Origin of the sequence: Cerasicoccus arenae, assembly GCF_014651635.1 — a bacterium.
Lineage (GTDB): Bacteria > Verrucomicrobiota > Verrucomicrobiia > Opitutales > Cerasicoccaceae > Cerasicoccus > Cerasicoccus arenae.
Window position 1 is genome coordinate 1 of record NZ_BMXG01000008.1, and the last position, 57,671, is coordinate 57,671.

Genomic DNA, 57,671 nt, shown 5'->3' on the forward strand with positions numbered 1-57,671 from the left:
ACGTAGACGTTGGGCTTCCTTCACGCTCATACCGCCAAACTGCTTCTTGTAGCGACTAAATGTTGCTTGGCTAATGCCGTCTTCATCAACGCTCAAGCCTTCGCTGTCGCGTAAAATACGCGATAATGTCTTCTGTCTTTCGGCGTCCTCGTTTCATGATATCGGTCCTTTCATAAAGGCCAAATACAGTCAGTTCAAGTGGTCGCGCTCAAAGGGACCCAACCAAAACCACACAACTCGATCTTACGATCAATAAGAAGGGAACAAGTGGACTGATCAGGACGCCAGTGTCTGAGATTTAACAGTGAGGAACGAACGATGGAAACCGAATTAATGCCTACTCAGGGCGAAAGTCATTCGATCAGACGCCAACTGCATTGAGGTTTGGTTAAGAATCTAAATCAATCTTTGAACATCAAGTTACCGCTCGAAACAGATACTAAAGCGTTTTAGATGAATTGGGCTCATATTATAGCATTGCCTGATTCCTGTCCAGTTTCCGTGCAACACATCGTACAATAGATCAGGCTAAACCCGCATTTTCGTGCATCAGGCTGCATTGACGCCAGTTCTGCCTAAAAACAACAAAGCCCGCTAAGTCATTGACCTAACGGGCTTTAAATTGGGTGCAGGGGCCAGATTTGAACTGACGACCTTCAGGTTATGAGCCTGACGAGCTACCGGGCTGCTCCACCCTGCATCGTGGAAAAGCCGAGAAACAAACAAGGTTGCCCCCACCCCTGCAAGAGAAATATTTATTTTTTTTCATTTTTCTTAAAACAGCGCGATTTTGCGATGTGCGGAGAGGTAATAAAAATACGATTTTCCGGCTTGCCAGCAGGTTTGCAGCGCCTAGTCTTCCGCCCTTCATCTGATCAAGCGGCTTCCCGGACCGATTTGATTTTAAAAACTGAATAAATCCCAAAAAGCGACTCCTGAACAAGGAGAAGCCTCTGAAGATCCAAGGTTCGCCCACTGCCGGAATGGTGCGAATACGGAGCCCACATACAATATGAATATCACTGTAAAAGACCTGTTGGACGCCGGTGTGCATTTTGGCCACCAGACCCGCCGTTGGAATCCGAAGTCGAAGCCATACGTCTTCGATCACCGCCACGGTATTTCCATTATCGATCTGGAAAAAACCTACGCACTACTCGAGAAGTCCTACGCGTTCGTTGAAGAACTTGTTGCTAGCGGCAAAGACATCATGTTCGTCGGCACCAAGCGCCAAGCTCAGGAAATCCTGCGTGAAGCTGCAACGACCTGCAATATGCCTTTCGCGGTGAACCGCTGGATGGGCGGTGCGCTGACCAACTGGACCACTTCCAAAGCCAGCCTCGAAAAATACAAGCGTTACCTGCGCATGGAAGCTGATGGCGAACTGCAGAAGCTACCTGGTAAAGAAGGTGCCGCGATCCGTCGCGAGATGGCCCGTATGCACCGCAATTTTGAAGGCATGCTTGAGATCAAGGGCATTCCAGCTGCATTGTTCATCATCGACGTAAAAAGCGAATTGATCGCTGTCGCCGAAGCCCGCCGCTTGAAGATCCCGGTTGTTGCCTTGGTCGACACCAATTCCGACCCAACTATCGTCAACTACCCGATCCCGGGTAATGACGACGCCGTCAAGTCCATCCGTATGGTCACCGAAGTGATTATGGAAGCCGTTCAAAACGGCCTTGCTCGCCGCAGCGAAGTGCGCAACGCCCCACAACAGGGCATTACGCCAATCGTCCGTCAGGAATTCGTGGACAACGAACCCGAAGTCACCTTCTCTGACGACATCGTATTGGACGAACCGCGCAAGGCTCCAGCTGAAGAAAGTACCGAAGCTCCAGCGGCCGAAAAAGAATAAGTTTTAATCTGCAAGAAAACCCGAACGAAAAAACTACCATGTCAGCAATCTCCGCAAGTATGGTCAACGAGCTCCGTCAACGCACGGGCCTCGGTTTGATGGACTGCAAAAAAGCACTTGTCGAAGCTAACGGCGACCAAGAAGCCGCGATCGATTTCCTCAAGAAAAATGGCGCAATCAAGGCCGCTAAAAAAGCCGGTCGTGAAGCCAGTGAAGGCATCATCGAGAGCTACATCCACATGGGTGGCAAGGTCGGCGTAATGATCGAACTCAACTGCGAATCTGACTTCGTGGCAAAGAACGACGGTTTCAAGGCATTAGCTCGTGACATCGCGATGCACATCGCCGCGGCTAGCCCTGTTGCTGTCAGCCGTGAAGACGTCTGCCAGGACATCATCGCTAAGGAGCGTGAAGTCGCCGTCGCTCAAGCCGAAGGCAAGCCAGCACAAGCCATTGAGAAGATCGTTGAAGGCAAAGTGAACAAGTTCCTGTCCACCGTGGCATTGCTTGAGCAGCCTTACGTCAAGAATACGGACCAGACCGTACAAGAGCTGTTGACCGAAGCCATTCAGCGCATCGGTGAAAACATCAAGGTTCGCCGTTTTGCCCGCTTCGCCATCGGCGAGTAATCATGCGCGCTTAAATTGATTAATTTACAAGCCTTCGCTCTTTTTCAGGGGCGAAGGCTTTTTTATGCAATGCCCTCCTCCTCCTCCCCCCCCCCTCACATTGTCGTTGTCGGTGGTGGCCCCGCTGGCGTCTTCGCAGCACTCACGGCAGCAGCTAGCCCAAACGGTAGCACCGTGACTCTGCTTGAAACCGAGCCAATGATCCTGCGCGCTTGGCGATCTCCTGGTACCCTGCCGGGCGGCCTCACCCGCGAGATATGGGACCCAGCAGAATTTGCCACGTTGCTGGGAGCAGGGAGTAAAGAAATGATTGGCCCTCTTACTCGCTACGGCCCAGGCGATTTCGAAGCCTGGTTGGAAGAACATGACGCAGATTTACAGGTGGACAAAAATGGCCGTGCCCACATCCGTGGCACCCTCCCCCTAGATGTGGCGTTATTCTTTGAACGTAAGCTAGCCGAGGCCGATGTGAACGTCAGGACTTCCAGCACGCTTCGCGCAGTAGATATCAAGTCCACAGGCGGCTTCTGGCTAACCCTTGCAGATGAACGCACCTTGCAGGTCGATCAGCTTATCTTAGCTGCTGGCGGCTTAATCGCAAATCCGACACGACGTATCGTTCAGGACCTTGGACACACGATCACGGACTGCTTCCCTGCGCTGACCGGATTCCAATCGACCGACAGCCGACTACGTGGTGTGAGCGGCGCTTTGGATGGCCAGTATGAGATACGTGTTGGCGACACAGACCACATGGCAACTGGGCGTATCGCAATCGAGGCTTGGGGATTTAGTGGCCCAGCAGTCTGGGAGCTATCGACTCGCCAAGCCCATTATCTCGACAAGCTACACAATCGTTTTCCTCTACGCATCAGTTGGTTGCCCGGGGGGGCGCGCATGGCGGCGAAACTTATTGAGGAACAGCTTAGACGTTTTCCTAGTGGGCGCGTGGGTGCATTTGAGGATTCACGTATTCCGCATCGACTCTGGAAAAACCTGTTAACCTCCGCGAAGCTAAGCGGAGAGGAAACCTGGGATTCGCTCACTCCTCCTCTGCGCTCCTCACTCGTCCGAGAACTAGCTTCTGGTGAATACGAGATTGTGAAGAAAAAAAATGTCCGCGGTGTAAGCTCTGTTTTGGGCGGCGTCACCAACGACGAAGTTGATTTCCGCACATTGGCCAGCCGCCGCGTACCTGGATTATATTTCGCAGGAGACATACTCGACGCCTGCGGCATCGGTCCCGCAGAAAACCTCCAAATAGCATGGACGACGGGCTGGATAGCAGGTAGCCAAGCCACCGACATTGGACATTAAACTCGACGGCTCCTTGGCGAACCGTTGAAAATCTCATTATGAAAAAAATTCGTCTGCTTCTTTTCATTTCCTTATTATTTCCAGCCATTTCATTTGCCGAGACGAAGAAGGGCGAATTTTGGGAGGTTGGCGATGGCGAAGGCGGCACAATTCTTATTAAGCTTATGCCGGACTGCTTTGCCCGAACCAACTATTCCAAGGGAGAACACGGCTATTTGGGAGAGATGGGTTACTGGCACCGAGCAGGCAGTGTTACAACCGTGCTCTACGATAGCGGCTGGTCGGATGTCATCCGGAAGAACGAAGACGGATCGTTCTCAAAGAATGGCTATAGCCCAACGACACCACTTGATGGCAAACCCAGCAACACCTCGCCCGCCAAGCAAGTCAATCAGCGCCCACTCTTTGAGCCCGTGCCAGTGGAGAAATTCATAGGAGTTTGGAAGCTGATCGATGAGAACGGTGATATGTTCTACCTCGACATCAAAGCCGACCATACCGCTCGTAGCAGCTATGCCGGTGGCCCAGAGGGCGTCTTTGGCGAAACGGGAGTCTGGCGCTACGAGGGCAATCGCATAACGATTGTATATAACTCAGGCTGGGTGAACATCATTGTCTACGGCGATGGGAAATTCATGAAGTATTCTTATGGGCCAGATCAGATTCTCGCGGGCGAATTCAACAATACATCTAGTGCCGAAAAAGTTGCCCCCAAAGAAGCGGGCGTCACTTACTAAAAATTTTCTGCGTAAGATATTTGCACTAAATTCTGCCCCGTCAAAACAGAACATCGAACTCGCTTTTTATCAACGGTGAGATGAGGAGAGCAACGGGTTTAATCTCATGAGGAATCGGCAGTTCCTAATTCCTTCAACGACTTGTGCCAATATAGACCAATGGTCAGCAGTTCTGCTGGCTCGTAAACATTTCAGTTGGCTATTTCATCAAGAAGTATGGAGCTTACTGCGATAGGGAGTGAATATCCGATCGGCACACAGAAAACATCAATTGATCCACGGATGTTCAGTCAACAGGAAGACCGCACCCTGTTGATTAGGAATTCTAATTATATGCATATCATTCATTAGATTTTGTTGCATTAAGCAATCAGGCTTTTAACGTTGCTTATTAGAAAGCAACCATGAATAAGCCCAGTAACTTTGTCATCACCGACGCCAACGAAGCAGCTGCGTCGGTAGCCTACCGTCTCAGCGAAAATATCGCGATCTACCCGATCACGCCGTCGACTCCGATGGCGGAGCTCTCCGACGAATGGTCGCAGGCGGGGAAAGAAAACCTATGGGGCGATATACCAACAGTTGTTCAGATGCAGAGCGAGGGTGGCGTGGCTGGCGCTCTACACGGAGCATTAACCGCTGGCACACTCGCAACTAGTTTCACTGCGTCTCAAGGGCTGCTGTTGATGATCCCCAATATGTATAAGATAGCGGGAGAGTTGATCCCTTTTGTGCTGCATGTGACCGCCCGAAGTTTAGCGACACACGCCCTATCGATCTTTGGAGATCACTCGGATGTCATGGCCTGTCGCCAGACTGGCTTTGCGATGCTGTGCTCAAATAGCGTGCAAGAAGCACAAGATCTAGCTGCCATAGCACATGCCGCCACGCTGGAGTCCCGGATCCCTTTCCTTCATTTCTTCGACGGCTTTCGCACTTCGCACGAGATCAACACCTACGAGCCTATAAGTAATGACATCCTTTCTGAACTGATCGATGAAGACGCTGTCTCCGCTTTCCACCTACACGGGCTGAGTCCTGATTCGCCGGTAATCCGCGGCACCGCTCAGAATCCAGACGTTTTTTTTCAAGCTCGTGAGGCTGCTAACGACTACTACGACGCCCTACCCAGTATCGTGGAGAATGTGATGACACGCTTTGCGAAGCTAACTGGCCGGCACTATCAACTTTTTGAATACACTGGCGCGGAAGACGCTACCGATGTCGTTATTGCGATGGGCTCTGGCGTAGAAACATGCCAACGAGTTGCTAAGGCACTGAACCATGCAGAGGGTAAAACCGGCGTCCTCTCTGTGCGATTATTCCGCCCATGGTCCCTAGAACATTTCATCGAAGCCCTCCCCCCCACCGTCCAACGCATTTGCGTACTCGACCGCACTAAAGAACCTGGCTCCTTGGGTGAGCCGCTTTATCAGGATGTCGTCACCGCTTTGCGCGAAGCGCGTGACCTCGGAAAAATTCCAGCTGAGCCAGTTGTATTGGCCGGGCGCTATGGCTTGGGAAGCAAAGAATTCAACCCCTCGATGGCCAAGGCAGTCTTTGATAATCTAGCAAGCGGCGACCCCATGAACCACTTTTCCGTGGGCATCATAGACGACGTCACGCACCGCTCCCTGTCGGTTGACGAAACTTTCAAACTAACAGCCGAAAACATGTTCTCCGCAGTATTTATCGGGCTGGGTAGCGATGGCACTGTCGGCGCAAACAAGAACACGATAAAAATCATCGGCGAAGAAACTGATAACTGCGCGCAGGCTTATTTTGTTTACGACAGTAAGAAAAGCGGCGCGATGACAGTGAGTCATCTGCGATTCGGACCTAAGCAAATCAAGGCACCATATCTCATACAAAGCGCAAAATTTGTGGGCATCCATCAATGGCAGTTCGTTACGAAATACGATGTGCTCAAATACGCTGCTCAAGGCGGCACTGTCCTGATGAATTCACCCTTTCCGCCGGAAAAAGTCTGGGCCAAGCTACCCCTTGAGGTACAGGAAACACTCATTGAGAAGCAACTAGAGCTCTATGTAATCGACGCCTACGCGGTCGCGCGTAAGGCAGGAATGGGGGGGCGTACAAACACAATCATGCAGACCTGTTTTTTCGCGATATCCGGCATCCTGCCCAAAGATGAAGCCATTTCGAAAATCAAATCCGCCATCGAGAAGACCTACACCCGCAAAGGCCCAACGATTGTAGAAAAGAATTTTGCGGCAGTCGATCACGCTCTGGATTCCCTTTATTTGGTAGACCTCCCCGCCAGTGCCAACTCATCAACTATATTTCCCCCGGTAGTGGCAGTGGAGGCACCAGACTTTGTCCAGCGCGTTACTGGTGTCATGCTTGCGGGTGACGGCGATCGCCTACCAGTATCTGCTTTCCCGATTGACGGTACATGGCCTTGCGCGACCAGCAAGTGGGAGAAGCGCAATATCGCAACAGAGATCCCCGTCTGGGACCCGGATGTCTGTATTCAGTGTGGTAAATGCGCACTCGTCTGCCCACATGCGACCATTCGCTGTAAGCACTATCCCGAAGGAGCACTTGATGAAGCACCGGAGGATTTTCTTTCCGCCATTTTCAAGGACAGGAAGATTACAGATCACCGTTATACGATCCAAGTGGCACCCGAAGATTGCACGGGTTGTGGTCTCTGCGTCACCGTCTGCCCAGCAAAAAACAAAGCTAATCCGCGTCGTAAGGCCATCAACATGGAGCCGCATCAGGAAACAGCTGAACGCGAACGCATGCGTTGGGACTTTTTTGAAACACTACCACGGCCAGAGCGCACCGAACTGGGACTGACTGTTCGCGATACCCAACTACGTGAGCCGCTCTTTGAATTTTCCGGTGCCTGCGCGGGTTGTGGAGAAACGCCTTATCTAAAGTTACTCACACAGCTCTTTGGTGATCGCCTGATGATCGCCAACGCAACGGGCTGCTCTTCCATCTATGGCGGTAATCTCCCCACCACCCCCTATTGCACGGATGAGAATGGCCGCGGGCCCGCTTGGAGTAATTCGCTTTTTGAAGACAACGCAGAGTTCGCCATGGGCATGCGGCTCGCTGTCGATAAGAAGACTGAGATTGCACGATCTCTGCTCCAGAAACTGGCACCACAGGTTGGCGACATGCTTGTTCGTGAGATTATGATGAGTCATCAGAAGGACGAACTCGCTGTCTTTGCTCAACGTGATCGTGTGGCCGAGCTTAAGCGCAAGCTGGGCCAGATTAAAGACCCTTCAGCTCGACGCTTAATGGTCTTTGCCGACTTCCTTGTTCGCAAAAGCGTGTGGGGCGTGGGGGGCGATGGCTGGGCCTATGATATCGGCTTTGGTGGTCTAGATCACGTTTTGGCCAGCGGGCGTAATGTCAACATTCTCGTCCTTGATACCGAGGTATATTCCAACACCGGTGGCCAAGCCTCGAAGTCCACACCAATGGGAGCAGTGGCTAAGTTCGCCGCAGGAGGCAAAATAACGCCAAAGAAAGATCTCGGCCTGATCGCAATGGGCTACCGTAATGTTTATGTGGCCAAAATTGCGATGGGGGCCAATGATCGCCAAGTCATTGCTGCGTTGGACGAAGCAGAGAGCTACGACGGGCCGTCGCTTGTCATTGCCTATAGTCACTGTATCGCCCATGGCTACAATTTAAACTTTGGACTGAGTCAGCAGAAACTCGCCGTCGAGAGTGGGCATTGGCCGCTCTACAGACACGACCCACGTCGTTTGGATTTAGGTGAACCAGCGCTCCAACTCGACAGCCGCGCCGCCAAGAGATCGCTTCACGAATATGTGGACAACGAAGTCCGTTACCGTGCGCTTTCTCAAATAAATCCTGAACGCGCCAAAGAACTGATCTCAGCAGCGGAAGCGCATTCCGGCGAAATGCGCCGCCTCTACGAAAACCTCGCCCATGTTAATAAACCCAAGCCTAATAACGGCACGCCTATTTAATCCAACTTGAGGCATCATATGAAATGGAGCGGGTTCATTGATAAACAGACGCTTCTTCTCACACTGATGTCTCTGGGAATTTGAAGCCATGAAACTCGAAACAAAATATCTGGGCTTAACACTGCCCCATCCATTTATTCTCGGCGCATCTCCACTGGCCTCCAATCTCGATCGCATCCGGCATGCAGAAGACGCCGGAGTGGCCGCCATTACGCTACACTCCCTTTTCGAAGAGCAAGTATTGCGTTATGAGGCGGGAATGGAGGCACATGTTTATGCACACGAAGACAGTTTCTCCGAAGCGGGTAGCTACTTTACTAAAGATGTAGATTACCATTATGGGCCAGAGGAGTATCTTACCCATATCAGCCGAGCCAAGGAAGCCGTCGACGTACCGATCATTGCTTCTCTCAACGGCACTCATCTTGGCGGCTGGTCTTATTTCGCCAAAGAGATCGCACGCGCAGGAGCGGATGCTCTGGAACTCAATCTGTATTACCTACCGCGAGTTTCCGATGAGTCGGCGGAAATCGTCGAATCGCGCTTGGAAGAGATCGTCAAATCCGTCTCTGAATCCGTTGATCTTCCCATTGCAGTGAAGCTGTCTCCCTTCTTCACTTCACTAGCGCACGTTGCCCGACGTCTGGAGAACGCTGGTGCCAAAGCACTGGTGCTTTTCAATCGATTTTACCAGCCTGATATCAATATTGAAGAATTAGAGCCAACTCCCACATTAAAGCTATCAGACTCCAGTGAGTTGCTTCTGCGTTTACGTTGGCTGGCGGTGTTGTTTGGTCGCTACCAAATGGATCTCGCCTGCACAGGCGGTGTTCACAACCGCGACGATGCATTGAAGGCGATCATGTCCGGAGCCGATGTCCTCCAACTTGTTTCTGAGCTTTTGCTTAATGGCGTAGATCGCATTGGCGTAATTCGTCGCGAGGTCGAAAATTGGATGGAAGAAATGGAATATGAATCTCTCGCGCAGATGAGGGGTAGCATGAGCTACTGTCGCGCTCCAAATCCGGAAGCAATTGAGCGTGGTAATTACCTACGAATTCTCCAGTCATGGGAGCCAGGAAACACACTGACAGAAACTCAGTAGTCTCGTATACGGATCAATATCATTGGAAACACTAACGGCTTAACAAGCCAGCAACCTAATCCACCCAATCAATTCTCTAATCGAGAAACTTGAAAAGCTCCGAAATAAACGTTGGACGAGCCACCATTAAGATTAAATAGAGCGAAACTCTGGATTTTCTGGCCGCCTTTGTTTTCGAATGTGCCCTTGGGAGCTTCCCAATTAAAGCTGCGGTCCGGAAAATGGTGAACCACGTTATCGCTCAGGGTGATTATTTGTAAATCGTACCGAAAATCGTCGTGGATGGTTATCCCGACATCAACGCCCTCGGGATCAATAAATACACGGGTATTAAAACGCGGATCAGCATCAAGTATTTGGTAAGTGCTGAGCCCCTTGATCACCGCGAAGACCATTGCTCTTCCCTTGCCTAATTCACTGAGTCCGACCGCGTCAGCCTCGGCCCGCAAAGCAAACCCAACGCTGGAAATCGCCTCTGAATCACGCTCAAATCGGTTGGTAAAACCATCGAATTCAAATCGCATAGAAAACACATCACCAGATTGCAATGGCCCGTCAAAGGCGCGAAAAGCCGCCGTCTCTTCAAAACCGGTGCCGTTAGCGAAAATTCCGAGAGCCTTCCCTTCTCGAGCAGATTGCTTAAGGTCGCTATTTGATTCTGTATTGGCTGTGAAAAATCCGGCGTACTGCTCTTCATCCTCCTTTGTGTATTCCGGCGAAAACAATCGCCAGTCGCCGAAACCACGTCCGCTTTGGTCTCCCGACTGCCAGCCATCATTGTACGCGTCATAGTACGCCTCGTCCTCCGCAAAGACGTATGACTGCGCCAGCATCGGCGTTGCGCCGTAAATCAAGCCCAAGAAGACAATTGAAAATTGATTGAAATTAATTTTCATCGAAAAAAACATAAGGAATCAGCCTTCGCCAAAAGACACTGAGGTTATCCCAACCGCCTTAAGCGCATTGAGCACATTGACTACGCTTTGCTGGTATGTCTCTGGATCTGGCTGAATAATAACCAACGTTTTTAGGCCTGCCCGATCAGAGGACTCTTTTAGCTGCGATAGCGTGCGTGTTAAATTGGGCAACGATGTTTGCCCAGGATTATCGGTAGGCATGCCATTCAGTAAGACAGTCCCATCAACCAAGATGTCGATGTAGTGTTGCTCGGGTAATGGCGTGTCCGGCGGTGCAGCCATACTAGATGGAAGCTTAACACCGAGGTCCGCCTCCTCCTTCACAATTGTAGTCGTCACCATGAAGAAAATCAGCAACAGGAAAACGATGTCGATCATAGGCGTCAGATCGACTTTGTCTTCATGTATCTGTGAATGCCGGGCTTTCATCGGTAATTATTTATCGCTTTGGAAGGTAGCGAAAACGACGTCCGGCACGCCCCCTTTGGCTGTGGCGGCAAAGACTTCGCGAACATGTTTGAAAGGCACACGTGCATCCGCTCGAACATAGACCTTGAGACTGGGTACGTCCGATTTGTTTTGCGAAATAATTGCAGGCAAATCGTCGAGCACAACCAGTGTCGGTCCGTAATAAATGGAACCGTCATCTTTCAGCGTCACCGTAATGCGGTTGGCTCGGTCCTCCGGGATAGTCGAGCTTTCTGCGATGGGCACATCGATCTCCACCTGCTGCATCACCTGCATGTTAGCGACGGTCATAAAAAAGACGATGAGCAGGAACACGATGTCGATCATCGGCGTCAGGTCCGGCAAATCAGTCGTCTCATCGATGGGGCGCGGCTTCATAGTGATATACTGAATCGAAACAACAGGAATTATTCGGCAGAGCTACGGTCCTCGTTCAGCATCCGATGCTTAGTCATCAGGCGCGTAAATTCGCCTAGGCGTTCATAAATCCCGGAAGAGGCGGCCATATACTTATTCTTAAAATAGAAATAGGCCATCAATGCGGGGATTGCAATTAGCAGGCCGGTGGCTGTCGTAATCAGTGCCTCAGAAATATTATTGGCTAATAGCTCTGGCTTGCCTAAGCCTTGCGACGCAATGTTGCGGAAGGCCTTAACCATGCCGCTAACGGTACCGAGCAGCCCCATCATCGGGGAAACCGAGGCGACAACTTGTAAATACTGGACGAACACCATCGGCCCGGCCAAAACCTTGCCCGCCCGTTCTTCCATGGCTTCGTTCACAGCAGTGACAGAATGATGCCCTTCCTGAATGGTTTCAAACGCCACGCTAAGGATTTCCGTCATATAGCCATCGTGGGCCGAACAGGCGCTTAGCCCCGCTTCGACCTCACCATTCATAATGGCCGTGCGCAGATCCTCACTCGCCTCGGGCTGGATGAAACGTTTTTCCCGAATGAGAAAGCCACAGTAGCCAGCCAAACCTACCGTTGCAATCGAGAACAAGAGCAGCGGATACATCGCCCATCCTCCTTGGAGAAACATTGTCCACAAAGTAATATTTTCCTCCATCGGCGCAACGAGCGCGGGATCTGTTTGAGCACTCACCACATTCGATAGCAAGCAATAGCCAACCATCGAAAGAATCACGAACCGTAGGTTCAACACTAGTTTTTTTGATATGCTCATAAGATGATTTTTAGATTTGATTGTTATCAAGAATGCTAAGGCTTTCAGCGGCCCATTTGCTATTAGGAAAGAGCGTGGAAACCTCGCGATGTGCAGACACTGACGCCTCGGTCAGGCCCAACTCGCCATAAAGAATGGCAAGGGTGTGCAATAGTTCCGGATACCAGGGATCGGCCGCACTGGAGTACATTTTCCCCTCGGCCACCATTCGCATAGCGTTAGTGAAGTCTCCGTTTTCAATGCGTATGCGCGCCTGGATTAATTCCCAAAGAGAATAGCCAGGGTCAGACGTTTCCATATCCGGTAATGTGTCGAGAAACACCCTGGGAACGATTTTATGCCCAAGATAAAAGCTACAATAGGCCACCCATAAACGCGCCTGGATTTGATCTGGCCCTTCATTGGATTGGATAATTCGATACAGCTTATAAGCCTTAAGATACTCGCCGGATTCACGCCATTGATCACCCAAATCCATGAGCACTTCCAATTGTTCTCTCGGCAAGGTCTCATAGCTGGTGATGTAATTCTGTAAACGATCGAGCTCGGCGGCTTCTCCGTTTTCCTGTAATTCGAAGGCCAACTTTCCTATTCGCCTCAATGCCTGTGGAGATGAATCCGGAATGGGTATCCGCATAGCAACATCAACCGCGTCTTTCCATTCTCCAGTTGCACTGAGCACATCAATATATGAGATGACTGCAGGCTGTAAATTACCTGGCAGACTGCTAAGTGCTAAGTAATCCAAAAGAGGCGAAGAATGACGGCGCAAGGCGGGAAGCGCACGCGATGCATTCCTCAGCTCCATTTGCTCAATGGCATCGTAATATTCCTTGGGAAAGAGAAAATTAAGCACAACACGCGCACGTTTCAAATCTTCCAACTCTAGATAAACACGGCTACCAACATCTCTGCCCACTGGACGCAAGACGAGCGAGCCATTTTCGACCTCTGTCAAGATGAAGTCATTGACCTGTGTGGGGTATTGCAGTTGCACCCTAAGTTCGCTCGTACCCATAGCTTCATTCGACCATAGCGAAAGGCTGGAAAGAAGAGTGAGGAATAATATTCTAAATTTAAAATTCATGTTACTAAAGTGAGAGTAATTCCTGTCGAATAGTCTCAACCTTCGATGACTCTGCAGCTTTGGGAGAGCTCAGGAAAAATTCATAGGTGCGTCGAGCAGATTCCGTATCACCCGCCTCCTGAAGCAGATCAGCGCTAGCCAAGACTGCCTCCCCCGCCCATTCAGGATAACCTGAATAGGCCAAATAAGTGCGTTCAAAAAACCCCTGTGCCTTTCCGTTCTCATTGAGTTGAATAAAGCATTCGCCGATTTTAAATGTAGCCTCCGCCCAGATTTCACCTCGCCAGGAACGCTGGTTCAAAATGTCAGAATAGGCTTCGATTGCTTCTTCATAACGCTTACCCAGTCGCAAAGCATCTCCTCTCAGAATTGCAGCTTTCGGTGCCAGCTCATGGTCAAAGTAATTCTCCAAAACCAATTCAAAATAGCGCGCAGCCGAGTCATAATATGCGACCAACATATCCAACTCACCGAGTGCGAATAAGGCGTCCGCCACGGCCTGACTATCACCACCGGCGTGAACAATCTGAAGTAAGATATCTTCGGCCAAAATCGGGTTATCTTCAGCCACGATACTCGCCATCCAAACCTTGGTTCTGGGGCTGGCTGCTTCGACGTCTTCCTTAGTAATTTCCCCAGGATTGACAATTAGCCCGATGCGCAGATTAAGCACGCGCAATAGTCGCAGTGAAAGCGTGCGGTCATTGCTTTCTTTCGTTTCTCCATACATCTGAGTAAAAGTGCTCGTCAGTGATTCTCCGGGAAGTTGCCCTAACCTTGCATCCACTCGCCGTTGTATCACACGCAGCCCTTCATGATTCGCTAGATCAGGTAATTCGCCGCTACCTGGATATTCCGTCGCAATTTCAATCAATGTCTCTTGCAAGTCCTGTGGTAGCACTGGGTGCTCATTAAAGTACTGAATCTGCGCGACCCGGTCATAAAGCATCTGCTTGAGAAACTTCGGGTCGGTTTTTAACCGCAGAATCATTTCTGTCGTTTCCTGATGGGTGGTCCGAACGGATGCATCAATGTTCCACCACGCATCAATAATTTGGTCGATGCTATCGGAATCCAATAGATTCCCATAGCGCGCGACACCATCCTGATAGCGCGCAATTACGTTACGGATTCGCCCTTGAGCCTGATCGGCATCTGCCAGACGAAGAACTGCCTCAGCAGCGGCCGGAGAGTCTGGATAGCGCTCGAGATAACCTTCCAATAAAACGTAGAGTTCCTTGTAGCGCTGGTTGGCCGACAATAAAGTTGCCGACTCAAAGTAGCCATGGTCAATCAATGCTGGGCTTCCGCCGAGCGACTCAATCATGCGATAATGAGCCAGAGCTCCCTCCACCTCAGCGTCCATGGCATCAAGGTCACCCAGAAAAGCATGCGCCTCAGGCAGCAGAGGATGGTCTTGGACACCAGAAATCCACTCAGTAAAGATTGTTCGGGCAGTTTCATAATCACCCATACCAAAGTATGAAACTCCCCGCCGGAAGCGCACTTCATTAATATAAATACTACCAGGGCTCGTCTGGATCAACGTATCGAAGCACTTCAGTGCAGCAACGAAGTCACCGACAAATAAATACGCCATACCCGACCAATAGTTCACACTGTCGATAAATGCTCCGTCGGGAAATTCAGTGGCCCATGATGGAAAAGTCTGCAGAATGCGCTCGGTCTGCTCCTTCGCAAACAATACCTGGCCTAGCGAATGGGCAACTTGAGCGGAGATGGGGTCATCCGGGAAACGATGTAGAAATTCATCGGCCAATAGGGCCAGTTTTTCAACCTCACCTGCCTGTGCATACAAACGCGCCAGACGGGCAGCGATCGGCTTTTCGTAAAGGATGAAGGCTGGCTCGTTTAAATACGCCTCACCAATTCCCACTGCCTCCTGCCAGTAACCGCATTCAAGCCCTTGCAGAAAAGCGGCATAACGGAATTGCTCCGTATGCTCATGCTGCGGATAGTCTTCAATTAAGCGGCGGAACCCAAAGTATGCCTCATAAATCCGGTTCATCAACCGTAAGACACGCGCTTGGCGCCATCGCAGATTTGCAGTGTATTTAGGTGCGGCGATAAGATCGGCCCTTTGCACTAACAGTGCTTCCCGCTCTTCGTTGAGAGCGATCTTTTTGGAACCAATGAACTGACCGCGGAAAAGCTGCTCTTCGACGTCAATCAGTCGGTCTTCGACAACCGCGAGCAATTGCTCCGACGGTAGCACCATCGCAAACAGCATATTAGCATCGAGGTAACGTTCTTCATCTTCAAAACGATCCCCCGCGTTCAAAAGCCGTAAATTGATTCCTAAGTCATAGCGAAATTGCGCGTCCTGATTGATTAACACGACCAAGCGAAGCAAGGCATTCAAGTTTCCCAAATCCAATGCTGCATCGAATAAGACATTGAGGCAATACAGTCGGACCGAATAATCAAACCCCGGCGCTGTAAACTTCCACAGCACGACTCCGGCTTCACTGAGCCGGTCCGAAGAAGCAGCAGATACATTTAAACGCTCGAGTAGTCCAATGAGCTCCTCGCTCTCAACCTGAAGACTGTAGACATCCAAAATGTGCATGTAGGCGTCAAAAGCCTTTTTCCAGTCTTCAACGCCAAAATAGCTGTCCGCCAGATTGAGCATTGCCAATAGATTACGGTCATCGCTCGCATACGAATTGATGAATTCTGTCCAATAAGGAATGCCGTCCTTGAGGTGCACGACATCACCACCTTGCTGATACCAACGCATGTGCGCGAGTCCCAGCATGTAGAGATTTTCTCTATAAATTGCGCGATAATCTTCGCGAGCAGCAATCTTCAAGCGGTGCTTAATTTCCTTCATGTAAGGAATCGCTTCTCCTGGATTCGTTTGAAAGGTAGCCTCAGCCCGAGTGGCTAAAGTTTGTAAATCCAGTTCAGGAAAGCTTTCCGCCTGTGCATCAGCCCAAAGAAGATTCAGCGATAGAAGAAAAAAGCCAACGATTAGAATACGCCCATGCCTTGCTTGAACAGCTAAGCTGCTGCCCCAGCAACGAAAACTGACAGAAAACGGGGTATTTCCGAGCAACATTTTAAAGAATAATATACGACTGAATGTAATCTGCCAAACACAATGAACGTCATTTTTTTGAAAGGCTAGACCCTGCCCTGCTACACAGTTAAACAAATATGAGTTTTACCGCTCTGTGGCAAGGTGGTAACTTGTCGCTTTCAACCCGATGACTACCCCAGAAGCCAAGCCCCCACTTTTCCAACGATTGCTCAAGCGCCCTCTGCTACTCATCTTGGTGGGGAGTCTCGCCCTACACCTGCTAGGCGGGCTTATCTTTGGAAGCTGGAAGATTTTTACAATCCTCACTGCAGACGAAGCTGAAATCGAAGTTGTCCCCCCCCCCCCTGAGGCAATCCAGCCCCAAGAACGCGAATACAAGATGAAAACCATGCGCAACCAGCGGTCAACGGCGATCGCCACCCAAGTGCCAATCGCCGTGGATCAACCTTCGGACCTCAATCTCCCGAACATTGATATCCCCTCGCCACAAAAAAACAATACAGCGATCAAAGCACGGGGAGAAGTTGGAAAAATCGGTGGTGGTAGTGGGCTGGGTGGAGGCGACGGCAGAAGCGGTTTTTCCACCCTTTTTGGCAACACTTCGCCCTTGGCTGGCGCATTAGAGGGAACCTTTATCGACTTCAAACAGGACCGCAATCGTGAAGCCGCTCCAGACAATGGATGGATGGAGGCCGGAAAAGATTTCATGCGAAACTACAATCTTCGAGAATTTCGAAAATATTTTAATGCACCACAAAAGCTCTACGCCACCCATTTCTACATTCCACTAATGGGGGCCGACAGAGCACCCCAAGCTTACGGAGTCGAGCAGTTAGTGCAACCGAGTAACTGGGTCGCCGTCTACCAAGGGAAATTTCGCTCCATGACAGGCGGCACATTCCGCTTTGTCGGAACCGCGGATGACCTATTGATTGTCGGTGTTGACGGCCGCACTGCGCTCTATGCCGGATTTACTGAATCCAATCCAAGTAAATGGAAGCCAGACGATGATCCGCGGTACAGCCCCCCCCCCGTCTCGCCTTACATACCCAAATTGACCGAAGGTGATTGGTTCAAGCTCTCACCCGGCGAAGCGAAGGATCTCAGCGTAGTTATCGGAGAAATTCCCGGCGGTGAATTTGCATGCTACTTGTTCATCGAGCAGAAAGGTGTGAATTACGAAAAAGCGCCCGATGGTCGACCAATCCTACCCATTTTTAAGCTCAAAGAGCTTTCCCAGTCCGACCGAAATACGATTCTCTCCGACGGTTACCCCAAACGATTGGATGGTGAATCCTTTGGCTTTTTCTAACCCCGCATTTCTCCGAATCTACGGCCATTGAAATACATTACACTAGGAGCAAATCAAAAATCCGGTTAGTTCCCACTGTTGGCAAAAGTTATCTACGTAGCTCTCAGTTGAGATAAACCGACAACTAATTTGAATCCTTGAAATACTCAGGAATTGCCTTTGTCGTTAGACTTCCTACAGTATATGGGGAATCGATTACAAAGATCAAGTAACGCTCCATGCTTCGATGCGGCCAACGCGAATTTAATACATCACGATATTTATCATTCCGATTTGCATACACACCAAGCTGGATAATCGCCTCGTCGTTTTCCAATTTAATGATAGTATCTTCGTGTTTCTCTAGAACGGCACGGTGATCATTAAGCGCCACTCCTACTTTCTCATTCGTTAGGTTGAAGAAACGATAACTTCTCTTGGGAAAGTTTTCAAGACGGTCGTCCATCGCCAAAATCCTATGCTCATATGGGGAACCCGCATCAGCCGGAATGAAGAGAAGTAATTGTCTGGAAATCGCCGGGTTAAGCGTCACGGTGGCCAACGTTACTCGAATTCCCACTCCATCCGCACCTAATTCTTCACGATAAAATACCAGTGGATTGCTACCCATATAGTGCATGTCCTTTGAGCGGTATTGCAACGGCAGCTTAAAACTCGTAGCTACACCATTACTCTCAAATGTATACTCGGTATCAGAGCTTTGCCAAGCCAGCACAGTAAACTCAATGTCGATTTCAGGCTCTTCGTTGGAATTAACGGAAGTCGTTTGAGCATTCAGCCAACAACCTGCTAAGTAGCAGCAAAACAAAACGAAAGTGCGGACGATTTTACTCATTATATCTCGGACTTATTAAGCCAGCGGAAGTGGACAATCTTAAAACGGCGGCCAAAAGCATCGGCGAGGTCTGGCTCGTAATAATCCGCCATAGTGGCGTCATTTGCTGCGCGAACCACTGGCTCGGGTGAACGTTGAACAATTGCTTCCAAATAAGCCTCGCTTACTATTCCACCAGTAAGCGAATTATCTACCCTACCATAGGTGCGGATCCGAAACGTGTCCGAGCGCACACTGATGACTGGCCCCAACCCAGCCAATAAGTCCGACTGCAATAGTATACCAGGAGCACCGTTAAACGTATTTCCTTCCGCTGCATCTTGATTTTGGAAGTAATCTGTCGATGACTCGCGTTCCGAGTTCTCATTGATTTCCGAGGCGTCAATTGCAGTTTGCAAAGCGCCCGATAAACTAAGTGGGTCGTCAGCCGGAAGGGTATTACCTGTCTTACTTTTCACTTGCCGGTTAACGAAATCAGAAAGGGACATGAACGGCCCGCGGGCGCGCACTTGGTTGACAATCTCCATCGCCAATGCTTCGAGTTCCACATCGCTTAACCGCACAAATCCTCTCCATAGAGCATGACTATCTCCACTCGGTAAGCTGGAACGGCTAAATACACTGCCTTGCTCGCTATCTAGCTGTCGATTTCCCGTTTGTGCATCCAAGTAGCTGACTGCCTCATCGCGTAGGGCAGCCAGTAGTGCCTTCCAGGCATTGGGCGATGTGGAATTCACGTTAAAGGCTCCACTTAACAGGAGGTGACCAGCGGAAAACCCTGGTGACTCTAAGACGATGTCATCGACGGTATTACCGCCATTGAGAACTGCTTCAGAGAGGGTTAGAGAACCATTAGACACTTCAACAAAACGCTCATTGGCTAGAAATCCTTTTCCATCTTCAAAGTCGCTCAGCACCTCGCCTAAATTCTGTTTATCGTCGAATGCGTCAGTAGTTTTCGGGGAAATGGTCGAGAAAAAATAACCATCCCAAAGTGCCTGATTCATCAGATAGGACTGGTCCCAGTAATAAATATCGGTGTCGTTCCGGTCGTTCTCAAATGTCTGATACAGGGCGGCGTTACTCGCGAGAAATGGCGGGGCAAAGGAATCACCCATCGCGTAGAGCGGATAGTGTCCGCGAATCGAGGCGTTCACATGCATCATCGAGCCGATCGAAGTCATCGGTACGGTGGGTGTTTCATAGAGCACGACATGGGTGTCGCCACCTTCCATCGAGCTCCCCCAGAAACCGTGGTTTTGCGCATCTATGAAAACGCCCAGTTGAGCCTCCCGGTGATCCCATATCCAAAGAGGATCCACAGACTCGTAGTCTTGGTTAGGCAGACGAGCGTTCGTGCGTGCACGGGGGTTGTTATACTGCGCAAGGGCGACAGGGCGGCGAATTTCATTCGCTGGTTTCATGTAGTAATTCATATTGCCGACCTGCACTTTATCGCTGTTCCAAATTGGCGAATCGAACGGCAGAACATCCGTAAAATTGTCCGGATAGTCGACCCACTCTTCCTTCCACTGGTCCACTCCACTCAGCTCGAACATCTGCAGTTGATTCGGATCCTCGTCCGGGCTGAGCTTAGCCGCAGCGGCGCTATTATAGTCATCGAACAAATAGCCTTGTAAGTAATATTCCATGCCGGGCTGCTCCCAACGGGACCTCACTCGAAACTGCACTGACTGGACTTCAGCAATGGTGTTATCAAGTTCGTCTTTCAGTGGTTCAACGCGCCCTGTGACTGGAGAGAAAACATAAAATCCACTGCGATCCTCCCAGCCTTCCTTGGCGGTAAAGAAAACTGCATTAGGATTATCGCCCGAAATCTCTAGATAGTCGTAGAGGCTAACTGCGGAATTCTCGACGATAGAATAAACCTTCAACTCGCCGGGCTCTAGAGTAATCGTCTGATTCGGCTGTCCAATCACAACAGAAAGACCGTTTTCGACAAAACCGTTGTTGCTCTTGTCGCGTCCTCCAATCATGTCACCGAATTTTATGTCATAATTGCCATTGCCCAGATACCAATTCTCCGGATCGTAAATTCGCCAGTCATTACGTACTTCAGGACGTATTCCAACGTCGTAAGGCCGCAGCGGGCGGGCTTCACCGATACGAAACTCAAACGTAGTCGGTATTTCGCGAGTGCGCAGTTTGTAGCCAGTAAAGGTCAACATAACGTTGTAGGGATTCCAAAGCGTAATCACTGGGTCCCAGATCAATTCCACATAATGCGTGTCAAATTCGCTAGGTGTACCCTGCTTGTTGATATCCAAGCCAAAAAGCTGCGCCATCTTGAATCGGTAATCCGTAGTGATCGGCCGAAGCCGAGCGCTGTATTGATAGCGTATGCTGGCGACCAGGGGATGTATGGCCTCACTTGTGGGACGGATGACCAGATTACCCGAGCTAATTGCGTAGTCGCGAACGGATGGATCATCCGGCTCAATGTTGTACTGCATGTTCCACTGATGCGGTATATTGTGCTCATAGGAATGGCTAGCCGCCGGCTGCCGTGGCCCTTCAATACGCGAAGCCAACTGATAGCCATCTCCAACCTTCTCGACCTCCTTGTAAAGGCGGTAATGATTACGCAGCAAGTCCCAGGTCGGCCCGCGGATACCGTAATTCGCCCCACGGCCAACATCTTCGAGAAAGACGTAATTCACTCGGTGATTCACATAGGGAGCGGGGTACTTGCCAGTGAAATCCGCGTTACTCTGGAATTTGGCATCCGTCATTTCAAAGGCCAGAGAAAGGTCCTTCTTCAAACCGCCATCGCGTGTATTCGACTGCACACCGGCCGAATGAAAAGTAATATCGTGGAAGGCTTTCCCTGCTTGCTCACGAAAGGCACCGTCCTGATAAAGTGAGAAGTCAGACAAGTCCCTTAAACGCGCATCATCAGACACAAAGCCCTCGAAGCCTGTAATAACGCTAGCATCGACGCCACGTGGTGCATTCAGGGAATATTGGTAGCGTGGGTCCGCATTACTGGTGATTTCCTCATCAACGCCCGAAGGCAGATTCACGCGGACTTTCAGGTTTTCATCGCCCACCCAGTAACCAAAGGAGCCAATGCCCTCAACATCCATTAGTCCCACACTCACATAGTCGTCTTGATAATTGGCGGCCTCGCCGTCTTCAACACTCAGAGTATTCGGCCCAACCAGAACCACCTGTGCATCCGGATCGACCGCCGAACCGTCTGTGGAGATGTTCGGCGTAAAGCTAACCAATCGCTGAGCGGCTGGGGTACCGCCCTCTTCTACCGTCAGACCGGATGCCAGATAGGTTAACAGCTCCCCTGTCGTAGAATCATAAACACCAGTGTAGAAGCGCTTGTTTCGTGGCAGTTCGGAATCTGTAATGTCAGCATTCGCAGTAACTCTCTGATCCGGTCCAAGGTAACGTTGAAGTTCGCCTAGGCTCACTTGCAGCGCCAGTAACGCCATCTGCCGTGCCTGCTGATCCTGCGTCGAATGCGTCGCGCTCTGCAGTTCTACCCGCACCAAAGTGGATAGACTGAGGATCAGCAAGATGATGAAGCCCATCATCGACAAAGCCACTACCAAGGCAAACCCTGGCTGTGGTTTCGAGAAACGACTATGATTTATACGGGGCATGGGGGGGGGGGGGAGGATCTTAATTGATGATCTCAATTAATGAAGTAGAAGACAATGCTATAGTTGGCTACACCATTGATTGTATCAAGTAAAACGGGGTCTTTGTACACAGTTAACTAAGAACTAAGAACAATACCCTGTGAGGGCATTAAATGGGGGGGCGAACTGGCTGAGGGGGGGGGGGAACAGGAGTCAAGAACTGGCAAATAGCATAAACACGCACGCCTGTTAGGAAGTAACGGCAAATTGACGTGATTCGCGCCGTATTTCACTGACCTCCATGCGTTCCAACCCAGTATTAAGTAGGGGAATTCTTTAAGCATGGATTTTAGGGATTAAGGGTAAGCAATCATTATGGCTGAAAGTGCGATCACCGTAATATAAAAGTGCTCATTTTTACATCATTAATTTTTAATCTAAAACACGCAATCACGACAATGTCGCCCATATCTCGATTGATTAATGAGCCGCGCGTGCATCGTGTTCAGATCTTACTCTATGGGCTTGTTGTAGAACACCTGCGCCGAGGCTATGTTTACGTAATTATACGGATCTCTACCACCGCCATTGCTCGCGGTATAACGTTCATTGCTTTGGAGATAGCTCATATTGCGCGAATACTCGTCTTCGCTCAGATGGATCTGATAATCCTCGCCCGACTGCAACTCGACTTCAATCGCGTTGGATAAATCCCAGCGCAACCAGCTTCCAGACTGTGGCATCACCACGTAGCCGGCCCCAACGATGGGTCCAGACGATTGGCGGACTTCAAGCCTTTTTACTGCACATGTGATGCCAGTATTGATTGGGCCTGAGCCGTTGGAAAACTCCATGCGAACATGGTAGACCCCTGCTCGATCAACCTGAAAACTGTTAGTCGTCAGTTCGTGATTGGGACGGCCCCAATTTTCAAAATGATGCTGATCAGACAGGTTGCCTCCTCTATTTTTCATCTCATTGGAAGGGAGAATGATACGCTGATTTTCGGTACGATAAGCACGGCTCTGCGTGGGATGCGATACGTTTCCACTCTCAGGATAAACCGCCTCCACCACATACGCATAAATGGTATCCGCATAGTTGCCCGAATCAAGATCCACCCACTCAGTCACTCGGAGGTTTTCTGCACAGCGTTTACCATTCCGATAGATGTTAAATACGACCTCGCCCACCTCATCATGTCGGAAGCTCAAACGCAATTTCCCGTCGACAACCATGACCGCACCGCGCGCATCATCCCACTCTGGTTGAAGTGGCCCAAAAATCTTTTTTTCCTTGGTTACGTCCACCACACGAATCGACGCCAGCTTACTCCCCTGCCCCACTGGTGCCTCCAAAAATATTTCCCATTGGTTATGGCTAAGTAAGGCGTCTGCCTCGACGAAGCCCGTGGGAACTTGCACACCATTAACCATCACCCGGGCAACCGTGCAAACGCCCTCCTGAAATGAACCCACCGCTGGCAAATGAACGCGGACATCGTTCCACTTATCTTTATATGCGAGGTGATTCAACTCAATGATGTTCGTATCAGCGAAAAGCTCGTTGCGCAGACCCGCGGTGATGTAAGGCTGAAACTGAATGCCACGCAGGCTCGTCTCCATTCCAAAAACAACATCTTGCACCATCGATAAATAGCCCGCGACGGACCACAATTGACGGCGAGAATTGATCACGGGCCCATGACGCGGACCAGTACGGACGTCTGCCTTTCCAGATATGTAATCGTAATTTTCCATATTAGATAAATTCTCCATCGCTAGGGTCATCAGTGAATCGATGCCAGCGTCCACCGCTGCCGGATTATTGGCCTGCCGCGCCGCCTTGGTCCAGTAAGCCGTAACGAATGGCCATATTCCTTGATTATGGTAAATGGGGACATTTTTGACTTCCGGCCAGATAACCGGAGGTCCGAACGGACCTGTCGGGTAGCTCGCAATGACACGTTGAACCTGACGCTCATCCGCCACATCAAGCAGGATGGCCAATGATTGCCCGAGCAAATCATAACGCTTCAGCGGCAGGTAATACACACCATCTTCCGACAACAGATACGTCCGGTAAAGGCCGGCCTCTTCATCATAGAAATGTTGATTTATCGCCGCCTTCAGTTCATCCGCCCACAGTTGATAGCGTATTCGATTTTCTCCATCGCCCAGCGCACCAGCGTACTCCGCCGCGGTCTTGAGCAGGAAGTAATTTGCCGCATTGACTGAGACCGCCTTGGAATTCCCGATGACACCAACGTTGTCTGCCGACCATTGCGGGTAGCTTTGCTCGCGCCAATCGAGGAAGGAATGTTCACCGCGATAGAGGCCATCCCGTGGATCAAAAACCAAGCAACGATCTTGCTCAATTGTGTTGCACAATATCGGATAGACCTCACTCAGGAAGTCCCGCCGCCCTGAGCCGGATAAATATTTCATCGTCTCATGTGCGCCAATCGCCCATACGACGCGGTCGGACGAGATCGGATAACTGCCGCCCGATCCGGTGTCCTGAACCATTTGTTCTGCGTAACCACCGCGCACGGATGGCTTAAGTGCTGAGGCCTTAAACATCAACGATGCTGCCGCACGCTCTGGATTAAAAGCCGCCAACGATAGGTGCAGGGAATATGCCAGGTCGCGCGTCCAGACATAGGACCACTTTTCACCTGTTTGAAACGCCTGAACATTGACCGACTCACCATTCGCGTAAGCATAGTCACTGATCTGATTGACCGAATTTTCGCGCGCTTCTCTAATAGCCAGAGCGTAGAGTCCATCGAAGGCTACATTGCCGGTCCGTGTTCGTGCGTAATCCGCATCTTCTTCAATGGTAATACGCTTGCCCTCCGGTCGATTATCGCGCAATTCCGCACGCGTCGTTAATTCATATCCCTGCACATCGCCTTTCTTGACGAGTGTTATCGACGCCTGTGATTCCGGGCGCGAGCCACCATCATCCGCATAGCCCAAACATGTAGCCATCATGAACATAATACTCCGAGATGCGATCCGGCGTTCGATTAAAAGAAGGAGATTGATCATTCGTTAAGAAACAATGCGTGGGTAAAATAAAGAATCTGAGTCAATAAACATCAACATCGCTGCCCTGCCACAAAACTCCAATCACTCTACTGCGAAACAGTTTACTAACACAATGCCTTCCGCTAGAAGCAACTACCTGCAACGCAATTGACGCCCCAAAGGCCCATCCGACAAAGAAAGGTAAACAGTTGACGGTTATCACTGTGGACGACACATCGCTCAATAGCCAGTATGCAGGTTAATTAACCTTCGCATAATGAAACCCGCGCTATTCCTCACTACCATCATTGCCCTAAGCTTCGCCCACGCCGTCGCACAGACTCCAAGCGATCGAGCCTGGAATGAAGACATCATCTATTTTGTGCTGACCGATCGCTTTCTCGACGGAGATGCGGCGAACAATCAACCGACAGGGAGCGACCCCACCCTTTTCGACGCCGCACAAATCGACATCAATCGCTACCATGGCGGAGATTTTCGCGGGCTGGAGCTTGCCTTGCAAGATGGCTATTTTAATGACCTCGGTGTGACTGCTCTCTGGATTACCCCCCCTGTACGCAATGTCTGGTACTCCGCCTTCGACTCCGACGACGAGCCCAAGACCAGCTATCACGGCTACTGGACCCAGGATTTTCTAGACATCGACCCGCACCTAACCTCCCCGCAATCGCTAAGCGGCAATGCCTATCCAGATTCACGCGATGGACGTATGCAGCATTACAAGGACTTGGTGTCGCTCGCACACAGCAAGGGCATTAAAGTTATCCAAGACATCGTGTGCAACCACGCGGGCTCCACCTTCTACTATGACGCCAATGGCAATGAAACCTTCGACCGAGCAAAAAAGTCCGAGTGGATCCAACCGTTCAAATCCAACGGCTACCATAGCAATGCCAATTGGGCTGAGACGCCAAAATGGAACCAGCATCGCACCGAGCCAACGGGCAGCGTGACCATTCTCGGACGCCAAGTGGTGCAACATGGGACTTTAAGCGACCTTTCCAGCTATGGCCGCAAGGGCATGGACCCCAGTAGCCTCGGCGCGGCCAATGGAGAAGAAGTCGAATGTGACTTCATGGGCTTACGGGATTTCTGGACAAAGCCAGGCAGCGCGCATTTTGATGATTTGGTCGATGACTTCGTAGAAATCTACGCTTTTTACATTGAGGAAATCGGCGTCGACGGCTTTCGTATCGACACCGTCAAGCACGTGCACCCGGAGTTCTGGGACGCCTTTACCCAGCGACTGCGCAAACGGCTCGGACCAAAGCGCGCAAGCCAAGTAATCCTGTTTGGTGAAGTCTATGACGGTAATCCGACTACGCTCGGGCGCTACACCTATCGTCAGGATTGGCCGCAGTCTCAGGAGCCTTCACTCGACTCGTTACTTAATTTCCAATACTGCTATGCGATCCGTGATTACCTGCGAACCGGGAATTCTTCCATCGGCCAGGCTCAGAACATCGAAAATGCCATGCGTGCGCTCGCCCCCACGCCCCCACATGATGCCACTCGTCCCTATTACAACCAGACGCCTGGCCCTGATGGGCTGAACTCATCGCAAAAGATCGTCAACTTCACGGAGAATCACGACGGCATTAACCGCTTCCGAGTCCAAGGCGTCAGCGAGCGTCGTAATCTCTTGGCCAATGCTATCACTCTGACCATGCCGGGTATCCCCTCGCTGTATTATGGCACGGAAGTCGCCCTGCCTGACCCCAAGGCAAAAGTAAAAGATGACGCAGAAACCGGTCGACTCACTTATCTAAGCGCCAACCAAGGAAATCCATTCCTTCACGCCAAACAAAACACGAACTTTGAAGCCATTGCTGAGCTGGCTGGCTGGCGCCAAAATTTGCCTGCGCTGACATCCACGGAGATACATACACTCTGGGTGGACAACAATGCCTCCAACTCGGATGACGGTATTTTTGCCTTCGTGCGTGGAGATGCCGCCCCAGTCATCGTAGTAGTGAACGCCAGCTCCCGCCCCTCGACCACCGGTATTCCCGGACACTCAATGTCGCTGATCAACTCCACTGGTCAGCCACTATTGAACCGTAACGAAACCCTCGAGCAGATTCCCCTCCACGGACTCGGCGACGCCTCCCCTCAGCCAATCCAGCTAACTTGGCTTGGTGATATTCCACAAGCGCGGATTAAGGTCGGCCCAGAAACTTTAAACCTCTTCCGAATTATCCCTGATAAACATCCATAAAAAACGATACGGCCCTTAGGAATCCGGCTCATTCAACCGTCAAACAGAAAGCAATTTGTGTCTATCTACGTAAATCTACAAACTCTTTACAAATTTCCAAACCTAACTTCTCAACACGTTGCAGCTATGAAGATGTCCCCGCCTCAATTTAAATTTAAAATCATCTCAGTCATTGGCGTTGCCAGTATGACTCTTGCCTCACATGCCGCCACAATCGGCATCGATAACGCCAGCGCCAGCGCCTATGACAGTGGTTGGGCCGATGGCGACAATGGCGTGATCAGCGGTAACGCTTTTAATGCGTGGTCATTGACTACAGAGGGTGATGGTGCCGCCGGATTTTTTATTGGTGATTCCACCAACCTTTCCTCTCCCGGTGCCGACATTAATGTGTCTGGGGAATCATTTGGCATGTATGCGCAAGCCGGTTCAGTTTTCACTCAATCTCTGGCTACTCGTTTCTTCAGCAGTGACCTTTCACTCGGGCAAACCTTCTCTGTCGAACTCGCAGTGAACTTCCGTAACGGCTCAAAGGGAATTAACCTCCTGACATCCGGCAGTAGTAACATCTTCAACTTTGACATAGGCGGCGACGACTACGTTGTTTCCAATGCGACAACTGGCGACGGTAGCATCGCTAACAACGACTACAGCTCCGACACCTCATTTCTCTTAGAGTTTACACAGTTTGATGGCACAGGCGGCACTTGGAGCATTACCCGTAGCGGTGGCGTAACTGGTGTTGATACTGGCACCTACTCTGGCGTCGTTGGTGGCTTTTCTCTCTACGTCCAGCAAACAGATGGTGGTTCACCCAATGATCTATATTCTAACAGCATGATGATTGTGCCAGAGCCCAGCACTTATGCAATGATCGCTGGCTTGGCCATGCTTACTCTAGCACTAATACGCTGCCGCCAAAAATAAGCCATTTGCACTGTTCTGATTTTGCGAAGCCTCTCCGGTCCACGGAGAGGCTTTTTGCTGCCTACCAGTGACACCTCTAATCAATTCAACATAAATGAGTAAGGAAAATGGAGAGATGAACCAACTGTTACGCTTAGAGTAAAGAAGTCTGATCCAAGTGCACATTTTCTTGCTATATGGACGATGATCTAAACTTGAGCTAAGCCTTCGATCCACAGCATTCAGCCGAGAGAAACAATCAATGCGATTACTAAGCAGCAACTACTGATCGTCATACATGCTTGGTTCTACAACGAGAGCAATTCACTCTTCGACGTCATCTACAAAGCGGACACAGATCGCGGCAATAAGCATGGAAACACCACCGAGAATGACTGCATTCATGGTGTTACCGCCCAGCAGCGTGGACATCACTTTGCCTAGGCCTAGCGAAGCCGCGATTTGCGGCAGCACGATGAAGAAGTTGAACACCCCCATATAGAAGCCCATCTTTTCAGCTGGGATTACGTTCGCCAACATCGCGTAGGGCATCGAAAGAATGCTCGCCCAAGCCACACCCACGCCCAGCATGGAGAGCAGCAGCATCGAAGGCGAACCAATCACCATCACCGAGAGCAGCCCCAGCGCACCGATTCCCAGACACACGGTATGAATGCCCTTGGCACTGAATTTTCGAACAAGCAAAAGTAGGAGAAAGGAAAAGGCAAAGGCCACTCCATTATAAACGGAGAAACACACGCCGCCCCACTCCGCACCAGCCTGATATTCAGGGCTTCCCTGAGCGCCTCCGAACACATGCGTGGCAATGGCCGGGATGAAATAAATCCACATGCAAAAAAGGCCAAACCAAGTGAAAAATTGCACTACGGCAAGCTGCTTCATTGCTTTAGGCATGGAGCCAATACCTTGGAAAATTTCCTTGAACGCCGTGCTTACGCCAGCTGATTCTCTCTTCTGCTTCTCAAAAGCCTCGATATCCTCCGGCGGGTATTCCTTGGTCGTCAGTATGGTGTAAACCACCGCGCAGAAGAACACCACCGAGCCCACATAAAAAGCAATGTGCACAGCCTGCGGAATCGCATTTCCGGACGCTTTCTCCGTCACACCAAACCAGTTGGTCAGCATCCAGGGAAGCGATGAACTCAAGACAGCGCCGAGTCCTATCAGCAAACTTTGCATTGCAAAGCCAACCTTTCGCTGATCCTTGTTGAGCATGTCTCCGACAAAAGCGCGGAAGGGCTCCATGCTGATGTTTACCGAGGCGTCCAATATCCAAAGCAGCCCGGCGGCCATCCATAGCGAACTACTGTTGGGCATCGCAATCAGGGATAAGCTGGCGAGGATCGCCCCTACCAAAAAATATGGGTGTCGGCGGCCAAGTTTCGTCCATGTGCGGTCACTGTAGTATCCGACGAGGGGCTGGATCAATAACCCGGTCAGAGGCGCGGCGAGCCAGAGGAAAGCAATCTCGCCTTCCTCGGCACCCAGATACTGATAGATCGCGCTCATGTTGGCCATTTGAAGGCCCCAGCCGAACTGGATACCAAAAAAGCCGAAGCTCATATTCCATATTTGCCAGAAGGATAAACGAGGTTTCTGCATGGTACTGGGAATTAGGTAAAAGTTACTTTAAGCAGGGAGAGAATAAGCAGTGAAAATCATTTGGTAGTCACACTTTCGTGCAAGCTAACATGCAATCCGCGCTTTGTCGATATCGTGAGTTCAGACAATTCAGCCATCGCCGTTCCTAGTGGCTCGATGGAATCTAAGCGCCAACGCCAACTTCCAGAAGCCTGCCCCGGCGTATTCATTCGCGCTTCCGAGCCAAGCCCTATCAAATCCTGAACGGGCACGATGGCTGCCGCGCAATTCGACTCGTAAAGGCGACGGATGAAATCTTGATGGATTTTCGATCCGTCAGTGCCGAAATAGTGCATTGCGTTAACTCGCTCTGCCTCGATTTCGTCTGCGCTCCGCGTGCTACCGTTGCCCGATTGGCTATGGAACCAGCCCGCCACAGTATCGTTGTCATGCGTGCCAGTGTAGGCGACACAATTTTCGTCGTATGCCTCCGGTAAAAAAGTGCTTTTCATCGGATCAGTGCCAAACGCAAATTGCTCAACACGAATACCGGGCAGGAAAAATCTATCGCGCAGCGCCGTGACCTCCGACGTAATCACGCCTAGGTCCTCGGCAATAACCGGTAAAGGCAAACCAATGTCGCGCACGAAGGCTTCCAACACCTCTTCGCCGGGGGCCTTGACCCACGCACCATCGATCGCCGTCTTCGCGCTGCCGGGGATTTCCCAGAAGGCCTCAAAGCCGCGAAAATGATCAATCCGAACGATGTCCACCCAACTGAGTACCTTACTGAATCGCTTACGCCACCAGGCAAAATCCTCGGCCCGATGCTGATCCCAGTCATAAAGTGGGTTGCCCCAAAGCTGTCCGGTCTTGCAAAAATAGTCAGGCGGCACGCCCGCCATGACCGCCGGACTGCCATCACGATTCAATCGGAATAAATTCGGTTGTCTCCACACATCCACACTATCATGCGCAATAAAAATCGGTAGATCGCCAATAATTCGAATGCCTCGCTTTTGTGCCGTCTCACGTATGTCTTCCCACTGCCGGTACAGAAGAAATTGCTCCAGCTTGGCACGCTCAATTTCTTTCGCAAGTTCCCGCCTCGCAGTGCTCAGGGAAAAGGCGTCCCGGTCACGATAAAGCAGCGGCCATTCTGCCCATGCCTTACCGCCAAACCGCGATTTTAACGCGGAGTAAACCGCGAAGTCTTCCAGCCAATAAGACTCCACGTCGAGAAACGCCTCGTATTGGACTCGTAGCGGATCGCCTGGTTTCAACTTCACAAACGCCAGTGCAGCACAGACGCTAAGCTTATGTTTATTCTCATAGACAGCTTGGTATTCGACCGTTCGCCCACAAGGGATACGTAATGAGTCAAGGAAGTCATTATCGATCAGGCCCAGCTGATGCAGGTATTCCGGACTGAGAAAAATCGGGTTGGCGGCAAAAGCTGACAAGCCCTGATAGGGCGAGTCACCGTAGCCTGCGGGATTGAGTGGCAGGATTTGCCAGAGGTTCTGCCCATGATCGGCGAGAAAATGAATCCAGTCATGCGCACAAGGGCCGAAATCACCGGCTCCGTAATCATTGGGCAGTGATGTCGGATGCAGGAGCAACCCGCAATCTCGATGAAATAGCTTAGGAGCCTGCTTCACCTATTTCACCTTCCTCCTGAGTGTAATTATTCTTTTTGACCATTCCAATAGCTTTCACTTAGCCCTGTTTCGCGTGGAACTCATTCGTCCCATTGTAGGGGCCATGATTGAATTCCCAGGCTTCTCTCGCTCGATACGAATTTCCCAGTAATTAACGTCGAGAGAGTTGATTTGCTCGACGTAAATGCCGTGCTCAAGCACGTCACTGACTTTCATCGTATAGAGTTGGTTACTCGTCGACAAACGATCCCGAAGCACCAACCAGCTATTGCTAGAACGATTCAGGGCAAGCGCTTCAGCGGCAACTTCTGGCAAATGAATTCGCACTTTGCTCATGCCAGACTGAGGATTGAAATTTGCTGTGACCAAGTAGTGCGAGCCACTCCCCATATCGCTCCGCAGGTAGGAAAAAATCCAGTGTCCGGAAGCGCTAGTCCGCTCCACACGACCATAGGCTGGGTTATCGACATTGGCGTGATTGAGCATGATCGTAGTGCCCTGCGTAAAAGCGGGCTCCACCTGAAGTTTGAGCAATCGAACATACCACGCCCGCAGGTCAACTTGCGCTGGGGAGAGGTGCCCACCGTCCGCCGCACCGCCGTTCCACCATTTGTTGAGTTCAGGCAACGACCAATAATCGAAAATCGTGCTCCGCTGATCGTCACCGCCAAAGCCTTCTCGACCCTCGCCAAGTTCCCCCACTTCCTGTCCATGATAAATCATAACCGGCCCCTGCGATAAACCAAAGAGTGTACCAGCAACCGGTCGACCGACCTCCATGCCGAGTCCGCCCCAAGAATTCGAGTTCGCTAATCGCACTTCATCGTGGTTCTCCGCATAACGCAGAGCGCATTCAAAAAAGTAAGGCCCGAACTCGTCCTCAACTGTCTGCAAATCATTGGCCCAAGCCGACCCATGATAAATCTTTTCCAGCGTGTCGTAACCAGGGTCGTCATAAACCGCCTGAAAACCGGCATCCAATAGCGCCACCATCACATTTGTGTCAGCCTCCAGTGCGGGGTCGTGGCTCGGCACTTTGGCGGGATCGTCATTATAGGCTTCTGCACAGAAAAACACCTCAGCATCACGCTCCTTGGCACGATGAATAGACCACTTCCAAAATTCGGGTGGGACCATATGCGCCATGTCCACACGGAATCCATCCACGCCCATCGATTGCCAATACGCGAGGATTGCATCCATCTTCTTCCAAGTGTCCGGCGTCGGCTTGCGCGGGCTCACCGCGGTGGGATACTCGGGCGGACGATCTCGGTGAATAAAATCAAAGCCGTAGTTCAATTTCACCGTTTCATACCAGTCACCATCAGTCGGACGCCAAGTCGCCTGATTGTTGCCCGTCACGCGACCATGCACACGCTCCGGCATAAAATAGCCGTCCGCATGCCCCACTAGCCGCGCGGTTTCATTGAGTATTCTGCCGGTCTTATGATCAACTGTTGGCAGGCGCAGTGGGGCATTTCCTTTCGCAACTTTTGACGTTAGATAATAAAAATTGTTATCCGAATCGAAATACACATTTTTGCGGTCATTAACCCCAAAGTCCAGTTCTGGATGAATGTCGGAGGCATAGCTGCGGGCCACATGGTTCGGGATAAAATCAATGAGCAGCTTCAATCCAGCCGTATGCATTCGTTCTGCGAGCGCTTTAAATTCGTCTAACCGCTGTGCTGGATTATCGGCGTAATCAGGAGATATATCGAAATAATCCCGCACGGCATAAGGGCTACCAGCAATACCCTTGAGCAGGTCAGGATCATCCGGCGCTTGGCCGATTTTGCTGTAATCCGTCGAGGTCGCCTGTTGTAAAACACCGGTCAACCAAATGTGAGTCAGGCCGTCCGCCTTCAACTGTTGCAACACTGGGAGACTTAGATCGCTGAATTTCCCGACTCCATTTTCCGCAAGGGTGCCGTTAACTTTTCGCGTTTCATTTTCATTACCAAACAAGCGAGGCAGCATCTGGTAAATACGTGGCCGATTACCCAATGCGCCATAGCGTCCGCACTCGACCCACTGACCATCCGCCTCCACCGTATAATAACGTGAAAAGTAAACATCCCCATTGTTGCTGCTACGGATTCCACCACGATCCAAAATAATTAGACCATCCTTTTGCTGGCGAAACCACTGCACCGCCCGCACACAGTCGAACAATGTAGATGCCCGAAAAGAGACCACAAATTCCGCGTCCCGAGACTCTAGTTTAAAGTCAGCAGCAGAGGTCGGTTGCCAATGGTAATTGCGATAAATGCGTGCGTCGGTCACCGCCCCACCCTCAACGCGCAACACGCAGTCGGCCTGAAAAGGAAGGTAGACACGTTTGCCCGAATCCGTCACGACAACCGTAGATCCTGGGCCGTGACCAGCATCCATCGCTATCCAAGAAACATCGCCGCCCTGATTTTCAGAAAAAGGCAACGACAGTTCGAGCGGACGAGCGCTTAGTGACGTTAGTAACGCGAGAAAAAATATGAAAATGAAGGGCACGTGAAATCGGGTCGGAAAAACTGCTGATCGACGACTCAGCAAGGGTAGAGCATTATTAGAAACATTCCACCGACTAACCGCTAACTCCCCAATAGTGGACAGTTGAACCGAGCGTTAACGAATCTTGCGCACACTTGGCCCGTGAATCCAGGCACTTTCGATTTGTACCACTTGAGGATACTTCTGCGGGCCAAATTCATTCTTATATAACTGCCCCGCCACAAGGTCCACACCCGCACTGCCAACCACTCGATTGTTCTGGCGCATACCGGCGATATGCGGAATGCCGTCATGCCAATCCAAGTGCACTAGGCCCATGTCCGTCGGAAATGAGACACCCGTATCAAGCATGACATCGTAGAGCTCTGTCTTATTCGTGATGATCACATCAGGCTCATGCTGCTGAATCGCCGCGATAGTTTCCGGGAGATTCTCATCACGATAATTCACTGGCATGAGGAAATTCTCCGGCGACAAAAAACGCACCACACTTAGAAAACCGGCGCTGAACTTATCATCGAGTAATTTGTCGTCCTGTGTCGGCACCACAAGCAAGGGCCGCTTATAACCATATTCCAAAACCATCTGCGTCGCACGACGCGCAGTGAGGTATTGATCATTCGAGGCGCAGTTCAAATTGTCATTAAAATGCGTGACGCCGATTACCGCACAGGCAAAGTCATTCCAAAAGTCAGAGTAGTCATGTTGATGAATCGTTTTCTGGTCTAGTGAGGCAATGAGAATCAAGCCATGAATGCCCCGCGCTAGTAGGATCTGCTTTAGCCGTTGCGGACGGAGATCTGGCTGCTGGAGCCAGAATTCCTCAACTCCATAGCCCAATTGCTCAGATCGACGAAGGACTCCTTCGCGGAGACGACGGAATGTATGGTTCTTGCAGATGTCCTTTTCGGGCGAACAGTTAACCAGCCCAAGATTGGCGCGAAAGTTCGGCTGATGCCCAGCGCGCAGCTGAGTCATCAACGAATCAATCACTGGATTTCGGCGGTAGCCTAAGTCCTCGGCAATTTTAGCAATTCTCTTCCGAGTCACCTCGGGGATACGTGGATCTTTACGTAGGGCAAGCGAGACAGCTGATTTACTAACACCAGCAGCATCGGCGATATGTTGCATGTTGGGGCGCTTGGGGGGGGGGACGGCCATGTTCTACAGTTGAATACAACTTATGAAGAATCGCAAGTCTATGATAGAATTGGCGATTCGACTGTTGAATAGTCCAAATACAGCCCATTTGTGCGAAAATCAGGAATTCATCGTCCACTTAGACTCTCCTATGAAAAAGCATCTATCCCTATGCAGCTAGTCAACCGTCAAGCAAGGGGCCGCATTACCTAAGAACCAAATAGCGCTATACTACTTTATTAAAACACGAATCAGGCCTATATTAAATACAGCCCATTAGCCCCATGCCCCCCCCCCCCTTCACTATTGTGAATTCAGTTTTCCGCTGCATTCTCGCCTTGTTTTTAGCAGTCATAGCACTCAGCCGCTCAGCCTCGGGCGAAACCATGTTGCAATATTTCAACACGGACTGGGCCGAGATTACCAACAAAATGCCAGAATTGGCAGAAGCCGGGTATTCCTCTCTGTGGCTCCCCCCCCCAACCAAAGGAAGTGGCGGCTTGTCGGTTGGCTATGATTTGTGGGATCCCTTTGACTTGGGAGGCATCGATCAGCGCAACACCGTGCGCACCCGTTACGGAACGGAAGCTGAATTACTGGAGTTGGTCCGCACGGCGCATCGTTTCGGCATCCGCATCTATTTTGACAACATCATGAACCATCGGGCCTTCGATATCCCTGGTTACAACGAAAACACTCCGATCGACATCTACCCAGGCCTTGTTCCCGAAGACTTTCACCTGCGAACTACTCAGGAAGGATTTTACCGCAAATGGGACAATACCCGCGACTGGAATAGTGCATGGCAGGTCCAGAACCTCGGACTCGCCGACCTCATTGATATCGCCCAAGAGCCAGGAACGACTAATCAAAACTTCGGTGCCAGCGAGGGCAGCACTTTTCCAAAAATCAAAATCATCCGTGATCTAGATCGCCCCGAGCATTATGCTTACGACAAAGACGGCAATTACGTGGGCTTTGGCGGATTACTCTCCATAGCCGAAAGCTTACTCAACGACGAGGGTTCCCCCTCCCCCAGTCAGGAGGAAATCACCGCCCGCGCAAAACAATACCTTCAGGACAACGCGAACGTCTATGAGGAATACGTGCAGGACTACCTCAACCGTGCCGCACGTTGGCTGATCGACCGTACTAAGAGCGACGGGCTTCGCCTAGATGCCGTTAAGCACGTCCGTGCCGATTTTTTTGGTGCAACCTACGGAGAGGATAAAGACACCAATGACTACGGTTATTCCGGCCAAGTCCAACGCCAATTCAACCTTACCCGAGGCTTCAGCGACCCCAATCACCGCGACACCGTATTTGACACTGAGGCACCGCGTGACGACGCCATGCTCTTTGGCGAGCACCTCGGCGAACCTCCAGGTTACGGCCCGTATTTCGACTCAGGCATGCGCTTGGTCGACAACCCGCTCCGCCAACAACTCAACGATAGTCTAGGCAGCCCATGGAACGGCTTAAACGGTCTCGACGCACCGGGTGCCGGGGGGTTCGCACCGGGCTTAACCGTCATGCACGCGCAAAGTCATGACAATGACTACGCCTCCCGCCGTGAACTCCAACACGCCTTTTATTTCACCCGCGCAGGCCTAGGCTTGTTATACACCGACGGTAACTACCAGGCAGAAACCTTGGGTGAATCCGGCGGCGCGTTTCCCCGTCATGCCAATACTGCCTTCCTCGGCCAGTGGGACGACGCCCGCGTTCCCAACCTACTCCATATTCACGAGCAATTCGCCCGCGGCTACCAGCAGGGAAAATGGTCCGACGGCGACGTCGTTATCTACGAACGTGTTGATAAACGCGAAAACGGCGGCATGAGCGACGCCGACGGCGTGACGATGCTGTTCATGCTTAATGACGACTACTCCTCCGGCCATGGACGTAATTTCGGGACCAGCTTCCCCAGTACTGCGGGTGGCTCAGATGCCTACTTATACAACTACTCCACATACGGTGGTGGGTTCTACCAGTATGCTTCAAACATCGTCAACGGATCAACTGTCATCCCGGCCGGTGGCTACTTCATCTTTTCCTGGAAGAACCCAGACCCATCTGATCTCTGGTCGTCGTCTGGAGGACGCCCGATCACCATCTACCAGAACGACGAAGAAGTCAGCACGATCAATGTGCTTCGCCGTGACGGCCCAAATGGTGACGCAGATTTCTTTGGTGACACCTTGCCCGCTGAGACACGTCCAATCATTAGTAACGCCAACAACAGCGACTACGCCTACACCGCCACCCTCCCCCGCATCACCAACGGCAATGACTTGAAATTTGTCGCGCGTGTCGACGGTTCCGCGGAAAATGTGCTTTTTAAGCTGGACGGTGGCATTGATCTCAATGGCGCACGCCCAACCTCAACCAATGTCGGCCTACCCAACAACGATCCAGTCAACCGAGACAATCCACCCGCGTTATCTTGGGACATGTTACTTGGCTTTGAACAACCGACGTTCGTAGACCGTATTCACCCCGAGCTCTTTGCCGCAAAGGTCACGGGTACCCGTGACATCACTGGTTCGACCGGCGCGGAAACCTATTCCAAAGTCATCGGCGATCCCAGCTTTACAATCAATGAAGGAAGTGGCGCTCGCTACATCGACAGCAACACTGCCAGTTTCCTTTTCCACGACCCAGAAGTCACAGTAACAGGCGATGCTGCGGTAACGGAAAACATGTATAACAACGATGGCGGTAGCATCACCCTCTGGGCTAAAACCAACGCAGTCGGCGCTGGCTACCTCATGCATGTTTATTACACGACCGACGGTAGCCCCCCTGAAGGCGCAGCTGGAGAAGCTCATGGCGCAACGCAGGTCGCCGAGATGAATTACCAACACAACGACGACGGCGATGCAACTAATTGGTGGATGTCGGCCAGTATCCCTGCCCCGTCCAATGGCGAAACACTCCGCTATAAAATTTCCATATATAAAAACGGTGCCGCGAGCGTTTTCCCTGATGGCTCGGTGACCGTTGCACGCAAAACCAAAATGCTGACCGAATTCGCCATTGATAATTTTGACGCCACCACGGTTGAGTTTTACCCACACTACGACTACGCCACCGATCCTAGCGGCACGCCATTAATAACCACTGGGCTCGATGAAGGTTTCCACATGCTCCAAGCCCGTGCATTCCTCGACCGCTCTGGTCGCGCCTCGATTTACAACACCTTCAAGCAGACATTTTACTACGACAACGAACGCCCACAGGGCGAAGTCCGCTTCCCTGAAAACAATGGCGACACGGTCGGCGGCTCACGCTATGGATTAGTTATCCGCACCGACGCCACCGTCACTGAAGTCTGGTATCGTATCGAAGATTCCGACCCCTCCAACGACGACATTGAAACAGGCGGTAGCAATGGCAACGGCATTGGCTTTGAACCGTTTATCGACACCAACCAAAACGGCGTCCGCGACACTGGAGAAGCGTATGAGGATCTCAATAGCAATGACACTTGGGACAGCAATCTCGTCAATAATTGGGTACGCGCTTCCGAACTGACGCCTAGCTTATCAATTACACCTTCTGACCCAGCGTTCCGTAAGGAATGGCGCTTCGACTATGTCAACATTCCCTCAAGTGGTACGGCGGACATAAAAGTCCGGCTGCGAGAAATTTCATCTGCTGGCTATCAAGATTTTGCTCTAAATGACGTGAACGGGCACTACACAACTCTTGTGCGTAACGTAAACACTGCTGGCCCAGACGAACGCATGTTCATTGCCTTCCCATCAAGCGATGGTGAAATCGTAAGCGACGACTACGTCATGAAGGTCTACTTCTCCAAGTCACTTGCAGATGGACTCACTGAACAGCAACTCATTGACCGTTTCCTCATCAGAATTGGATCGACCGAAGATGGTGACGCAGGCGAGACTCAGAGCCGCGACAACTACATCATTCAATACAACGTCACAAATAACTACCACGCACTTACCTACGAACTGCCCAATCTTTACAACGACATTCCTGACTACGATCACAAGATCTCTGTCACACACGATCGGCCAGTACCCGCGATCGACTTCGAGTCGACCCGTATCGTGCGAGCTCTCCCCGTTACTACGCCTCGAGTGCTCATCGTGAATCCACCGGAGTTAGGCTCGGATGGACGGCCCTACGAAATTATTCTGCCGGATGTGCCATCGCCGTCCCCTGACCAGCGTCAATTCACGATTCAGGTGGCGACCAATGTCAACGCCACGGATGTTAGCTTGAGCTTTGTCAATCTGCGCGGCTCTAGTATCGGCACGCCGACCACCAGCATCGAGGGCAGTAGCAAACTGTGGAATTTCCTCTGGTCAGACATCGCCAAGGGCAGTTATCGCTTCACCGCAATCGTGAACTCGCCGGGTGGTGAAAACACTGCCGATCGCAATGCCACGATCATCTTCCTAGAGCTTGTGAGCGAGGATGAAATCGACAGCGACGACGACGATGATGGCCTTCGCGACAACGATGAGAACACCGCTCAATATTTGCCTAACCAAAGCCCAGACGGCGGCATCACACCCGCACCAAAGCCGAATCCAGAGCAATGGCTCAATGGCGAAGTCCATGTCTATTACGCTTATGGCCGCTCGAATCCGCTGTCACCGGATTCCGATGGCGACGGCTTACCCGACGGGCTCGAAGTTGGCTGGCGTAACGCGAGTAATCCGCCAACCGATCCGACTGCTGATACCAACGGTGACAGCTTCCCGAACTTCATCAGTGACATCGACCCTCCGTTCTACAACACGCTTGATAACTACGGTAATGTGCCCAACGTCGATAGCCAGAGCCAAGGCGGCGACCGGGCCAAGCAAGTTGCCGGCACGGTAACCGATCCATCCAATCCGGACTCCGATAGCGACGGTATACTTGACGGCGTTGAGGACGCCAACCGCAACGGCTGGGTTGATGGTGACGGCGAAAGCCTCCCCGCAGATTTCGATCCATACTTGGCCCGCGACTGGCCCAACGGTGTAATCGATCCAAGCGAAACTTGGCTCGAAACTGACCCAACCAATCAAGACACCGATGGCGATGGTGCCACTGATGGCTACGGCGAGGATAAAAACTTTAATGGCGTAATTGACGGCGACACCAACGGTAATCGTATCTATGACGCTGGTGAAATCTGGTTGGAAACAGACCCACTCAACAATGACACCGATGGTGACGGCCTGCCCGATGGCTGGGAAATAAACAACGGACTCGATCCACTGGTTAATGACACCGACTCATTGCGCACGGCAGCAATCGATGATGGCGATTCAGAACAAGGTGCAACAGGTGATCCTGATAACGACAATTTAACCAACCTACAGGAGTTGGTCAACGGCACACGTCCACTTGAAGATGACAATCTACCTCCGCCAGCAGCTAACTCGATTGCCATTGGCCCCGGAGATGACGGCAGTATCGGAAACACTAAGAATCTCAATGAGTTTACCGATTGGACGATCGACGATCTGCTTGTTTTGGATGAATATGATGGCAACGGAGCGAACAATCAGGGAACAGATATTTACAAGGCCTACGACGGCTTCGACAGTTCCCGCGACATTGTTGCGTTCTACTTCCGTGATGGTGGAGCGGACGGTAAAATTTATTTCCGCCTCGACCTTCAAGACCTACGGGCGCTAGCCGAAGAAGGTAATCTCGACACCTATATCGTCATTGATACTGGCAACACAAGTGTGGGCGAATCCGCCTTGCCGGATGAAATAGACACCCGCACTGAAATGAAATGGGAACTCGTCGTTGCGATTTACCAAACCGACAATGGCGCGGTTTACATTGATACCGACGCTGGCAACAACAGCACCGCAATTGGTGAAGACTTAAACGCACGGGGGGTCATCCGTCGCACGCAAAGCAGCGTAAATGGATTCCTCCGGGCCTACTTCAATGCTGAGCTCGATGCGGTCGAAGCGTCCATCAGCCGGCAAGCTCTCTTGGATGCAGGCTGGAGCGGCAATGCAGATGCGCTGAACTTCCAAGTCTACACAACACGCGACGGCACGAATAACTCACCGGAACCAGGCGCTGGAGACATCGGTGGCCGGAGCGACATCCGAGATTCCATTTACGACGACTTCATTGCTTCGTCCTACTTCCGTGACCAGAGCAGTATCGCGGGCTCTAAGAGCGTGCTCTACAGTTGGTTCAGCCGTAGCGGCTCCAACGATAGGGGCAAGCGCGCAAAGGTGGCGCTGATCACCCATGGTAATGAGCCCATTCGCTCCGCCAACGAAATCCAGGACCGCATCAACGACGATGCTGATGCTGGATATTATCGTTTAATCGACGCCCACGAGGCCTTCGGAGCACCTGTCAATCTGCACATTACGCCGACTCTCGCATCCGCAATCCAATGGGCAAAAGTAGATCCTGCACTCGGCAAGCTTTGGCGTGATGGTCCTACGCTGAATGACCGGATTGCCGGCTTATTGAGCGCCGGTGACGCCATGCTCTTTGGTACCACCTTTGCCGATCAGGTAACGCCTTACGCAACGCAAAACTTCACGGCAGATAGTGTTGAGTTGGCGAAAACGGTTCTCACGGAAATCTATGGTGCCGCACCTTCGAGCACAGTCTTCTGGCCAGCGGAACGCGTGGTCGACGACGCTGTTCTGAGCACCATCGAGAGCATGGGTTACACCCACACAGTCGTCGACCAGATGCGTCATTACTTCAAGTGGTTTGGCCGTACCAATGCGCTTGGCGAGGCAGGTTACCGGATCAATGAGGTCAACAATATCAAGCTAATGCCGATCCACGATTTTGCCAGCACCTTCCGCTTCCTCAATGAAGATAACGGCCTTAACATTTCACTACGAGAAGTGCTGAGCCGACGCGCACGTAGCGGCACGCAAGACCAGGTATTAAGCCTGCTCAGCGACTGGGGCGATTTCCGAAACATCGACAACGCCAACGGCTACGCAGTGAATCTGCGTTGGCTGGCTAACCGCCCATGGATTGAGTTGGTCACCCTCGACGGCGTGGCGAACGGCGAAATCGATCTCTCCCAGCCTGCCGACGGCCTCGGCGACAATTGGGGATCGGTCGGCCGTGGAAGCGGCGTAATCCTCCAGAAAGTCGCCAAGGACTTCATTGATCACGCCACTCAGGAAAACTATGACAACTGGTATTACGGTCAACCTGGCCGAGAAGAAGGATTGTCTAACAAAGTGTTTGAAATCCGCCCCGGAGTTAATCTGCCGGATACATTCGGCGAAGTAGGCGTCAACGGCCTTGCGGATGATGCTTGGGCCGGCGTAGATGCAATCTCGAATCCAAACAGTGGGCAAGGACACCTTGGACGCTCCACCGCGCACGCCGCGATGTTCGTCACAGCTTTCCACAATCAATCCAACTCAGACCTGAGCAAATTCAGCACGGGGGCATATATTTATCCGGATACGGACAATCAAACTCTCGCCGATTTCTCCAAACTTGCTCAGACTCAGATGCGATTTGCCGCGCTGTATAAGCGTGTTGATGATTGGGCGGACAGTCCGCCAGTTGGAGCTGTCGCCAGCGCCGAAGATATTGATCTGGATGGCGAAAACGAATACCTTCTCTATAACGCAACTGGATTCGCCGCCTTTGAAGCAATCGGTGGACGCTGTGTCGCTGCCTTTGTCCGCAATCCACTGACGGGGGCGGTGTACCAAGTGATTGGCGCACAACCCACTTACGCCGACAGCCAAACCGAAGAGGAAGGTGCTAACAACGTTAGCGGTGATGAAATCGGCGCACGGCGCACCTCCGCATTCAAGGATTGGTATGCCAATGGCAGCGGTGGCGGAACTAGCCAATACGTTAACGCGCTTTACAGCGTCTCTCCCAGCGGCGTAGACGGCTGGACCTTCACTGCACCCGGCGGACACATTGTAAAGACAGTTTCAATCGACGATTCGCTCGCGGTCATCCAGGCAGACTACAATCTGAGTGGCGACGTCAACAAGCTCTTCGTCCGCAACGGCCTTTCTCCAAATCTCTGGAACTTGATTAGCCGTGGACAGGATGATCTTGATAGTTTGGTTAATGACGTGGATAAAAGCCAAGCCTACCTCATCAATCGTAGCAGCGTTGAGCCTGTCACCGTTGTTCTTGAATACGATGCGGACGCCCAATTCGTCAGCACTGCCGTGGACGATGAACCTGGCGTGTTGGAATGGGACGCGATCAACCTGCGCAACCAGGCACTCGTCCAACAAACTGAGCTGACTAACCTCGACGGCCAGAGCAATTTCAGCATAAGTCTCAAACTCGAAACCGCCGCGACCGATTCCGATGGCGACTCCCTGCCCTCCTGGTGGGAACGAGATAATGGGTTGGACCCGGAAAGCGCAGTTGGATCCGATGGCAAAGATGGCAACCTCGACGGCGACTTGCTAACCAACGACGAGGAATACGTCCTTGGCTATAATCCGAATTTGGCCGATAATCACATGTTACCACAAGGCCAGATTGGCCAGACAGAAAGCGGTAATTCCACGATCACCTTCCCCATTCTCGCTGGCCGCACGTATCGCATCTGGTACTCTGACAACCTCGAAAATGGCTCATGGCAAGATGCAGGTGCCTTCAGCACCACCAGCGATAATCCAGCCCATACATGGATCGATGACGGAACCTTTACCGAGCCAGATCCACAATTGGTTGATCGACGTTTTTACCAGATAGAAATTACCCGGCCCTGATCATGAAGCACCTACCCAAAGCAATAATTGCCTTACTCGTATCCGCAACGATCGCACAAGCGGCTGGCTACCTCGAAGTGCGCGCTCCCGGCTACGACTTTCGCAGTGCCGAATACACAACGACTCATGTCTTTGTCGATGAGGTAGAAGGCGACACCGTTGATATTGAAATACTTTACACGTTGACTGGATTTTCGAACATCACCGACGTCGAAGTCTTCACCAATGTAAACCGCCGCGACCTTGCCCGAATTGATAAAAACAGCGATGGCTATGCAGACGGCATTCAGCTACTCGACGGCAATACAATCACAGATTCGCCAGCAGACACCGACACGGCAACGGGGCACTACTATGCACCGCTCAATATGACAGACGCCGATTTCAACGGGATCTGGGAGCTAACCATTCCCGCCGCCAAGACCGGAGCCTATCGCTTGACCGCACGCTTCAAGACTTCTGACTCAATTGCCGAAAACAGTTTCAATCCCAATAACTGGATCTGGTATGGCCTGCGCGACCATGCTGTTGTAGTCTCGCCGACAGATGCGCGTGAAATCCGGCTCTATGAGATCAATGTCTTTAACATCGAAGCTTCGGGAGACGCTTTCGCTGATCGTTCCACCCTTGAAGATCTGCACAATGCTGCCGGGGCTGCACACAACAGCAGCAACCGTTGGGATCTCACTTACCTGAAAAACCTTGGAATGAACTGGCTATGGTTTCAGCCAATCCACCCCAATGGTATTGATGGGCGCGAACCCAACGACGGCTGGGGCGGAAGCGGCGACCCTTATGACCCCGGTAGTCCCTACGCTGTGAAGAATTTCTTCGAGGTCAACGAGCTGATGAGCATTAACTACAATGGCAGTAACACGTCCGCGCAAAACCGAGCAGAATCAATGACAGCATTCCAAAACTTCGTGGCCGCTGCCGATACGGAAGAAGTCGGGGTTATGCTCGATGCCCCGTTTAACCACACAGCCTTTGACGTCGAACTCGCACAGGCAGGCATTGATCTTTTTCAGCCGGATGGACAATCCTGGTCGCCAACCGATGAAATCCGCAATCGCGACGCTCGTTTTTTCTCACTCGATGGCAATTACGGCAATCGCGCTTCAAGTGCTGCCAATATTGCTCCCGGCCCTGATCGCTTTGATTTCGGCAAATGGAATGACGTGAAGGATGTTTTCTTTGGCCGCTACGATGCACTGGTGGAATATGATTCCGAGCCCGAGCGCTCCAGCTATACGAGCGAGGGTGATTGGCTTGATACTAGCGATAGCGACTGGACCAGCAACGACTTTACTCAGAACGGTACATCCTGGAACTTGACGCGACGTGTTTGGGATTACTTCGCCGAGTATGCCCTCTTCTGGTTGACCCAAACGGGCTACCCGGAAGGCACGCCTACCAGCGAAGAGACTCGTTTAATCGGCATCGACGGACTACGCTGTGACTTCGGTCAGGGCCTGCCTCCACGCGCTTGGGAATATATTATCAATGTGGCCCGCTCGCGCAAATGGAACTTCGTCATGATGAGCGAATCACTCGACGGCGGCGCAGTAACCTATCGCTCAAACCGCCACTTCGACATTCTCAACGAAAACATCACCTTCAGCCTCAATTCGGCGAACGACAAGAGCGCCTTCCGCAGCATCTTTGACAATCGCCGGACTGCTTATGGGCAGGGATTAGTCTTACTTAACAACACCTCGCACGACGAAGCCACGCCCAGCGATCCGTGGGAGGCCGTAGTCCGCACTGCCGCCGTGGGCATGATGGATGGCACAAGCATGATCTTTCCCGGCCAAGAGCTTGGTATTGCTGGAACCTACGGCTACACGCACTACGAACTGAACTTCGGAAAGTCTATTCCGCATTTCAAACGATGGAACTCCATGATGCCGATTTGGAATGATGGTAATTTCGGAAACGATCAGTTGTATCCCGTTTATTCCGGCATTCAAACCGCTCGCAAAAACAGCCCAGCACTCACGAGTTCCAACCGATGGTTCCTTGATGGCGACGGCAATAACACCAAAATATTTGCTGCAGCCAAATACGAAACTACCAATGCCTCTCCTGCCTACAGCGACGTCGTGTTGGGCTTCGTCAATGTGGATCGTAACAACACCCACAGCGACAACTTCAAGGTCCCCACAGCATTAGCGGCGCTACTTGGACTCCAGGACGATCGCACCTACAACGTGAAAAACATCGCAGCCTACACTGCGCAACAAGCCGATCGACGCGAGCTTTGGCAGTGGGGCAGCGGCATTACAGGCGCTGACTTGAAGGCATCCGGCTTCTTCGTCCAGTTAAACAAAGTGCCCACCGATAATCCCACTTGGAGTACCGCGCCTTACGAAGCCCAATACCTGAAAGTTTACGACGTCACCCCCCCCCCCGCTCCCACACAACCGGTCGTTTCAACTGGCAAAACTTACGTAATCGGCAACCAAGTAATCTTTGCTTGGAGCGACTCGCCGACAAACACAGCAGACGACAATGTCACCTCTTATAAGCTCGTTATCAAACGCGTCGGTAGCGACGAAACGGTTTACGATCAGAATGTGGGCGATGTCACCGAATATGAATATACCGGCAGCTATGGAGACCAGCTCTACAGCTTTGTCATTCCCATCAGTTCGGCTGGGATCGAAGGTGCGAGTAGTGTCGCTAGCGAATCCGTCACACTGCTTGATCCCGATGGCGACGCTGACGGAGACGGCCAATCAAATGCAAATGAAGACATCGCTGGTCAGAATCCATTCAATGCTAGTTCTGTCTTCAAGATCATTGAGGCCACAACCAACGAAACGGATCAATACACAATCTGCTGGGTAAGCGTCTCTGGCGTAACTTATCGAATTGAATCCAGCACATTGCTTAGTATTTCTTCCTGGAGCACTGAAGAAAGCGGCATCGTTGGAACTGGTGAAACGGTTTGCTGGACTGACCCAGTTCCAATCAGCGGTTGGCCACTCACCTATAAATTTTTCCGCGTTTCAACCGACTGATTATCGGCACGAATTTCCATAACGCACATTGCCACGTTCCATGCATTCTACCCAGTCCTTTATCACCTTTGTTTCATCGTTGATATGGACGACTGCGATAGCCGCGGTGCCCGCTCAAGACTTGGATCGAACACCAGATTGGGCCCAGGATGTCATTTGGTATCAGATATTTCCTGAGCGTTTTGCCAACGCGGACTCGAGTAATGACCCGACCCGCAAGTCACTCGACGATCCCAGCCGTGTATCCAAAAGCTGGAAGGTCATGCAATGGACAGATGACTGGTATTCCCGCACTAATTGGGAAAAAGAAATGGGCCCGCACTTTTACGATACAGTCTACCACCGTCGCTATGGGGGAGACCTACAAGGCGTGATTGATCGTTTGGATTATCTTAAAGGGTTCGGTGTAACTGGTATCTATTTCAATCCCATCTTCTACGCCAATTCACTACACAAATACGACGGCAACAGCTTTCATCACATCGATCCATATTTTGGTCCCGATCCCGACGGCGATCTAGAATTGATTGCTCAGGAAACGAGTAATCCCAGCACTTGGCAGTGGACAGCCGCCGATCAGCTTTTCCTTGAACTACTTCGTGAAGCCAAGACTCGGAATATCCGTGTCATCATTGACGGCGTCTGGAACCATACTGGTCGGAATTTCTTCGCCTTTCGTGACATCGCTAAGAACTCCCAAAAGTCCCGCTATGCCCGCTGGTATGACATCATTGCATTTGATGATCCCCGCACGGCCCGCAATGAATTCGATTATCATGGTTGGTACGGCTATAAAAGCCTGCCGGAGTTTGCAAATGATCCCTCTGGTCAGAACCTGGCACCCGGCCCCAAACGCTATGTCTTCAGTGCGACCGAACGCTGGATGGACCCCAACGGCGACGGCGATCCCTCCGACGGCATCGATGGCTGGCGCCTAGATGTTGCGGAGGAGCTACCTGCCGGATTCTGGCGCGAATGGAACGCCCACGTCCGCACCATAAACCCGGAGGCATTCACCACGGCTGAGATCTGGGGCTCGTCCGCCAAGTTCCTTGAGGAAACACACTTTAGTTCGGCGATGAATTACCGAGGATTCGCCATCCCAATCAAGGGCTGGCTGGTCGATGGAAAAATAAGCGCAAGTGAGTTCGCCCGACGACTCGATCACGAGCGTAATTCACGCAGTCCAGAAGCGGCGCGCATTCTTCAAAACCTCGTAGACTCGCATGACACCCAGCGCATTGCATCTATGATCGCGAACAGAAGCAGCTTTCAAGGCTACAAATCCGAAGACTGGTTTGACTATGACGACAGTGAGCGCGTCAGCGCGCGCACAAAAGGATACAATCTCGCCGCCCCCGACAAAGACGGACGACGTATCTGGAAGATGCTTGCACTTTTTCAAGCAACTTACGTTGGCGCGCCGATGATCTATTACGGGACTGAAGCCGGAATGTGGGGGGCAGATGACCCTGATGATCGCATGCCAATGTGGTGGGCGGAAATGGATTTTTCGCCACAAAACTTACGCCCGAATGGGCAACCGCGCTCAACTCCCCAACCCGCAGGCTTTGATCAGGAAATCTTTGATTCCTACCAAGCTGCCTTTCAACTAAGAAATGAACACCCAGCATTACGACAGGGCGATTTCCAAGTATTGGAAGCGCGCGATAACGCGCAAGTGCTGGCGTTTGAGCGCAAACTTGGCAATGAAAGACTCGTAGTCATTTTTAACAGAGGCAACGACGACGCACGCGTAGACAGTAAATCGGTAAACGGACTATCCCTACTTTACTCCACAGACCCTGCTGCCAATGCTTTCCGCATCCCTCGTCTGAGCGCGGCCTTGTTCGGCGTTAAATCAGTCTCCGAATCTATAGAGCCTCAATTGTAGCTAATGCGGGAACCGAAATCACGATGCCTTCGACCTCCCGTCCACTGCCTTCATAAACGCCTTCTGCGGACACCAACTTAACGTGGACTTTTCGGTCGGGAATTTGAACGCCGCCGCGCCGATTATCGAGCCGCACCACCACTTCATCGCCTTCACGCTTTGCAAAATAGCGAGTGAGAACATACTCGTTTTTTTGATAGCCGTAGCCTTCTCCCGCATCTTCGTAGAGATCACCACTCGCCATTTCGTTTTCATCGAGGCATACGATAAGAGTCAGTGGGTTCAGCGATCTCTCATTGGTATTCTGAATGACCCGACCCAGCGGCAGAATTGCCCCTCCCCGGACATATACACTCGGCTGAAATCCATCCTGCTCCTCCTTAGAATCAAGCACAGAAAAACTACGCCAGATCCCGTCTGGCAGTTGCGGTTCTTTCGCCCATTGCGGAACAACAAGAACATCAGGCCCAAGCAAAAAAGCATCGTCCTCAGCGCGCAAGTCCATGTCCTCGGGATCGGCGAAGAACACTGGCTGCATAATGGGGTCACCGTTCTGCGATGCCTTGAATACTAGCGTGTATAAATAAGGCATGAATCGGTAGCGACGCTCGAGCGCGGTGCGCGACACCTGCTCAACCTCTGGACCAAAGGCCCACGGTTCACGTGGCGGATTATCCACCGAAGTGTGTGCACGGGCAAATGGATAAAAGGGTGCCATGACAATCCACCGGGCAAATTGCTCACCATCAATGTCACCAATAAAGCCGCCAATATCCGGGCCGCTCATCGGTTGCCCGGACAATCCAAGATTGAGTGACATAGGAACAGACGTTTCCAGAAAACTCATATCGGCACCATTATCCCCAGTCCAGGTAGCCGCAAATCGCTGGCCCCCGACGAAGTTTGCGCGAGTCAACACGAAGGGACGACGGTCGGGATTAGCGCGTTGGATACCGTCACGCGAAGCAGCAGTCATCAGCATGCCATAGACATTGTGATAGAGCTTGTGTGGGCCTGCCGGTAAGATGCCCCCACCGCGATGCCAATTATCTTCAGGCATTGTGCCATCTGGTGTATCAAAGACCGAGGGCTCGTTCATGTCGTTCCAGACACCATCCACGCCCATTGCCATAAAGTCCTGATATTGGTCTGCCCACCACTTCCGGGCGGTCGGCATGGTAAAATCGGGGAAGACACATTCACCCGGCCAAACCTTGCCTTCGAACACATCACCCCGCTTCGTTTCCACCCAAATATTCTCGCGGCTTCCGGATCGATAAACATCGTAATTCGGATCAATCTTCACGCCTGGATCGATCATCCAAACCGAGTGAAAGCCTTTTTCATGCAGGTAGTCATTCGTCGCTTTGGGATCAGGGAAATGATTCGGATCAAAGGTAAACACGCGGAAACCGTCCATGTAGTGAATGTCCATCCAAATCACATCACAGGGCAATCGACGCTGGCGGAATTCGTCTGCAATTTCTCGAACCTTAGCATCTGGATAATATGAGTAGCGGCATTGTTGAAAGCCCAATGCCCATTTGGGCGGCAACGGCATAGTTCCGGTCATTTCCGCTAAGCCACGAACGACGGCTTGCGGAGACTCCCGGTCAATGACAACGACTTGAAATGCGGAGCCTTCCGTTTCAAAGACTATCTCGTCATCTTTCGTCGCAAGCTCAGCCTTCCACGAGGAGTCAAACAAGACCCCGAAGGCGCTGCCATCGGGGCGTACGCCCAATACCCAAGGATGCGATTGATAGAGGCGCTGACCACCGTCTTTCGAGTAGCCGTAATTGTCTGTGTTCCAAAGCTTGATTGACTTGCCATTACGAAGCAAAGGCCCCGTGACTTCGCCTGTGCCGTATAAACTGGAGCCAGCAGGAACACGTAAGGACGCGCCTGCGTGACCATCTTCATCGAAAAACTCTGGAACCAGCATCCAATCCCGAGGGAGTGCTCCAATGAGTTCTGGCTTTTTCGCCAACGCCATGGAAGGCGTTAAATTCGCGCTATATCCATCTGGAACAAAGAGCGCGATACCGTCGCTAATTTCTGCCTGCTGCTCTATCGCAACTGATCGACGCGCAGCCCAGGCATTGGAAGAAACCAACAGACATAAACAAAACGCGATGGCTTGGAGAAACACTGGAACAGAGAGGCGAGTAAAATCGCGATTTACCTTATCTGGGATATTCATCTAATACTCGTTTATAATGATAAACCCCGTGCAGTGTGCAGGCTATGTTTATTCGACAGTTAAGCAACCTTGGCCTTCTGAGGCTTAAAGCTCATTCAGAAGTTTTCTATTAAGCGGGTATCATTGTTGACGTCACCTTCTGCGAATTCTCCAAGCTTTTTTTTGGGGGAGGATACTACGCTCTCAATAGTCTGCATGGCTACAAGAAAAAATAATCAAGGCTGATGCCTAAGCGCTCATTCTTCCGCAACCAAAACTCTTTAGATTAATTTGTGTTCATTTTAGGTGAGTTTGCCTCTCAATTGACACGCATCGCTTGACCTTTCACATTCATACAATAAGAAATTCAACTATGGCTGCGCTAAAAAAGACTATACTCATTGGAATTTCTCTGGCTACCACTCTAGCCTTTGGTATTGATGCCGGAGATGTCGATGGGACGGATTTGGCAGATACAATTGTCATTGGTAGTTCAAATATTTCTTCAGACCAAAACCTGACTTATAACGACGGAACAGGCAACCAGACCGGTTCGGCGACTTCCGCTTATTCTGTCTTCAATGCCAATTCCGCCACCCCCATCAACCTCAACGCCAAGGCTGGGGCCGATAGTATTACTGTAAACGGCTTTGGCGCGACCGAGATCAATATCGACGGCGGCTTTGGCTATAACACCATCACGATTTCTTCCGGGGCCACTTTAATTGGTAATATCAATGGCGGCAGTGAATCGCAATCCAGCTCCGCCAGCAACACCATCAATCTCAACGGCACAGTCTTGGGCGACATCGGGAACGCCAGCATAAGCGGCACCGGCACGGATAGCTCTGGCCTCTTTATTCAGGGAGCCGTCGGCACAATAGATGGTGACTATAAGCCAGCCTATAACGTCACCCTAGAGTATGTCACCATTGGCAATGCCTCCGGTTATGGCAGCGGCGTTACCGCCACCGGCTTGATCCAAATTTCGAATTCCACCATCAGCGGTAAAATCGACAATCGCCTGAGTCCCGAAGAAGCGGGCATTATCATGGATAATGGCGGCGGCTCAGACATTCTCTCCCGTGGCCCGATTCAGCTCCAGCAGTCCGGTGCCACAATTATCAGTAATATCGAAAGCTCTTCTCAAGCACCGATCAGTGTCCAGCAAGGCGGTGGTGGCGCAATCCTTTCACGAGGCGTCATCACCATTAATGAGGCAGGTTCCGGCTTGATCGAAAACCTGCAAGTCGCGCCCGACGCTGATAATCCCGGGATTTATGTAACGCTGGGCGGTGGCGGAGATATTAGCTCCGATGGTCCCGTTCAAATGAGCACTGGGGGTGCTGGCTTGGTAATGTCCTCAGATACAACGTTAGGCTCGGGAGGTAACGCTTCAGAGATTATGGGCCGCGATATTGAAGCTTTGGATTATGTGGACAAGGTAACGCTGCAGTCTGGCTCTTCCTCCGAGAAAATTTCCCTCGGAGATGGAAATGATTTATTCATCGTCGAAGACCTGACGAATGTAGCCCTAAGCGGCCTCGCCGACGCCTCGACTGGAGACAGTGACCTGTTCTCAGCACAAGGATTCACGATCGCTGATCTCGGTTTGTTTTTTCAATCGGATGGCGCCGTGGTTCATCTAGGGGACGACATTACCGAAGGATTCAGTTTGGCGAATTTCGAACTGCTTGAGTTTACCGATGACGATGTTTCAGAGGCTGAAGCAGCGACCTACGGCGAGAGCCTGACCCTGATTTTCTTTGACCCTGAATTCTCCGATCCACTGGAGAGCTTGCAGGTTTACATTAATGGCGCGCTCAGCGACGAATCCACGTTGACGGATTACATGTTACCGACCGATGGCACGACTACTCAGTTCACCTTTACCGGAGATAACCCTGACAATGGGAATCCCCTCCAATTCGACTTCTACGCCACGGTGCCAGAACCACGCTCCACAGCGGTTCTGCTCATGCTAGCCATTGGTAGCCTTGCCATGGTGCGCCGTCGGAAAACAATCCACAAAGCTTAATTGTGCCATGAAATCACCATCCTATCTTAGTCATTTCCGGCCAACATTGATCACACTGCTCGGCGTCTGTCTTACCGGATCTTCGTTTGGGCAAACGGTCGACGGAACAGACCTTGCGGACACCATTTCGATTGGTGGCAGCGCCATCAGTTCGGACAATACCTTGACTTATGATCTTGGTGATGGAGGCGGTTCGCAAACCGGCACAACCACACCGGACTACTCACAGTTTAATTCCACCCCAATTGTGCTGGACGCGAAGGATGGCGATGACAACATTTCGGTCAGTGGCACCCCGACGGTGAGCATCAATGTTTTTGGTGGGTTGGGAACCAATACCATCAAGGTGCCAGCGGGGTTCTACTTGATGGGTGACATCCAAGCGGGAAGCGTATTGCCCATTTCTTCGGACAACAGCAGCATCGAAATCTATGGCCATGTCCTCGGTGATGTTGGTTACGGCGATGTCTTGATTTTCGGAACAGAAGGCGATGCCGCCAGCCTTAGCGGATCAATTGGTACGATCGATGGAGAGGAAAGACTGGCCCACAATGTCACGCTGAGTAATGCCATCGTGGCCAATGCGGGAGGAGGCACCGCGATTAAGGCCAATGGACGCATCATTATTAACAACTCTGTGATCAACGGCGAAGTGGATAATCGCTTTAGTGTCGATGAAGACGGTGTGGACATGGAAGACGCTAGCTCCGCTACCCTATACTCAAATGGTCCCATTTTCATTAAAAACGGCGGCCCGGGCGTGATTGATAATTCCACCAGTACTACTCAGGCGTCCGTCACCGTCATCCAGGGCGGCTCGGGCAACATCACCTCACGAGGAGAAATCATCGTCTACCAGGGCGGTGGTTCGGCGTTCACCAACACGCAATTAGTTCCCGATACTGACAACCCGGGCGTGCTAATCTCGCTAGCAGGCGGCGGCAATGTAACATCGGATGGCGAGGTCATCATTGAGACAGGCGGCATCGGTGCCATCAATGCGCCCAAGGTGGTGCTGGGAGGCGGTGCCTCGGGGGCAGACATTACAGGCCGTAATTTGGCTGTCTTGGACTTTGTCGACAGCGTTACGGTCAAAGCAGGCGGCTCAGTCAATAGCGCCAGCCTTGGCCTTGGAAATGATACTTTTAAGATCGAACAATTCACCGATGTCTCCGCGGGTGAAACCATTGATGGCGGTGAAGGCGAGGCGGACATGTTCATGCTCGAAGGCATCTTAATTACCGATTTCGCCGTGATCTATAATTATGCCGAGGTCGGTTTGTATTCGCAGTCAGGCAACATTACTTCGGCCATCGATTCCACTAATTTCGAGGAGTATATCGTCACCGACGAAAGCGTCAGCGAGGCGGATGCTGCAATTTACGGAGCAGAACTCGTCCGTATCTTTTATGATACAGAGTTCTCCGGACCACTGGCAAATTTACTGTCCTACGTAAATGGCGTCCTTTACAGCGAAACTGAATTGGAAGACTACGAATTACCCTCTGACTCCGATATTCAAACGCAATTCACTTTCACGGGCAACAATCCTATCAGTGGAGAATTCCTAACGTTTGAATTCACTTCCTCCGTTCCTGAGCCGCAAACCTATGCCATGATCCTGGGTCTCGTATGCATATCTGTTCTCATGGTACGACGCAAAAAGCAGTAAGCTGGCGTCTTTGACATTGGTTTGCCCACAAGGTTAACCACAGAGTAGAGTTTGCATTCTGCTGCAACTCGAATAGGGGTAATCTATGAAGCATTACAACTACCAGCAAAGGCTCCATCAGCTTTGGCAAAAGGCCGTTGAACAATACGAATCCGGCCAACGCGGTTCGGGCACGTATTTCACAGCCGAGGAAACGCAATGGCTCGCTGATAACGGAGTAACTCCACAAGAAATCTATGACTTTGCGGAAGATTTCTCCCGTGGCGGCGAACCAGATTATACAACCTTCGCCATGGTAACCGAAGTGCGGCGCTCTTACTTTCTTCATAAAATGGAGGGGCAGCGCACTGGCAAAACAGTCGACCCGTCCACCTACCCAGCCAAGACCGAGGAAGTCGACGGTATCGTCTGGCTGCCACGGCTGATCGCAAAGGCGAAGGCCAAACTTCGTGGTGAGCTCGACTCGAACACCATGTATGGCTGCGCTGGTGACAGGAATTTTTTCCGCACGTACGACATTCATCCGGCGGATTTTCTCCGTTTTGTGGAAAAACACATCGACGATGACCGGGCCGTCGTGGAATGGGTCAAGGGCCAGTCCATTGCCGTAAATGCCATGGCATAATAAAGCACTAAAATGAGCTATAAATACCACACCCAGCTGGAATCCCTTTGGAAAAAGGCGGTCAGCCAATATGAAGCCGGACAACGCGGCTCAGAAACCTACTTCACTGAAGATGAAGCACAGTGGCTCGCCAGTAACGGCCTTACGCCTCAGGAAATTTATGATTTTGCGGAGGATTTCGTTACCGTTGGTGACCCTGACTTTACAACATTTGCGATGATCACCGATGTTCGGCGCTCCTATTTTCTCAACGAGATGAAGGGGGAAAAATCCGGCAAAACCATCGATCCATCCACTTATCCCCCAAAAGACTCCGAGGTAGATGGCATCCGCTGGCTACCGCGAATCATTGGCAAGGCGCGCGCCAAACTACGAGGGGAGTTGGACGCTGATACGATGTATAGCTGCGGTGGTGACCGGAAGTTCCTCAAGGAAAATGACATCCACCCTGCCCAGTTTCTCAACGTCGTCGCCAATCACTTCGACGATGACAAAGCCATTATCGGCTGGGTGAAGAAGCACATCGCCAAAAGCTGAATTGCTTCGGAATAAATCGCCTTGGTGTGGCTCTTCCTTTGAGGCCGTTGTGTAATTCAGGATTGCCCACTAAGGGGATTTTTTGATTTGCTGACTTCCACAAACGCCACACGGCGACCGATCCATTATGCGAAAGACTCTCATTTCCCTGACCCTTGTGCTGAGCCTTTTCGGGGCGCGCGCATTTGCTTTCACCCCAACCGAAGACGGCCTGTATGCGGTGTTTGACACGAGCATGGGCGAGTTCACGGCCAAGCTGTTTTTTGAAGAAACCAATCAAACGGTCGCAAATTTCGTCAGTCTGGCGGAAGGCACCCGCAACTGGGTGAATACCACGGATGCAAAAATCCAATCCAACGTTCCTTATTACGACGGTCTCATTTTCCATCGAGTAATTGCGGGCTTTATGAACCAAGCTGGTGCTCGAGTGGATGCCCAAGGCGACAGCCCTGGATATACCATTTACGATGAGATGGTTCCGAATGATCCTACCTATACCGTGAATCGAGCAGGTGTCTTGGCTATGGCCAACACTGGGGCTCGAAATAGTGGCGGCTCACAATTCTTTGTGACCGTTGCCCCAGCCACCTATTTAAATCAAAGGCACACGGTATTTGGTGAAATCGTTGATGGACAGACTGTCGTTGACGCAATCAATGCGGTCCCTGTTATCGATTTTGAGAATAGAATTTATATTCCTGTTGATGATGTAACAATCAATACCGTTACCATCATCCGCGAAGGCACAGCGGCCGAGTCCTTTGACGCCAATGCCTATTCTCAGCCAACATATGGCGCCCCTGACATAGACGTGAGTATCCAAGATGACGAATATTTTCTAAATTTTGACCTTCAACCAAACTATCAATACCTAGTTTATGGAAGCCCTGATTTAGAGGATTGGACTTACATCGGCCCGCTTTCCCGCACCTACATCTATTATGGTCGTCGGGATATTTCGCTAGGAACTCAGTTGCCCGGTGGGACACGAGGGTTCTGGCGGGCTACCAGAACCAATTATCCTGCCATGCCAGATAAAGACGGCTATTCGATTGATTTTTTCTTTTCTGGAGGAAGCGGAACACCCCTTAATATTGAACTCGGCCCAAACTATACTGGGACGTTTGATAACGCAGGAGATGGAGATTACGATATCACATACTATACATGGCACGAGTTTGGAGAAAATCGTATTATTCTGACAGTTTATACTCAAAGTTTCCCCGCGCTTCAATTTACCTTTGAACAGGGCTCAAATGGACCGGCGCAGTTGCTGGTCAATGACAGCAATCTCTCCAATAACTCAGATGATTCTCAGCTATTCGAGAATATGACTTTTGAACTGACTGAGCCTTAATCTCAAATCGGCACCCTCAAAACAGCTCACCCTGTCGTGGGTCAGCACCGCCTTCGAGGAACATCGTGTAGCGCTTCCGCCAATCGTCAATTTTGCGCAGGTAGTAGTCCACATCGTAAGGGCGCAGCTTAGCATCGAATTCCTCTACGTGCTGCGCAGTCTGCCAATCCGGACTGCGAGGGCCATCGCCCATCGCAATGTAGTATGACACCGACTCGCCCATCCGTGGCATGGGGTCCATCCGCAGAGCCACTTCCAATGAGGCACGCCGAGACTTATCCCCTTGCTCGATGGCCTTGCGATAGGCCTCTGGGTTTTGAGAAAGATACTCTCGCTTGGCCAATTGCCGAATTGGAATTTTCCGGGCGGTAATCTCATTACGGAGCCTAATTTCCATATCTTCGGGTGAC

General features: G+C 51.3%; 33 protein-coding genes and 1 tRNA gene (1 of these 34 running past the window's edge). 18 read left to right on the top strand and 16 right to left on the bottom strand.

Going from position 1 to position 57,671, the window contains the following annotated elements:
* Window positions 1-623: 623 nt before the first annotated feature.
* Window positions 624-700: transfer RNA gene (locus IE065_RS07695), tRNA-Met, on the bottom strand.
* A 2-nt stretch (window positions 701-702) separates the two neighbouring features.
* On the opposite strand from IE065_RS07695, the gene IE065_RS07700 reads away from it, so the two are divergent.
* The 7 genes from IE065_RS07700 to IE065_RS07730 all read left to right on the top strand — a co-directional run bounded on the left by IE065_RS07700 (window position 703) and on the right by IE065_RS07730 (window position 9,626).
* On the top strand, window positions 703-918 hold the full coding sequence (locus tag IE065_RS07700) for a hypothetical protein (protein ID WP_229792074.1): 216 nt from the start codon (window positions 703-705) through the stop codon (window positions 916-918).
* Between the two features lie 94 nt (window positions 919-1,012).
* Window positions 1,013-1,858 (top strand): 30S ribosomal protein S2, encoded by an 846-nt coding sequence (gene rpsB, locus IE065_RS07705; protein ID WP_189513576.1) that lies wholly within the window; start codon window positions 1,013-1,015, stop codon window positions 1,856-1,858.
* A gap of 38 nt (window positions 1,859-1,896) precedes the next feature.
* Entirely contained in the window at window positions 1,897-2,487 is a 591-nt protein-coding gene (gene tsf / locus IE065_RS07710; protein ID WP_189513578.1) for a translation elongation factor Ts, read from the top strand.
* A gap of 69 nt (window positions 2,488-2,556) precedes the next feature.
* Window positions 2,557-3,804 (top strand): aminoacetone oxidase family FAD-binding enzyme, encoded by a 1,248-nt coding sequence (locus tag IE065_RS07715; protein WP_189513581.1) that lies wholly within the window; start codon window positions 2,557-2,559, stop codon window positions 3,802-3,804.
* Window positions 3,805-3,842: 38 nt separating this feature from the next.
* On the top strand, window positions 3,843-4,541 hold the full coding sequence (locus tag IE065_RS07720; protein ID WP_189513583.1) for a hypothetical protein: 699 nt from the start codon (window positions 3,843-3,845) through the stop codon (window positions 4,539-4,541).
* A gap of 404 nt (window positions 4,542-4,945) precedes the next feature.
* Window positions 4,946-8,521 carry a pyruvate:ferredoxin (flavodoxin) oxidoreductase gene (gene nifJ / locus IE065_RS07725; RefSeq protein ID WP_189513585.1) on the top strand — a complete coding sequence of 1,192 codons (3,576 nt, stop codon included), beginning with the start codon at window positions 4,946-4,948 and terminating at the stop codon, window positions 8,519-8,521.
* An 88-nt stretch (window positions 8,522-8,609) separates the two neighbouring features.
* The gene (locus tag IE065_RS07730) at window positions 8,610-9,626 is read left to right on the top strand and encodes a dihydroorotate dehydrogenase-like protein (protein ID WP_189513587.1); all 1,017 of its coding nucleotides are present in this window, start codon (window positions 8,610-8,612) and stop codon (window positions 9,624-9,626) included.
* Window positions 9,627-9,694: 68 nt separating this feature from the next.
* Here IE065_RS07730 and IE065_RS07735 read toward each other — a convergent pair whose 3' ends face one another.
* Genes IE065_RS07735 through IE065_RS07760 form a run of 6 tightly spaced genes read right to left on the bottom strand, consistent with a single transcriptional unit; the run spans window position 9,695 to window position 16,367 of the window.
* On the bottom strand, window positions 9,695-10,522 hold the full coding sequence (locus IE065_RS07735; protein WP_189513589.1) for a hypothetical protein: 828 nt from the start codon (window positions 10,520-10,522) through the stop codon (window positions 9,695-9,697).
* 18 nt (window positions 10,523-10,540) lie between these two features.
* Window positions 10,541-10,972: an ExbD/TolR family protein gene (locus tag IE065_RS07740; protein ID WP_189513591.1), complete on the bottom strand. Its 432-nt coding sequence runs from the start codon at window positions 10,970-10,972 to the stop codon at window positions 10,541-10,543.
* Between the two features lie 6 nt (window positions 10,973-10,978).
* Window positions 10,979-11,389 (bottom strand): ExbD/TolR family protein, encoded by a 411-nt coding sequence (locus tag IE065_RS07745; protein ID WP_189513593.1) that lies wholly within the window; start codon window positions 11,387-11,389, stop codon window positions 10,979-10,981.
* 29 nt (window positions 11,390-11,418) lie between these two features.
* On the bottom strand, window positions 11,419-12,198 hold the full coding sequence (locus IE065_RS07750) for a MotA/TolQ/ExbB proton channel family protein (RefSeq protein ID WP_200163165.1): 780 nt from the start codon (window positions 12,196-12,198) through the stop codon (window positions 11,419-11,421).
* 10 nt (window positions 12,199-12,208) lie between these two features.
* On the bottom strand, window positions 12,209-13,285 hold the full coding sequence (locus tag IE065_RS07755) for a tetratricopeptide repeat protein (RefSeq protein ID WP_189513596.1): 1,077 nt from the start codon (window positions 13,283-13,285) through the stop codon (window positions 12,209-12,211).
* A gap of 4 nt (window positions 13,286-13,289) precedes the next feature.
* The gene (locus IE065_RS07760; RefSeq protein WP_189513598.1) at window positions 13,290-16,367 is read right to left on the bottom strand and encodes a tetratricopeptide repeat protein; all 3,078 of its coding nucleotides are present in this window, start codon (window positions 16,365-16,367) and stop codon (window positions 13,290-13,292) included.
* A gap of 148 nt (window positions 16,368-16,515) precedes the next feature.
* On the opposite strand from IE065_RS07760, the gene IE065_RS07765 reads away from it, so the two are divergent.
* The gene (locus tag IE065_RS07765; protein ID WP_189513600.1) at window positions 16,516-17,661 is read left to right on the top strand and encodes a hypothetical protein; all 1,146 of its coding nucleotides are present in this window, start codon (window positions 16,516-16,518) and stop codon (window positions 17,659-17,661) included.
* 124 nt (window positions 17,662-17,785) lie between these two features.
* On the opposite strand, the gene IE065_RS07770 is transcribed toward IE065_RS07765, so the two are convergent.
* The 3 genes from IE065_RS07770 to IE065_RS07780 form a co-directional block, all read right to left on the bottom strand.
* Window positions 17,786-18,496: a hypothetical protein gene (locus IE065_RS07770; RefSeq protein WP_189513602.1), complete on the bottom strand. Its 711-nt coding sequence runs from the start codon at window positions 18,494-18,496 to the stop codon at window positions 17,786-17,788.
* Window positions 18,496-22,134, bottom strand: a complete 3,639-nt coding sequence (locus tag IE065_RS07775; RefSeq protein ID WP_189513604.1) for a hypothetical protein — start codon at window positions 22,132-22,134, stop codon at window positions 18,496-18,498. The genes IE065_RS07770 and IE065_RS07775 overlap by 1 nt, the downstream gene beginning before the upstream one ends.
* A 491-nt stretch (window positions 22,135-22,625) precedes the next feature.
* Window positions 22,626-25,109 carry a glucosidase family protein gene (locus IE065_RS07780; protein WP_189513606.1) on the bottom strand — a complete coding sequence of 828 codons (2,484 nt, stop codon included), beginning with the start codon at window positions 25,107-25,109 and terminating at the stop codon, window positions 22,626-22,628.
* Window positions 25,110-25,422: 313 nt separating this feature from the next.
* Between IE065_RS07780 and IE065_RS07785 the strand changes: the two genes are divergently transcribed.
* Together IE065_RS07785 and IE065_RS07790 are read left to right on the top strand one after the other, a co-directional pair.
* Window positions 25,423-27,384, top strand: a complete 1,962-nt coding sequence (locus tag IE065_RS07785) for an alpha-amylase family glycosyl hydrolase (protein WP_189513608.1) — start codon at window positions 25,423-25,425, stop codon at window positions 27,382-27,384.
* A 126-nt stretch (window positions 27,385-27,510) separates the two neighbouring features.
* Window positions 27,511-28,311 (top strand): PEP-CTERM sorting domain-containing protein, encoded by an 801-nt coding sequence (locus IE065_RS07790; RefSeq protein ID WP_189513610.1) that lies wholly within the window; start codon window positions 27,511-27,513, stop codon window positions 28,309-28,311.
* Between the two features lie 303 nt (window positions 28,312-28,614).
* Here the strand turns inward: IE065_RS07790 and IE065_RS07795 are convergent, their stop codons facing one another.
* From IE065_RS07795 to IE065_RS07810, 4 genes are all read right to left on the bottom strand, one after another.
* A complete protein-coding gene (locus IE065_RS07795) occupies window positions 28,615-29,913 on the bottom strand; it encodes an MFS transporter (protein ID WP_189513612.1) in 1,299 nt (432 codons plus the stop codon).
* Window positions 29,914-29,969: 56 nt separating this feature from the next.
* Window positions 29,970-31,553 (bottom strand): 4-alpha-glucanotransferase, encoded by a 1,584-nt coding sequence (gene malQ / locus IE065_RS07800; protein ID WP_189513614.1) that lies wholly within the window; start codon window positions 31,551-31,553, stop codon window positions 29,970-29,972.
* 54 nt (window positions 31,554-31,607) lie between these two features.
* A complete protein-coding gene (locus IE065_RS07805; RefSeq protein WP_189513616.1) occupies window positions 31,608-34,061 on the bottom strand; it encodes an alpha-amylase family glycosyl hydrolase in 2,454 nt (817 codons plus the stop codon).
* A gap of 114 nt (window positions 34,062-34,175) precedes the next feature.
* The gene (locus tag IE065_RS07810; protein ID WP_194500014.1) at window positions 34,176-35,222 is read right to left on the bottom strand and encodes a LacI family DNA-binding transcriptional regulator; all 1,047 of its coding nucleotides are present in this window, start codon (window positions 35,220-35,222) and stop codon (window positions 34,176-34,178) included.
* Window positions 35,223-35,485: 263 nt separating this feature from the next.
* On the opposite strand from IE065_RS07810, the gene IE065_RS07815 reads away from it, so the two are divergent.
* The 3 genes from IE065_RS07815 to IE065_RS07825 are packed head-to-tail and all read left to right on the top strand — an operon-like array spanning window position 35,486 to window position 48,850.
* On the top strand, window positions 35,486-43,933 hold the full coding sequence (locus IE065_RS07815; protein WP_189513619.1) for an alpha-amylase family glycosyl hydrolase: 8,448 nt from the start codon (window positions 35,486-35,488) through the stop codon (window positions 43,931-43,933).
* Between the two features lie 2 nt (window positions 43,934-43,935).
* A complete protein-coding gene (locus IE065_RS07820) occupies window positions 43,936-46,956 on the top strand; it encodes an alpha-amylase family protein (RefSeq protein WP_189513621.1) in 3,021 nt (1,006 codons plus the stop codon).
* Window positions 46,957-46,996: 40 nt separating this feature from the next.
* Window positions 46,997-48,850: a glycoside hydrolase family 13 protein gene (locus tag IE065_RS07825; RefSeq protein ID WP_189513623.1), complete on the top strand. Its 1,854-nt coding sequence runs from the start codon at window positions 46,997-46,999 to the stop codon at window positions 48,848-48,850.
* Here the strand turns inward: IE065_RS07825 and IE065_RS07830 are convergent.
* Complete coding sequence (locus tag IE065_RS07830) at window positions 48,831-51,053, bottom strand: TIM-barrel domain-containing protein (protein ID WP_189513625.1); 2,223 nt, start codon at window positions 51,051-51,053, stop codon at window positions 48,831-48,833. The two genes, IE065_RS07825 and IE065_RS07830, sit on opposite strands and share 20 nt — an antisense overlap.
* A gap of 352 nt (window positions 51,054-51,405) precedes the next feature.
* On the opposite strand from IE065_RS07830, the gene IE065_RS07835 reads away from it, so the two are divergent.
* The 5 genes from IE065_RS07835 to IE065_RS07855 all read left to right on the top strand — a co-directional run bounded on the left by IE065_RS07835 (window position 51,406) and on the right by IE065_RS07855 (window position 57,261).
* Window positions 51,406-53,070, top strand: a complete 1,665-nt coding sequence (locus tag IE065_RS07835; protein ID WP_189513627.1) for a PEP-CTERM sorting domain-containing protein — start codon at window positions 51,406-51,408, stop codon at window positions 53,068-53,070.
* Window positions 53,071-53,077: 7 nt separating this feature from the next.
* Window positions 53,078-54,742 carry an autotransporter outer membrane beta-barrel domain-containing protein gene (locus IE065_RS07840; protein ID WP_189513629.1) on the top strand — a complete coding sequence of 555 codons (1,665 nt, stop codon included), beginning with the start codon at window positions 53,078-53,080 and terminating at the stop codon, window positions 54,740-54,742.
* Window positions 54,743-54,827: 85 nt separating this feature from the next.
* Entirely contained in the window at window positions 54,828-55,367 is a 540-nt protein-coding gene (locus IE065_RS07845; protein ID WP_189513630.1) for a DUF5069 domain-containing protein, read from the top strand.
* 12 nt (window positions 55,368-55,379) lie between these two features.
* Entirely contained in the window at window positions 55,380-55,904 is a 525-nt protein-coding gene (locus tag IE065_RS07850) for a DUF5069 domain-containing protein (RefSeq protein WP_189513632.1), read from the top strand.
* Window positions 55,905-56,139: 235 nt separating this feature from the next.
* Window positions 56,140-57,261 (top strand): peptidylprolyl isomerase, encoded by a 1,122-nt coding sequence (locus IE065_RS07855; RefSeq protein ID WP_189513634.1) that lies wholly within the window; start codon window positions 56,140-56,142, stop codon window positions 57,259-57,261.
* A gap of 16 nt (window positions 57,262-57,277) precedes the next feature.
* Here IE065_RS07855 and IE065_RS07860 read toward each other — a convergent pair whose 3' ends face one another.
* A protein-coding gene (locus IE065_RS07860; RefSeq protein WP_200163166.1) for a DNA polymerase domain-containing protein crosses the window boundary here: on the bottom strand, window positions 57,278-57,671 show its 3' end. 1,775 nt of this gene lie beyond the right edge of the window; 394 of the gene's 2,169 nt are visible here — the last part of the coding sequence; its start codon lies beyond the right edge, outside the window — the gene reads right to left on this strand; its stop codon occupies window positions 57,278-57,280.

Bases quoted from the DNA above. Each gene is read 5' to 3' on its own strand.
- rpsB (WP_189513576.1), top strand. From the start codon at position 1,013: ATGAATATCACTGTAAAAGACCTGTTGGACGCCGGTGTGCATTTTGGC.
- tsf (WP_189513578.1), top strand. From the start codon at position 1,897: ATGTCAGCAATCTCCGCAAGTATGGTCAACGAGCTCCGTCAACGCACG.
- IE065_RS07715 (WP_189513581.1), top strand. From the start codon at position 2,557: ATGCCCTCCTCCTCCTCCCCCCCCCCTCACATTGTCGTTGTCGGTGGT.
- IE065_RS07720 (WP_189513583.1), top strand. From the start codon at position 3,843: ATGAAAAAAATTCGTCTGCTTCTTTTCATTTCCTTATTATTTCCAGCC.
- nifJ (WP_189513585.1), top strand. From the start codon at position 4,946: ATGAATAAGCCCAGTAACTTTGTCATCACCGACGCCAACGAAGCAGCT.
- IE065_RS07730 (WP_189513587.1), top strand. From the start codon at position 8,610: ATGAAACTCGAAACAAAATATCTGGGCTTAACACTGCCCCATCCATTT.
- IE065_RS07735 (WP_189513589.1), bottom strand. From the start codon at position 10,522: ATGAAAATTAATTTCAATCAATTTTCAATTGTCTTCTTGGGCTTGATT.
- IE065_RS07740 (WP_189513591.1), bottom strand. From the start codon at position 10,972: ATGAAAGCCCGGCATTCACAGATACATGAAGACAAAGTCGATCTGACG.
- IE065_RS07745 (WP_189513593.1), bottom strand. From the start codon at position 11,389: ATGAAGCCGCGCCCCATCGATGAGACGACTGATTTGCCGGACCTGACG.
- IE065_RS07750 (WP_200163165.1), bottom strand. From the start codon at position 12,198: ATGAGCATATCAAAAAAACTAGTGTTGAACCTACGGTTCGTGATTCTT.
- IE065_RS07755 (WP_189513596.1), bottom strand. From the start codon at position 13,285: ATGAATTTTAAATTTAGAATATTATTCCTCACTCTTCTTTCCAGCCTT.
- IE065_RS07760 (WP_189513598.1), bottom strand. From the start codon at position 16,367: ATGTTGCTCGGAAATACCCCGTTTTCTGTCAGTTTTCGTTGCTGGGGC.
- IE065_RS07765 (WP_189513600.1), top strand. From the start codon at position 16,516: ATGACTACCCCAGAAGCCAAGCCCCCACTTTTCCAACGATTGCTCAAG.
- IE065_RS07770 (WP_189513602.1), bottom strand. From the start codon at position 18,496: ATGAGTAAAATCGTCCGCACTTTCGTTTTGTTTTGCTGCTACTTAGCA.
- IE065_RS07775 (WP_189513604.1), bottom strand. From the start codon at position 22,134: ATGCCCCGTATAAATCATAGTCGTTTCTCGAAACCACAGCCAGGGTTT.
- IE065_RS07780 (WP_189513606.1), bottom strand. From the start codon at position 25,109: ATGATGGCTACATGTTTGGGCTATGCGGATGATGGTGGCTCGCGCCCG.
- IE065_RS07785 (WP_189513608.1), top strand. From the start codon at position 25,423: ATGAAACCCGCGCTATTCCTCACTACCATCATTGCCCTAAGCTTCGCC.
- IE065_RS07790 (WP_189513610.1), top strand. From the start codon at position 27,511: ATGAAGATGTCCCCGCCTCAATTTAAATTTAAAATCATCTCAGTCATT.
- IE065_RS07795 (WP_189513612.1), bottom strand. From the start codon at position 29,913: ATGCAGAAACCTCGTTTATCCTTCTGGCAAATATGGAATATGAGCTTC.
- IE065_RS07810 (WP_194500014.1), bottom strand. From the start codon at position 35,222: ATGGCCGTCCCCCCCCCCAAGCGCCCCAACATGCAACATATCGCCGAT.
- IE065_RS07815 (WP_189513619.1), top strand. From the start codon at position 35,486: ATGCCCCCCCCCCCCTTCACTATTGTGAATTCAGTTTTCCGCTGCATT.
- IE065_RS07820 (WP_189513621.1), top strand. From the start codon at position 43,936: ATGAAGCACCTACCCAAAGCAATAATTGCCTTACTCGTATCCGCAACG.
- IE065_RS07825 (WP_189513623.1), top strand. From the start codon at position 46,997: ATGCATTCTACCCAGTCCTTTATCACCTTTGTTTCATCGTTGATATGG.
- IE065_RS07830 (WP_189513625.1), bottom strand. From the start codon at position 51,053: ATGAATATCCCAGATAAGGTAAATCGCGATTTTACTCGCCTCTCTGTT.
- IE065_RS07835 (WP_189513627.1), top strand. From the start codon at position 51,406: ATGGCTGCGCTAAAAAAGACTATACTCATTGGAATTTCTCTGGCTACC.
- IE065_RS07840 (WP_189513629.1), top strand. From the start codon at position 53,078: ATGAAATCACCATCCTATCTTAGTCATTTCCGGCCAACATTGATCACA.
- IE065_RS07845 (WP_189513630.1), top strand. From the start codon at position 54,828: ATGAAGCATTACAACTACCAGCAAAGGCTCCATCAGCTTTGGCAAAAG.
- IE065_RS07850 (WP_189513632.1), top strand. From the start codon at position 55,380: ATGAGCTATAAATACCACACCCAGCTGGAATCCCTTTGGAAAAAGGCG.
- IE065_RS07855 (WP_189513634.1), top strand. From the start codon at position 56,140: ATGGGCGAGTTCACGGCCAAGCTGTTTTTTGAAGAAACCAATCAAACG.